The sequence below is a fragment of the Amycolatopsis sp. lyj-109 genome, assembly GCF_046548995.1.
Lineage (GTDB): Bacteria > Actinomycetota > Actinomycetes > Mycobacteriales > Pseudonocardiaceae > Amycolatopsis.
Map to the genome: position 1 here is coordinate 279,136 of NZ_JAJPWR010000010.1, position 57,671 is coordinate 336,806.

Here is a 57,671-nt window from a genome sequence, read left to right on the forward strand (position 1 = left end):
TTCTTCGACGGTCTGCTCGATGTCCTGCGGGTAGTGGTTGCGGCCGTCGACGACGACCAGGTCCTTCAACCGGCCCGTCACGAACAGCTCGCCGTCGAACACCACGCCGAGGTCGCCGGTCGCCAGCCAGCCCTCACCGGTCTCCGGATCGAGCGGGGGCAGGCCGAAGGTGGCCACCGAAGCTTCCGCCCGGCCCCAGTAGCCGCGGCCGACGTTCGGGCCGCTGACCCGGATTTCGCCGACCTCGCCCGGTTCGGCGGGCCGCCCGGTCACCGGGTCGGCGATCCGCACCCGCTGGCCGGCCGGACGGCCGCACGAGACGAGGGTCGTGGCGGACCCGCCCGCGTCGGCCGGGACCGCGTACCCGGCGGCGAGCCGGGCGCGGTCGAAGGTGATCTGCCGCGGTGGTTTCCCCGCGTCCGTCACCGAAACCAGCACGGTGGCCTCGGCCAGGCCGTAGGAGGACCGGTGCACCTCCGGTCGCAGCCCACAGCCGGCGAAGGTGTCGTGGAACTTCGCGATGGTCGCCGGGAGCACCGGTTCGCTGCCGTTGATCAGCGACACGACCCGGCTCAGCTCGAGGTAGACCTTCTCGGTCTCGGTGACGCGGGACGCACAGTAGGCGTAGGCGAAGTTGGGGGCCGCGCTGATCGCGCCGGGACTGGCCGAGAGCGCGCGCAGCCAGCGCGCGGGCCGTTCGAGGAACGCCAGGGGGTCCATCAGGACCGAGGACAAGCCGCCGGCCATCGGCGCGCCGATGCCGAGGATGAGCCCCATGTCGTGGAACAGCGGCAGCCAGCTGACCGTCGACGTGGTCCCGCTTTCGGCGCCGTAGGCGGCACACGCCTGGCGGGCGTTGGCGAGCACGTTGCGGTGGGTCAGCACGACCCCGGCGGGCGAACGCGTCGACCCGGACGTGTACTGCAGGTAGGCCGGGAAGTCGGGCTCGGGCGCGGGCCAGTCGTGCGACCCGGGCGCGACCGGCGGCACGGCGTCGACGTCGACCACCAGCGGGTCGACCGGGGAATCGGCGAGGAACCGGGTGACCGCTTCGCGCTCCCCGGCCGTGGTCAGCACGACGCGCGGGCCGCAGTCGGCGAGCGCCGCGGCCAGCCGGCCCGCGTGCCCGGGCAGGCCGGGCGCGAACAACGGCACGGCGATCAGCCCGGCCCGCTGCGCACCGAGGAACGCGACGACGTACCCGGTGGACTGCCCGGCCAGCACCGCCGCCCGCTCCCCCGGACCGGCCACTTCGGACAGCCGGGCCGCGACCGCCTCGACCCGGTCGTCGAGCTCGCGCCAGGTGAGCGTGCCGGCCCGGCCGTCGGCGCCGTCGCGGTGGTCGAGGTGGGTCACGGCGATCCGGTCGCCGAGGCGGCGCGCCCAGTGACCCAGCAGGGTCGCGAAGGAATCGCCGACGGCGACGGGGACGCCGGTGCCGGGAACCGGCTGGGAAATGGTTTCCATGCATCCTCGCAGAGAGCTTTTACCGGCGCAGTGAATAACCGCGCCGGCGCGGTTGTCAACGATTCAAACTCGGATACTCATGGGGAAACGGGTTACGGGACAGCGCGTTTGTCACGCGGCGACGAGGTATCGGCGGGCCGGGTCCCCGGCACGCGCACGGCCAGCAGCGCGCCCGCGAACGTCAGTCCGGCCGCGGCGAGCAGCCCGGCGGTGTACCCGCCGGCCAGCGCCGCGCCGGCGGGCACGCCCGCTTCGAGCCGCGCCGCGCGCACCGCCGTCAGCACCGCACCGATCAGCGCGACGCCGAGCGCGCTCGACAGTTCCCGGGCCGCGGTGAGCAAACCCGACGCCGTACCGGCATACCGCTCGGCCACCACGTCCAGCGCATGCGACGTCATCGGGACGGTGAACGCCGAGCCCGCGCCGATCAGGACCATGCCCGGCACGCGCGGCCACAGCGCGGGGACGTGGTTCACCGCGGCGAGGGCGAGCAGGCCCGCACCCACCACGGCCAGCCCCGCCGCCACCGTCCGAAGTGGACCGTGCCGGGCGACGGCCGCCGGCACCAGCGGGGTCGCGGCCACGACCGCCACCGCGACCAGCACCAGAGGCAGTCCGGCGCCGGCCGGGCCGAGGCCGAGGAACTCCTGGTGCAGCAACGGCGTGAAGAAGAAGATCCCGGAGATCCCCAGTCCCCACAGCAGCTGCAGGCCGAGCGAGCCCAGGAACACCCGGTTCGCGGTCAGGGCCGGCGGGACCAGCCGGTCGGCCGCGCGCCGTTCCCGGACGAGGAACGCCACGCCGAACGCCGTCCCGGCGACGAGCAGCGGGATCCGGAGGCCGGGTTCGGCCAGCGCGGTGGTGACCAGCACCAGGCTCGCCGTCACCAGGACCATCGCCGACGCCGGTGGCGCGCGGGTCCCGTCGTCGCGGCCAGGCCGCACGGTTCCCGGCAGCAGGACCAGCATCGCGGCCACGAACGGCAGGTTGACGAAGAAGATCCAGGCCCAGCCGCAGTATTCGCTCAGCACACCGCCGAGTGCCGGGCCCAGCGCCAGCGCCGCCGCCAGGCAGGCCGTCCACACCGCGGCGCCGAGCGTCCGGCCCCGCGCGTCGAGGTTGGTGCGCAGCAGGCTCAGCAGGCCCGGCACCAGGAACGCGGCCGCGATCCCCTGCAGCCCCCGGGCGGCGACCAGCAGCCACGCCGAGCCCGCCAGGCCACCCGCCGCCGCCCCGGCACCGAACGCCAGCAGAGCGCCGGTCAGGGCCGGGCGCCGGCCCCAGCGATCGATCAGCGCGCCCGCCACCGGCAGCAGCCCGGCGAACGGGAGCATGTACCCGAGCGCGACCCACTGCAGTGCCCCGACGTCGAGGGCGAGGTCGCGGGCGATGGACGGCGCGCCCGCGGCGACGATCGTGTTGTCCAGCGTCGTGACGAACGCGCCGAGCGCGAGCACGACCAGGGTCCGCCGGGTCATCGCGTGCTCCCCACCAGCTCGCCGGCGACCACGGCCGTCCGGCGCGGGAACCACCAGTTCGCCGCGCCCAGCCGGGCCATCACCGCGGGGACGAGCACGCACCGGACCACGACGGCGTCCAGGAGCACGGCGACGGTCAGCCCGACGCCGGCCTCGCGCACCACCCGGGCGTCGACGAAGGCGAACGACCCGAACACCAGCGCCATGATCAGCGCGGCCGCGGTGATGGTCCGGCCGGTCGCCGCGACCCCGTCGACGATGGCCGCGCGGGTGTCGCCGTGGTGGCGCCACGCCTCCTGGATCCGGCCGATGAGGAAGACCTCGTAGTCCATCGACAGCCCGAACAGCCCGGCGAACAGGAATACCGGCAGGTACGGCTCGATCGGGCCGCCGAAGACGAACACCACGACGCCGGTCGTCGCGGCCGCGGTCAGCAGGTTCATCACCGCCGCGGTGAGCGGGATCAGCACGCTGCGGAACACCCAGGCCAGCAGCAGGACCGAGATCCCGACGACGGCGGCCAGGAACAGCGGCAGGCGGTCGGTGATCGCCGCGGAGAAGTCGGCCCGGGCCGCGACGACCCCGCCGACGTGCGCGTCCGGGCTGCCGATGATCCTGGCCATCACCCGCGTCGAGGCGAGCAGCTCGCCGGTCGCCGGATCGTCGGCGGCCGTCCGCGGGATGACCGTGAGCAGCCAGCCGCCCCCGGGCAGCGCGGCGGGCGGGCCGACGCCGGCACTGGCCAGCAGCGCTTCCCGCAGGTCGCCCACCGCATCGCCGCCGCCGGTCCCGACCACCAGCAACGGCGCGCCGGCGCCCGGTCCGAAGCCCTCTTCCAGCAGTTCGGCGGCGGTCCGCGTGACGCTGCCGGGCGGATCGAGCGCGGCGTCCGGCACGCCGAGCCGCAGCCCGGTCATCGGGAGCGCGAGCACGGCCACGACCAGCAGCGCGGCGAGGCTGTACGGGCCGGGGCGCGCGGTCACCGACCGGGCGAGCCGGGCCCACCGGCCGGCGCGGGCGTCCGGGCGCAGGCGCATCCGGCGGGCGAAGAGCCGCAGCAGCGCGGGCAACAGGGTCAGCGCGGCGACCGCGGTCAGCAGCACGGAGACCGCGGCGGCGGCCGCGATCCCGTTGAGGAACGGCAGGCCGACGGTGCACATCCCGGCCAGCGAGACACCCACGGTGACCCCGGCGAAGACCACGCTGCGGCCGGAGGTCGCGGCCGCGACGGCCAGCGCCGCCGCGGGCCCGGCGCCGTCCCGGCGGCCCTGCCGGTAGCGGGTGAGGACGAACAGCGCGTAGTCGACGCCGACGCCGAGCCCGAGCAGCGCGGCGATCTCGGTGCTGATCTTCGGCACGGTCATGACGTGCGACAACAGCGTGACGGCGGCCAGTGCGCAGCCCACCGACACGGCCGCGGTGAGAACCGGAAGCAGGACGCAGGTCACCGAGCCGAAGGCCACCAGCAGCACCACTGCCGCGGCGAGCAGGCCGATCCCGGCGTTGCCCAGGTCGGGGGCGGCGGCCGTCATCGAGGCGAGCTCCCCGGACGCGCCGGCGGTGAGCCCCTCGGCGTCCCTGACGACGGCGGCCAGCGCGTCGGCCGTCCCCGGCCCGAGGTCGGCGGCCGGCGCGTCGAAGCGCACGGTGAGCACCGCGGTCCGCCGGTCGGCGGACACCTCGCCGGGGGGTGGATCGACGGCCACGACGTGCGGCAACGCCGCCAGCCGGGCGGCGAGCGCATCGAGCCGGGCGCGGCCCGGGCCGCGGTCGACCGGGCCGTCCGGCGAGCGCACGACGACGCGTTCCCCTGCGCCGCCGGTCCCGGTGGCGCGCAGCAGGTTCGCCGCCGCCGTGCTGTCCGCGGCGGGCAGGTCCACCGTGTCGCGGAAGGCCGCGCCGGTGTGCAGTGCGGCGGCACCCAGCCCGCCCAGCGCCGCCAGCCACAGCACGATCACGACGCCGGCCCGGCGGAAACACCAGGAAACGAGCGCCGTCATCGGTGTTCTCCTCCCGCGTGCCGGTTGATCACGCTAACAACGGGAAGGGGCGCGAAGATACCGTCCCGGTTCACAAATCGAATTCCGGAAATCTATGCCGTGGTTAGCGTTCCGGGTTTGTCCGGCAGGTGACAAAAGCCGGTGCGGCCGTTGAGCCCGGCGTGACAGAACCCGCTCCGGAAGCAGGGACGGCGGTTGCCAAGTCCGATCCCGTGTGAGTACATGGCCTTCACGCCGACGACGGCGCGAACTCTCCACGAGGCGCGGCAGAATTCTCCAAGAGCGCGGCAAGGGGTGTGAGCCATGACCCGGACGATCACGCAGGTGACGATCCCACAGCCGCGGGGCACCGGCCGCGCACGGCAGCTGTGGTGCTCGCTGCCGACGGAACTCGCGCCGCGGTTCCGGCAGCACGCCGACCCGCTCGCCCGGCTGATCCTCGAGGAGGTCCAGCGGGCCGTTCCCGAGTACGCCAAGCCGCTCGAAGGCGAGTTCGGCAAGATGATCGTGCTGGCGATCGAGCAGGCGGTGCTCAGCTGCATCGACAGCATCGAGAACCTGGCGTCCACACAGGACAATTGGCCGAAGCTGTTCGTGGAGGTCGGCAAGCGCGTCCACCACGACGGCGGCAGCCTCAATTCCCTGCAGGCCGCCTACCGCGCGGGTGGGCGGGCGGCGTGGCGCTACGTGGCCGAGCTGGGCCAGGCCCACCGTTTCCCGGCGGCCGTGCTGTGCGTCGGCGCGGAAGCCATTTTCGCTTACGTGGAAGAGATTTCCTCGTACTCGGTCGAGGGGTACACCTTGGCACAGGCGATGGCGACCGGCACGCTCGAACGACGCCGGCGGCGGCTCTTCGAACTGCTGCTGGCCACCCCGCCGTCGTCCCCGGCGACGCTGGCGACGCTGGCCAAGGCGGCGCAATGGGCGATGCCCGAGTGGGTCACGGTCGTCGCGCTCGACCCGCGGACCGACCAGCAGCCACCGCCGACCCCGCAGCTGGCCGGCGACGTGCTGCTGGACCTCGATGGCCCCGAGCCGTGCCTGCTGACCCCGAACCCGGACCGCGACCTGCGCGGCCTCGAAGGCCGCCTCCCGGGCTGGCGCGCGGCCGTCGGTCCCCGCGTCCGCCCGGCCGACGCGGCGACGTCCCTGCTGTGGGCGCGCCGCACCCTCGACCTCGCCCGCCGCGGCCTGACCGGCGACGACCCGGTGACGCACACCGCCGACCACCTGGCGACGCACTGGCTGCTGATCGACCGCTTCCTGCTGGACGAGCTGTCGGCCACGGCGCTCGCCCCCTTCGCGGGTCTGACGGTGAAGCAGCAGACCCGGCTGGCCGAGACGCTGCTGAGCTGGCTGGAGCACAACGGGAGCACCCCGGAGATCGCCCATGCCCTGCACATCCACCCCCAGACGGTCCGCTACCGCGTGAGCCAGCTGAGCGAGCTGTTCGGCGACCGGCTGGCGGACCCGGCGAAGCGCCTGGAGATCCAGATGGCCCTGCGCGCCCACCGGCTGCTGGGCACCCGGCCCCAGGCCGGCGAGCGCTGACCGACCCGGGAGAGCTTTCGCCGGCGTCTTGAATGACTCATTCCTGGCGTCCGACGCCAGGAATGAGTCATTCAAGACGTTCGAACCCGCGGCCATACCGGCTGACAGGGGCAGCGCGGTCGGCTAAGGTCGTTCGAGGCTGTTAGCGCTAACAGCCGGTTGGAGGACCCACCGATGACCGCACCCGAACTCACCCGGGAGTTGTTCGGCCAGGCCGACGGCACCGACGTCCACCGGTACACGCTGGGACGTCCCGGCGGGCCGGTCGTGCGCGTGCTCGACTACGGCGGCGTCATCCAGTCGCTGGAAGCGCCGGACCGCGACGGCCGGCCCGGCAACGTCGTCCTCGGCTTCGCCGACCTCGACACCTACGTCGCCAACAACCGGCCCGGAGCGGACCGGGTGTTCCTGGGCGCGGTGATCGGGCGGTTCGCCAACCGGATCGCCGGCGGCACCTTCACCCTCGACGGCGTCCAGTACCGGGTGCCCCAGAACAACGGCAAGAACAGCCTGCACGGCGGCCCCGCCGGGTTCGACACGCGGGTCTGGTCGGCGGCCGAAATCCGGGACGGCGACGGCGTCGCCGTCCGGCTCACGCTGGTCAGCCCGGACGGCGACCAGGGCTACCCCGGCCGGCTCACCACCGAGGTCATCTACCGCGTCGACGCGCGCGACCGGCTGCACATCACCTACCTCGCGACCACCGACGCGCCGACCGTCGTCAACCTGACCAACCACACCTACTGGAACCTGGCCGGCGAAGGCGCGGGCGACGTCCACGAGCACCGGCTGGAGATCGCCGCGAGCCGGTTCTGCCCGACCGGCGACGACCTGATCCCGGCCGGCGACCCGGTCCCGGTCGAGGGCACGCCCTTCGACTTCCGCCGGTGGGCGCCGATCGGCGCCCGCGTCGGCGAGGCCGACCCCCAGTTGGTGATCGGCCAGGGTTACGACCACAACTGGGTGCTCGACGGCGGCGCACCGTTCGCCGCGCGGGCATGGGACCCGGCGTCCGGGCGCCTGCTGACCATGTGGACGACCGAGCCGGGCCTGCAGTTCTACTCGGGCAACTACCTCACCGCGAACCTGACCGGTACGAGCGGCCGCCCGTACCACCGCGGCGCCGGCTTCGCGCTGGAGGCCCAGCACTTCCCGGACTCCCCCAACCGGCCGGACTTCCCCGGCACGGTGCTGCGGCCCGGCGAGGTCTACCACCAGGAGACCGTGTTCGCCCTGACCACCGCGGACGAGCCGCCGGTGGCGTGAGCGACACTCGCGGGGCGCGCACCCGGTCCCGCCGATAGCCTCGCCGGTCATGGGAGATCTTTCCGCCATCACCGGGGACCTCGCGCCCACCGGCACGCTGCGCGCCGCCGTCAACCTCGGCAACCCCGTGCTCGCGCACGGCACGCCGGCGGACCCGGGCGGGGTCACGGTCGACCTCGCGCGGGAAGCGGCCGCGCGGCTCGGCGTCCCGGTGGAGTTCAGCTGCTTCGACGCGGCCCGCAAGTCGTTCGAGGCAGTGACCTCGGGCGCAGCCGACCTCGCTTTCCTGGCGATCGAGCCCGCCCGCGCGGCCGAGGTGGCGTTCACGGCGCCGTACGTCGTCATCGAAGGCGGGTACGTCGTGGCGGACGGCTCGCCCTTCGCCACGCCGGCCGACGTCGACCGGCCGGACGTCCGGATCGGCGTCAAGCAGGGCTCCGCGTACGACCTGTACCTGACCCGGACCCTCCGGCACGCCACGATCGTGCGCGGCGAGGACGGCGTCACGGCGTTCGAGGCCGAGGGCCTGGAAGTCGCCGCCGGGATCCGCCGGCCGCTGACCGCCTACGTCGCTTCCCACCCCGGGACCCGCCTGCTCCCGGGGCGCTTCATGGAGATCCGGCAGGCGGTCTGCACCACCCCGGACCGCCGTCCGGAGACGCTCGCGTTCCTGCACGAGCTGGTCGAAGAGCTGAAGGCCACCGGGTTCGTCGCCGACGCCCTGCGCCGCGCGAACCAGGACGCCACGGTCGCGCCCCCCGCCTGACGCGCTATTTGCCGGTCACGCCATCGACCAGCTCGCGGCCCACGTCCACGTGCCCGGCGTGCCGGGCGAAGCTCTGCACCAGGTGGAACAGGATCCACGCGAACGTCGGGTGCTCTTCGGCGCCGCCGCGGCGGGTCGTGCGGGCGGCCCGGCACTCCAGCGGCGTGACGGCGGCGACCCGGGCGCAGTTTTCGCGCTCCGCCAGGAAGAACGCCGTGATGTCGCCCGACGGTTCCTCCGGCGCGACGAACCACTCCTGTTCGGCCGTGCCGGGCCAGGAGAAGTCGACGTCCTCGCCGGCGAACAGGTACCGGATCCAGAAGCGTTCGGTGCAGGCGAGGTGCTTGACCATCCCCAGCGGCGTCCAATCCGACGGCAGCACGCTCCGGCGCAGTTCGTCCTCGGAGAGACCGTCGAGCTTGCGCAGGATGGCGGCGGCGTTGTGGTCGAGGTAGCCCAGCAGCAGCGCGCGCGGATCGGCCAGGGTGGGCGGGGGTTCGGGCGTCTCGGCCATGATCGAAAAGCTACGGGGCGGCGACCCGCGACGCCGTGTTCCCGCGCCCTCACGACGGGGTGACCGGCGGCGTCGGACGGGGCCCGGCGAATCTTCCCCGCGGGTCGCAGATCCGGACATGACTCTCCGGTTGCCGTCGTCATCACCACGACATTGCGTCTTTTCGACGGTCGCAACGAGTGCTACGTTCCAGGTGGTGCAGCTCGAACCAGAGGAGCCGCGATGAAGCTTTTTCCCAGCGCTCACCCGGACTCGTTCTGCCGCGACCGGCTGCCACCCGCCGACCAGTGGCCGCGGCTGGTGTTCGACCTGCCGGAGCTGCACTACCCCGGCCGCCTCAACGCCGCGACGACGTTGCTCGACGAGACCGCCGCCCGCCTCGGCCCGGACCGCCCCTGCCTGCGCTCACCGCACGAGACGTGGACCTACGGCGACGTCCTGGCCCGCGCCAACCGGATCGCGCACGTCCTCACGGCCGAGCTCGGGGTCGTGCCGGGCAACCGCGTGCTGCTGCGCGGCACCAACACGCCGTGGCTCGCGGCGTGCTGGCTCGGCGTCCTCAAGGCCGGCGCGGTCGCCGTCACGACGATGCCGATGCTGCGCCGCGGCGAGCTCGCCAAGATCACCGAACGGGCGCGGCCCACGGTGACCCTGTGCGACGAGCGCCTGCTCGACGAGCTGCCGCCCGCGCTGCCCGTGGTGGCCTACGGCACCGGCTCCGACAGCTCTGGGCGCGGCGACCTGGCCGAACGTTGCGCCCGCCACCCGGCGGCCTTCGCCGACGTGCCGACGGCCGCCGACGACGTCGCCCTGCTCGCCTTCACCTCCGGCACGACCGGGACGCCGAAGGCCACCATGCACTTCCACCGCGACCTGCTCGCCATCGCCGACACGTTCTCCCGGCACGTCGTCCGGCCCACCCCGGACGACCTGTTCTGCGGGACCCCGCCACTGGCCTTCACCTTCGGCCTCGGCGGCCTCTTGGTGTTCCCGCTGCGCGCCGGCGCGTCGGTGCTCCTGGTGGAACGCGCGACCCCCCGGGAGCTGGCCTCGATCGTCGCCGAACACGGCGTGACGGTGCTGTTCACCGCCCCGACCGCCTACCGCGCGATCCTCGGCGCCGGCGACGGTCCCCTGCTCGCCGGCGTCCGCCGCGCCGTCTCCGCCGGGGAAGCCCTCCCCGCCGCCGTGGCCGAGCGCTACCGCGAGGCCGTCGGATCGCCGTTGATCGACGGCATCGGCAGCACGGAGATGCTGCACGTGTTCATCTCCGCGGCCGGCGACGACGCCCGCCCCGGCCGGACCGGCAAGGTCGTCCCCGGCTTCCGCGCGGCCGTCCTGGACGTCGACGGCCGGCCGGCTCCGGACGGCACGCCCGGGCTGCTCGCCGTCCAGGGCCCCACCGGCTGCCGCTACCTGGGCGACCCGCGCCAGGCCGACTACGTCCGCGACGGCTGGAACATCACGGGCGACACGTACATCCGCGAACCGGACGGCTACTTCCGCTTCGTGGCGCGCAGCGACGACATGATCGTCTCTTCCGGTTACAACATCGCGGCTCCCGAGGTCGAAGAGGTGCTCCTGACGCACCCGGACGTCGAGGAGTGCGCGGTGGTGGGCACGCCCGATCCGGATCGGGGTGCGGTCGTGACCGCCTTCGTCGTGCTCCGGCCCGGCGTCGCCCCGGGCCCGGACGTCGTGCACGCCTTGCAGGAGCACGCCAAAGCCGTTGCCGCGCCGTACAAGTACCCGCGCCGGGTGCGGTTCCTCGACGCGCTGCCGCGCAGTGCCGGCGGGAAGCTGCAGCGGTACCTGCTGCGCGAGCGCCGGCGGGGGTGACGGGCCCGCTGCCGAGGTGGGGTGGCGGTGGGCCCGTCACGTCTGTGGGAGGTCGAGGACATGACTCGAGCCTAGCCGAGGATTCGAACACATGTTCACGGCCATTCGGGTGGACTCCAACTACGAACCGTCACCTGAACTCCGACTTTCTCCCGCATGGCAACACTTCCGGGTGACAAACAGTCCTCAATGGACACTGCGGGACCACGGCAGACCGGCCGTGGCCGCCGCGTGGGACGCCGTCACCCGGCCCGCCGGCCGCGCCACGCCGGAGCGCCCGATTCCGGGCCGTCACCGGTAAAACTCCTCACACCGCCCTGACCTGCACCGAGGACCATCACCCTGGCGCGCCGCCGAGGCGGTGACAGACCCGCCGAGCCAACCCAATAAAGTCTTCGCGCAGCCATCGGAGGTGACCACCCGCGTGCCCGACGTCGACTACTACGAGGTGCTCGGCCTCCGCCGCGACGCCACGGCGGCCGAAGTCAAGGCGGCCTACCGCCGGCTGGCCAAGACCATGCACCCGGACGGCGGCGGCACCGTCGGCACGTTCCGGCTGCTGCGCGAGGCCTACGACGTCCTGAGCGACCCGATCGCCCGCGCGCGCTACGACGCCGGCGGCGCGACCGTGGTGCCGGTGCCGGTCCGGCCGCGTCCCCGGCGGCGCTTCGGCGACGAGCCCGGCTTCGTCCCCGACCTGCCCGAACTGGACGCCGAAGAGCTGAGCTGGTGGCACTTCGCCGGCGAGGACACCCGGATGCGGCACGGCCGCCACCGCGGGCCCGGGCACACGCCCGTGGTGGTCGCGGTCGCCGGGATGGTGCTGGTACTCCTGCCGCTGGTCACCGGCGTCGGGTTCAGCACGCCGGTGCTCATCGTCTGGCTCCTGCTCACGGCCGGCACGGCGCTGCTGGTCCAGCGGCTGGCGCGCGGGTACCTGCGGGCCGCGAAGGCGCGCGAGGCCTACGCCGAGGAGTTCGGCGGCCGCACGGTGTTCGGCACTCCCGGCACCGAGCGCGACGAGCTGGCCGAGCGGCTCACCGCCGACCTGCTCGAGGGGTACCTGACCCGGCTGCCGGGCGCCCGCATCTTCCACGGGCTCGCCTGGCCGGGCTCGGTGTTCGCGGACGTGGACCACGCGGTGCTGTGCGGCAAGCGGCTGGTGCTCATCGAGTCGAAGCTGTGGCTGCCGGGCCACTACGAGACGGCGGAGGACGGCAGGCTGCTGCGCAACGGCCGCCCGTTCCGCGGCGGCGGCAGCCGGCTCGCGGAGAGCCTGGCGGCCTACCGCGGCTTGCTGCCGGGGGTGACGCTGCGGGGCGCGATGATCGTCTACCCGAGCCGCAGCGGAGACCTGACCACGGCGGACCCGGGTGATCTGCCGGTCGCCCCGATGACGCCGGACGAGTTCCTGCACGAGATCGGCGAATGGCTGGCCGCGGATCCGTCCACAGTGGACCACCAGACGCTGCGGACGATGCGCGACCAGGTGGTCGGCGGCGGCCGCGCGGCATGAGCCGGGGCCCGAGCGCCCCAATGTGGCCTTGGTTGCGTCTGACGCACCCAAGGCGGCCCGGGAGGCGGGCGGCGTGAGGCGGTTCCGGTGAACGCCGCCGCCACGCTCGGCACCGTGCTCCTGGCCTACCTCCCGGCCGCGATCACCCCCGGCCCCAACTTCGTCCTCATCGCCCACACGGCCGCCACCGCGACCCGGCGGGCGGCGGTGGCGATCGCGCTCGGCGTGGTCGCCGCGGGCGGGCTGCTGGCCGCGGTCGCGGTCTTCGGGCTGGGCGGCCTGCTCGCCCGCGCGCCGTGGCCGGCGACGGCGTTGCGCGTGGTGTGCGGCGGTTACCTGGCGTGGCTGGGGGTGCGGCTGTGGTGGCGCGCCCGCGCGCCCAGCGATCCCGTGGAGCCGCCGGACCGGGACGACGTGGCGCCCACCCCGCCGGACCGGCGGGGCACCGCGTTCGGCCGCGGCGTCCTCAGCAACCTCACCAACCCCAAGGCCGCCGCGTTCTTCGGCAGCGTCCTCACCGCCACCCTGCCACCCACCGAACCCACCGCCGTCAAGGCCGCCGCCGTCGCGCTGATCGTCGCCGCCTCCGCCGCCTGGCACCTGAGCGTCGCCCTGCTGTTCTCCTCCCCCGCCACCCAACGCTGGTACGCCCGCACCGAACCGGCCCTCAACCGCGTCGTGGGCACGGTTCTGGTCGTCCTGGGCGTCGCTCTGGCCGTAACGCCGTGAAGGCCACCTTCAGGAACTACAAGTTCCTCAAGGTGGCCTTCACGAACTTCGGTGAACCTAGCGGACGCCGCCCGAGGCGCGCTGCTTCTGCGCGTGCGCGGAGCGGGTGCAGACCTCGCCGACGTCGACCGTCTGACCGCGGTCGGCGTAGACGTCGGCCACACCGACGAGCTTGCCGTTCGGCGACGAGCAGGTCAGCTGGTAGGCCTCCTTCGTCCCGTACGTCGGCGGGATCGGCGACGAGAACGACACGTCGCCGGCCCAGTCGTCGACCGCGCCCGGGTTCGCCTGGTCGTAGTTGACCACCACGGCCTTGTAGTCGCCGGCCGGCGGGTCGAACAGCACGGCGTGCTCGGCCGTCGTGCCGCCGTTCGCCGACGAGCTGACCAGGTTGCCCGCCGAGTCGTAGATGTAGAGGTCCCAGTCGGTCGAGGTGCTCGCCCAGTTGATGTTGACGCTGAACTTCCCGTTGTCGACCTTCGGCAGGCCGTCGACGTGGAAGGTGAACGAGTCACCCGCCGGGTCGACCGGGTAGTTCTGGTTGATCGGCGGCACTCCGGCCGGGTTGGCGACCGCGTAGCCCTGCTGCGCGGGGCCTTGCGGGGTGCGCCCGTACCGACCGGCCACGTACGGCCGCGTGGACGGGTTGACCGACCACGCGAAGCGCCCGCCGGTGGCGGTGAACTTCGAGTTCAGGTCGTCGGTGATGTAGATCGGCGGCTTGGTGGAGCCGTCGGGCTGGATCACCGGCGACGTCGGCGTCTGGAACGTCTTGTGCAGCTTGAGCTGGTAGTTCTTCGGCGCCGAACCGATCAGCGTCGAGTGCTGCTGCGGGTCGGCCGCGTTGCCCAGCATGTCCAGGTACGCCTGGCGGTTGCCGCCCTTGCCCGCGCCGGCCGCCGGGGCCAAGCCCTCGTACTCGGCCACGACACTGTCGGCGTAGGGCCCGTGGAAGCCGTTGCCGCCGACCTCGATGGTGAAGCCCCAGCCGCCGGTGGCCCAGTACGACCAGTCCTCGGTGGTGCCGGTGGTGTCGTAGAGCGCCCAGCTCGGCTCGCTGGTGTAGCCGTTGCGCGAGGCCAGCTTGTCGCCGAGGGCCTTGTACTGCGGCTCCTCCAGCGGCGGGCGGACGTCCGCCACGCCCGGCGGGCGCAGCACCAGCGCGGCGACGGTGTGCATCGTGATCAGGTTGGTCACCTGGCGCGAGGACACGATCGAGCGCACGTTCCGCACCTCGGGCTCGCTGAACGGCGCGGACCCGCGGAAGGTGTCGCCGCTCCAGGCCAGCTCGGCGCCGGCGCCGCCCCAGAAGCCGCCGTAGTTGCGGTTCGGGTCGGTGCCGCGGATGCGGCCGCCCGGGTTCGCCTTGCACACGCCGGTCGCGAACTGCGGCGGCGAGTCGTTGACGTTGCAGTTCTTGCGCTTCATCTCGTAGTCGAACCGGGTGAAGTCGCCCTTGGGCTCGGCCTCGCGGGAGATCTCGAAGCCGTCCGGGTTGATGATCGGCACGACGATGTTGCGCGTCTTGCCGACCAGCGATCGGATGGCGGCGTCGCGCGAATAGCCGTTGACCAGCTCGTACGCCCATTCCATGACGTGCTCGCCGGCCGGCCACTCCCGGGCGTGGTGCACGCCCATGGTGAAGTTCACCGGCTTGCCGTCGGTGACGTTCTTGACGTCGGTGGCGATTTCGACGCCGACGACGTCCCGGCCCTCCCAGGTCGACTCCGGCATCGTGAACGCCGAAACCAGGCTGGGGTTCTTGCGGGCCAGTTCCTTCAGCTCGAAGTTGTACTCGTAGAGGTGCCGGTAGCTGGTGCGCCCGGACGGCAGCGCCGAAGCGGCGGTCTTGGCGGCGTACTGGCGGTCGGTCTTCGCGTCCTGGACGGACTTGGCGGACAGGTCCGCCTCGATGACCTTCGACTTGAAGCCGCTGTCCTTGAGCGTCTTGCGGTCGGCGTCGCCGGCGAGGACGACCTCGACCCCGGTTGCGTCACCCTTCTCCGTGACGTCGAGGCCGAGCGCGGTCAGCTTGCTCTTGTCGGCGCGCGTGGGCGTCTCGACGCGGACGAGCTCGGCGCGCTGGGTCGCCGGAGCGGTGCCGGTGGGCGTGCCTTGCGGCGTCAGCGCCAGGAAGTCCACGCCCAGCTGGGCCTGACCGGCCGAGCCGCCGTACCGGCAGCCCTGGACGACCAGTTCCTGCCCCTTCTTCACGAAGCTTTCGGCGAGTTCGTGGCTGCGCAACGCCGCCGAGGCGGCGACGACCGCGCCGGTGGCCTTGTCGAACACGGCGACGTCCCAGTCACCCTCCGCACCCTGCGCCGGCTTGAGCCGCGCCTGGACGAGACCGTCCACAGTGGACGTCAGCTCGCGGCGGTCGGTGCCGGAAGTGCCCTTGGGCAGGACCTTCGCGAAGCACGAACGGGCCACCGACTTGTCGGCGCGCAGGATGTTCTGCGCCGCGCCCGCCGTGCCGGACGGCAGCACGACGAACGTTCCGGCCAGCGCGACGGCCGAAGCCAGCATCACCAGCCGTCTTGGTGAATTCCCCACAGGAAGCGACCTCCTTGACCGAGACCGGCACGCACGGACGTACCGGAACCGAGCGACCATAATGGAGGAAATCCGGCCGCGGACACCGCCGTAAGTCGTACAGCGTTCAACCCGGCTTTTCACCGGGAGCTCAACCACCGGTCGGCTACTGTCGGTCCATGGTCACGTTCCCTGCGCGACGGGTGTCGGTCGCGGTCTCCCTGACGGGCATCGCGGCCTTGGTGATCGGCGCCGGCCTGGTGCTGCTGCTGCAGGTCATCCCGCCCACCGACCGGATCAGCGTTACCCGCCGCACGATCAGCGAATACGGCCTGTCCGATCACAAATGGGTCTTCGACCTCGCGGTGGTGCTGGTCGCCCTCGGCTCGGCGGCCGGTCTGGCGGTCCTGCGCGGCCAGCGGCGGCTCCCGGTGCCCGCGGCCATCCTCGGAACACTGTGGACGGTCGGGCTGCTGGTCATCGTGGCGTTCCCCAAGCCGGACTGGGCGACGGTCTCCCGCGCGGACTTCGGCGGCACCCTGCACCGGATCGCCAGCGTGGTGGCGTTCGTGGCGCTGCCGCTGGCGGTCCTGATCGCGGCGCGCACGGCCTTCCCGTCGTCGCCCGGTCGCCGCCGGCTGGCGCGCGTGCTGGCGATCCTGTCGCTGGGCTGGTTCGCGGTGATCCTGGGCGCGGTGGTGGTCGCCGCGGCGGAAGACGGCCGATGGTGGACGCTCATTCCGCTCGGCCTGGTGGAACGCGGGATGGCACTGACGGAACTGGTCGCCTTGGGCGTGCTGCTGGCGCCGGTCGGGGAACGGCGATGACCCCCGCCCGCGGCCGTCGATAACCTACACTGTAGGCACGCCGACCGTAGGGGGAAGCCGTGCTCGAAGGAGCCCTGGCCCGCGCGAAACCCGTCGTCCGCTGGAGCCTCGGCCACGCGCTCCCCCGGACCGTGCTGCGCCGCGAGGCCCGGCGCGGGGATCTGCAGGGGCGGATGGTGGTCGCCGCGGCCGAAGGCGAGGACCTGACCGGCCTGTTCGAGGAGATCCGCGGCGCCGGCCCGCTTGCGCGCACCCGGTTCGGCTGGATGACCACCACGCACGCCGCGGTCCGGGAGGTGCTCTCCAGCGAGGACTTCCGCGTCGGCGTCATCGGGTCCGACGGCTCGGCGCTCGGCCGGCTGGTCGAGTGGTCGGCCGGCGAGCACCTGCACCCGGTGCGGCCGCCGTCGCTGCTGGCCGTCAACCCGCCCGAGCACACCCGCTACCGCAAGCTGGTCACCGGCGTGTTCACGGTGCGCGCGGTCGAGCAGCTGCGCGGCCGGGTGCAGGAGATCGCGGACGGCCTGCTCGACGTGCTCGCCCCCGGCGCCCCGCTCGACCTCGTCGAGTCCTACTGCGGGCTGCTGCCGGTGACGGTGATCAGCGAGATCCTCGGCGTGCCGTCGTCCGACCTCGGCAAGGTGCTTTCGCTGGGTGCGGCCGCGGCGCCCAGCCTCGACCTCGGGCTCGGCTGGCGCACCTTCCGGCACGTCGAGACCGCGCTGGCCGAGTTCGACACCTGGCTCGGCGAGCACCTCGACCACCTGCGCCGCAACCCCGGCAACGACCTGTTCAGCAAGCTCGTCGCGGCCCGGGACGGCGGCGTCGGCCTCACCGAGACGGAGCTCAAGTCCACCGCGGGCCTGGTGCTGGCGGCCGGTTTCGAGACGACCGTCAACCTGCTGGGCAGCGGCATCGCGCTGCTCGCGGGCGATCCCGGGCAGCTCGCCGTGCTGCGCGAACGGCCCGAGCTGTGGGGCAACGCGGTCGAGGAGGTGCTGCGGTACGACCCGCCGGTGTTGCTGACCGGCCGGGTGTCCACCCGCGCCACCGAGGTCGCCGGGGTCCCGCTGCCCCGCGGGGCGCTGGTCACGACCGTGCTGGCGGGCGCCAACCGCGACCCCGGCGTGTTCGCCGATCCGGCCGTCTTCGACGTCACCAGGACCGGCGCGCGCGACCACGTGGCATTCGGCGCCGGCCGCCACCACTGCCTGGGGGCGTCGCTCGCGCGCATGGAGGGCGAGATCGGGTTGCGCACGATCTTCGACCGGTTCCCCGGCCTGCGCGTGCTGCCCGGGGGCCGCCGCCGGTCGACGCGCATCCTGCGTGGCTACGAGAACCTGCCCGCGGTGCTCACGCCGTGACGCCCCGGCGAGGCCGTCCGCCCCAGGGTGTCCTGTCACGCGAGCGGATCCTGCTCGCCGGGCTCGCCCTGGTCGACGAAGAGGGCCTGGCCGCCGTGAGCATGCGCAAGCTGGCGCGACGGCTCGGCGTCGACCCGATGAGCCTGTACAACCACGTCGACGGCAAGGACGCGCTGCTGGACGGGATCGCCGAGGTCCTGCTCGCGGAGATCCCCGCGCCGCCGGCGGAGGCGGACCTGCGGGAGACGATGTCGGCGCTGGCGCACGGGTTCCGGGCCGCGCTGCTCGGCCACCCACGGGCGGCACCGCTCGTGTTCACCCGCCGGCTCGCCTCGATGACGGCGCTGGCCCCGGTGGAGGCGGTGCTCGCCCCGCTGCTCGCGGCGGGTTATCCGCCGGACCGCGCGGTGCACGGGCTGCGGGCGGTGCTGGCGTTCCTCATCGGCACGCTGATGCGCGAGGTCGAGGCCGCACCGACGTTCGGCGGCAGCGTCCAGCGGCTCGCGGACCTCGAGGGTTCCGGGCTGCCCGCGGTCTCCCTGGCGGCGCCCTTCCTGGCGGTGTGCGACCACGAGGCGGAGTTCGAATTCGGGCTCCGGATCATGCTCGACGCCCTCGGCGAGCCCTAGTACTACAGGGACACTTGTGTGCGTGACCTGGGGAAACAAGGTCACCGTCTGCCGTGGCCGGTGGTCGTGAGTGGTAATTCGGGTTCTAACCCGAATTACCACTCACGACCAGCTGCGGCAGACCGGCAGGCCGACGTCCAGGATTGTCCTGGCAGGCTGTCTTCGGCCGCACTGAACAAAGATCTCGCCCTGCAGTACTAGGCCGCGGTCTCTTCCTGCTTTTCCTCTTCCGCTTGGTGGCGGCCGAGGCGCTTCTTCATGACGAAGAAGACGACGACACCGATGATGATCGCGGCGACCAGGCCGAACTTGGAGAACCGGCCGAGCCATTCTTCGGCGACCACACCGAGGTAGTAGACGGCCGCGGTGGTGCCGCCCGCCCAGACGATGCCGCCGGCCGCGTTCGCCAGCAGGAACTTCGGGTAGTGCATGCGCAGCGACCCGGCGAGCGGGCCGGCGAGGATCCGCAGGAACGCGATGAACCGGCCGAGGAAGACCGCCCACACGCCGCGTTTGTTGAAGATCCGTTCGGCGTTGGCGAGGTGCGTCGGCCCGAAATGCTTCGGGAATTTCCGGCCGGCCCAGGCGAACAGCCGTTGCCCACCGGTTTTTCCGATGAAGTAGCCGATGCTGTCGCCGATGATGGCGCCGGCACTGGCCAGGATCCCGATCCACAGCGGGCTCAGGTTGCTGTGCTGTGAGGCCAGGAGGGCCGCGCTGACCAGCACGATTTCCCCGGGCAGCGGAATGCCGAGGCTCTCGATCATGATCACCGCGCCGACGATCAGGTACACCGAGAGCGGCGGGATCGCCTCCAGCCATTGGTCGATGTGCACAGCCCGTACCCCCTGGTACCTACGTCCGGATTGGTGTTCGCTTTCCGAAGGGTACCGGGGGCGGTCCGCGCGGGGCGGCATCCTCAGGTATGGCCCGGGGTACGACTTTGGTCGGGGTCAGTCCAGCGCGGCGAGCGCGGGGGCGACCGGGAAGTCCCCGGAAACGACGTCGAAGCCACGATTTTCGGTGAGCGGCTCGGCCAGCGCCCCGACGAGCACGGCGGCCACGTCCGGCCGGCTGATCCGGCCCGGCTCGAGGTGCCCGCCGGCCTTGACCCGTCCGGTCGCCGGGCCGTCGGTGAGCGTGCCGGGCCGGACGATGGTCCAGGTCAGCGCCGATTTCCGCAGGACGCTGTCGGAGATCTGCTTGGCGAGCAGGATCGACCGCACGAGCCGGTCGCCTTGGTCGGGCGCGTCGGCGAACTGCGCGGAGAGCTGGACGTACCTTGGCACCCCGGCCAGTTCGGCGGCCCGGATGGCGGCGATCGCCCCGTCCCGGTCGACGAGGTTCACCGATTCGGGTTCCGGATCGGGCGCCCCGACAGCGCTGATGACGACGTCGGAGTTCGTGAAAACCTCGACGAGATCGGCGGCATCGGCGGTGACATCGGCGACGACGGGCTCGGCACCGAGGCCGCGGAGCACCTCGGCGCGGCCACGGCTACGCAGGCCGGCGCGGACGGTGTGTCCCCGCGCGACGAGCATCCGGACCACGTGGAGCCCGGTCCGGCCGGTGGCGCCCAGGACGGTGACCTGCATGGGTTCGATCGTGCCGTACGTGGGGAAGATCCGCCCGGCACCGGAGTTGTCCACAGGGTTCACCCCCATGTGGACAACTCCGGTGGATGGTTGGCGGTCAGGGCTTCAGGTCGACCGCCGCCCGCAGCGTCCCGTCCATGTGGAACGGCGTCGAATCGTGCACGTGGGTGATCCGCCACTGCCCGTCTTCCCGGCGGAAGCACACCGTCGACCGGAACCACAGCTCGAACCCCGCCGGCGCCCCCTTCGGCCTGGTCGCCATCCGGTTCAGCGCGTGGCAGTACGCGAGTTCCCCGCCGATCGTCACCTCCAGGTCGCGGATCTCGTACTCGATCGGTCCCTCGAACGTCTCGAACCACGCCCGGCGCCCGGCGACGTCGATGACCTCCGCACCGCGGTGCACCAGCGGCGGCGCCAACGTGAACGCCACGACGTCCGGCGCGTAGTGCGAGCCCAACGTCTCCGCGTCACGAGCCGCCATCGCCACCGCACGGGCCGTCATCAGGTCGCGGATCTGCTGCTCACTCATGCCATTCTCCTCAAGGTCGGTGGTTGCACGAGAGACGTCGGCGCCGCCGGGCGGACTTCGACATCCTCGAGGAGGCTTCGGTGAAATACGTCGTCCTGATCTACGGCAACCCCGAGTCGCGCGCCGCATGGGAAGGCATGAGCGATGCACAGCGGGCCGCCGGGCTGGCCCACTATCAACAGCTCAACGATGATCTCGACGCCTCCGGCGAGCGCATCGTCTCCGAACGGCTGGCCTTCCCCGAACTGACCAAGCGGGTCAGCGGGTCCATGACGACCGACGGGCCCTTCGCCGAGGCCAAGGAGTTCCTCGCCGGCTTCTACCTGCTCGACTGCGAGAGCGAAGAACGCGCCCTAGAGATCGCGCGCCGGATCCCGGAAGCGTCCTTCGGCGTCGTCGAAGTACGGCCCGTGATGGGGCTGCACGGGCCGGAGCTGTGACCGACGTCGAACTCCTGCTCCGCGAGCTCGCGCCGCAGGTCCTCGCCGCGCTGGTCCGGCGGTACGGCGGCTTCGACACCTGCGAGGACGCCGTCCAGGAGGCGCTGCTGGCCGCTTCGCGGCAGTGGCTGGTCGCAGGCGTTCCGGATCACCCGAAGGGGTGGCTGATCACGACGGCGTCCCGGCGCCGCATCGAGCTGTGGCGCAGTGAGACCGCCCGGCAACGGCGTGAGGAGTCCGCCGCGCTGGCCGAACCGCCCGAGCCCGAGCCGGTCAGCGGCGTCGACGACACCCTGACCCTGCTCCTGCTCTGCTGCCACCCCGCGCTGACGCGGCCGTCGCAGGTCGCGTTGACGCTGCGGGCGGTCGGCGGGCTGACCACCGCCGAGATCGCGCGGGCCTTCCTCGTCCCGGAAGCGACCATCGGGCAGCGGATCAGCCGCGCGAAGCAGAAGCTCCGCGGCGAACGGCTGACCGGCGACGACCGCCCCGAGCGGCTCGCCGCGGTGCTGCAGGTGCTCTACCTGATCTTCACCGAGGGCCACACGGCCAGCTCGGGGGACGCGCTGAGCCGCGTCGACCTGACCACCGAGGCCATCCGGCTGGTCCGGCAGCTGCGCGCCGAGCTGCCGGACGACGGCGAGGTCACCGGCTTGCTGGCACTCATGCTCCTCACCGAGGCCCGCCGGCCGGCCCGCGCCGACGCGACCGGGGCCCTCGTCCCGCTGGCCGAGCAGGACCGGACCCGCTGGAACCGGACGTTCATCGACGAAGGCGTCGCGCTGATCACGAAGGCGCTGGCGACCGCGCCCGTCGGCCCCTACCAGCTGCAGGCGGCGATCGCCGCGGTCCACGACGAAGCCGCGACCGCCGGCGAGACCGGCTGGGCCGAGATCCTCACGCTTTACGACCTGCTGCGGGTCGTGGCGCCCGGCCCGATGGTGACGTTGAACCGGGTGGTGGCGTTCGCGCAGGTCCACGGCCCCGAGGCCGGGCTGGCGGAGCTGGGGGAAGCGGCGACGGACTCCGCGCTCGCGCGGCACCACCGCGTGGACGCGATCCGGGCGCACCTGCTGGAGCTGTCCGGGGACGCGGCCGGGGCTCGCGCGGCGTACCTGGCCGCCGCCCGGCGGACGCTGAGCCTGCCGGAACAGGCATACCTGCAGTCGCGGGCCGCCAACCTCACGACCTGAGGGGCACTTTCACGTGAAAGTGCCCGGCGTCGCCACCGGGACACTTTCACGTGAAAGTGCCCTGCCTTAGAGGATCTCGGCGGAGGTGCCGATGTCCGGCGGGCGCAGGTCGGGGTTGAGTGCCGCGGTGAGCTCCACCAGTTCCGGCTTCACCTCGTGCGGCTGGATGCGCCCGTCGCGGATGTCCTCCGCGTAGTGGCACGCCACCCGGTGCCCGCCGCCGATTTCGCGCAGCTGCGGACGGTCGGTGTCGCACAGGCTCGCCTGCTTCCACGGGCAGCGCGTGTGGAAGCGGCAGCCCGACGGCGGGTTCGCCGGCGACGGCAGGTCACCGGCGAGCAGGATCTGCTCGCGGGTGTCCTCGACCTGCGGGTCCGGCACCGGGATGGCCGACAGCAGCGCCCGCGTGTACGGGTGCAGCGGGTCCCGGTACAGCGAGTCCGCGTCGGTCTCCTCGACCAGCGCGCCCAGGTACATCACGCCGATGCGGTCGGAGATGTGCCGCACCACCGCGAGGTCGTGGGCGATCACGACGTAGGTCAGGCCGAGCTGGGCCTGCAGGTCTTCCAGCAGGTTCACCACCTGGGCCTGCACCGAAACGTCCAATGCGGACACCGGCTCGTCGGCGACGATCAGGTCCGGCTCCACGGCCAGCGCCCGCGCGATGCCGATGCGCTGGCGCTGCCCGCCCGAGAACTCGTGCGGGTACTTCCGCAACGACGTCTCCGGCAGGCCGACCGCGGACAGCAGCTGACGCAGCCGCCGCTGGGTCGTTTCTTTGTCCTTGTCGAGGCCGTGCGCGTGCATGCCCTCGACCAGGATCGACTCGACCGACTGCCGCGGGTCCAAACTGGACATCGGGTCCTGGAAGATCATCTGCATCCGGCGCCGGGCCTTCCGCAGTTCTTCTCCCTTGAGGGCGGCGACGTCGGTGCCGTCGAACACCACGTGTCCGGAAGTCGGCTCGTTGAGCCGCAGGATCGCCCGGCCCAAAGTGGACTTGCCGCAGCCGGATTCGCCCACCAGGCCGTAGGTTTCGCCCCGCCGGATGGCCAGGTCGACGCCGTCGACCGCGTACACGTGCCCGACCGTCCGGTCGAACACGACGCCGCTCTTGATCGGGAAGTGCACCTTGAGATCGGTGACCTCGAGCAGCACGTCACCAGCAGGACGGGTCATCGGGTTCCTCCTCCCGCGGCGACCGGAGGCCGCACGGGGTTGTGACAGCGCAGCAGCGCAGCCCGGTCGGGCACCAGCTGCGGCTGGACCTCGCGGCAGACCGGCAGCGCGTTGGGGCACCGCGGCGCGAACGCACACCCGTGGTCCCACGGGATGTTGTCGGCCACCGAACCCCGGATGGGGATCAGCTTCTCGCCGCGGCCCGCGTCCAGGCGCGGGATCGACGCGAGCAGGCCGTGCGTGTACGGGTGCCGCGGCTCGGCGAACAGCTGGTGCCGCTGCGCCCGCTCGACGATCTTGCCGCCGTAGAGGACGTTGACCTCGTCGCACAGCCCGGCGACGACGCCGAGGTCGTGCGTGATCATGATCAGCGCCGTGCCGGTGTCCTGCACCAGTTCCCGCAGCAGCGCCAGGATCTGCGCCTGGATGGTGACGTCCAGCGCGGTCGTCGGCTCGTCGGCTATGAGCAGCCGCGGCCGGCACGCCAGCGCGATCGCGATCAGCGCGCGCTGCCGCATCCCGCCGGAAAGCTGGTGCGGGTACTCGGAAAGCCGCCGGGACGGGTCCGGGATGCCGACCTTGTCCAGCAGGTCCACCGCTTCGACGGACGCCGCCTTGCGCGACATCCCGCGGTGGCGCTCCAGCACCTCGGTGATCTGCAGCCCGATCGGGATGACCGGGTTCAGCGAGGACAGCGGGTCCTGGAACACCATGCCGAGGTCGCGGCCGCGGCGGTCGCGCATCTCGCGGTCGGACAGCTTGAGCAGGTCGGTGCCCTCGAAGCGCACCGAGCCGCTGACTTCGTTGCCGCGCCGGGCGAGCAACCGCATGATCGCCAGCGACGTCACGGACTTGCCGCAGCCGGACTCGCCGACCAAGCCGACCGTCTGGCCCGGTTCGACGTCGAAGCTCACGCCGTCCACCGCGGTGAACGACCGCTCGCCTCGGCGGACGAAGTCGACCTTGAGATCACGGACTTCAAGGAGTGCCATCAGTGCTTCACCGCCTGTTCTTCGGGTCGAGGGCTTCGCGGAGGGACTCGCCGAGCAGCGTGAACCCGAGCGCCACCACGATGATCGCGATGGCCGGGTAGTACGCGAGCTCCGGCCGGACGTCGAGGAACTGCCGGGCCGCGCGGCTCAGCATGATGCCCCACTCCGCCCGGTTCGGGTCCGGGTCGCCCAAGCCGAGGAACGACAGCGCCGCGGCTTCGAGGATGGCGGTGGCCAGGGTCAGCGTCGCCTGCACGATGACCGGGCCCAGCGAGTTCGGCAGCATGTGCCGGAACACGATGGACGTCCGCTTCACACCGAGCGACGTCGCGGCGAGCACGTGATCGCTGCTGCGTTGCACCAGCATGGAACCGCGCAGCAGCCGGGCGAAGATCGGCACGCCGATCATCGACACGGCCAGGATCACCGTCCACTGGCTGGGCTTCTGGAACAGCGCCGCCACCGAAATGGCCAGCAGCAGCGAAGGCACCGACAGCATGACGTCGACCAGTCGCATGAGGACGGTGTCGACCCAGCCGCCGAACGCGCCGGCCAGCCCGCCGATGAGGACGCCGACCAGCACGCCGATCACCGTGGCCAGCACGCCGACCAGCAGCGTCTGCTGGGCGCCGACGAGCAGCCGCGAGAGGTAGTCGCGGCCGAAGTCGTCCACGCCGAGCGGGAAACCGGGCTGGGCACCGGGGATGATGCCCTGGCCGAGGGAAACCTTGTCCTGCAGGTAGCGCTCGTAGGGGTCCTTCGGCGCAAGGAGCGGCGCAAAGATCGCCACCAGGAGGAACAGCGCGGTGATCACGCCGCCGGTGATGGCCACCGGGCTGCGCAACATCCGCCGCAGCGCTTCGGCGCCGAGGCTGTGCCCGGACGCCGACGCGAGCTTGTCGATCGGTTCCTTCTTCTTGTTCAGCAGAGTGTTCATCGCACACGCACCCTCGGGTCGATGATCCCGTACGAGACGTCGACCAGCATGTTCACCAGCACGTACACCAGTGCCCCGAACAGCAGCAGCGCCTGCAGCCGGGGGTAGTCACGTCGTTCGATCCCTTCGGCCAGCAGGAAGCCGAGGCCACGGAAGTTGAACACCCGCTCGGTCAGCACCGCGCCGCCGAGCAGCGCGCCGGTCTGCAGGCCGATGGTGGTGACCACCGGGAGCAAGCCGTTGCGCAGCACGTGCCGCCGTCGCACCACCGACTGGGTCAGGCCCTTGGAGTGGGCCGTGCGGATGAAGTCCTCGTTGAACACCTCGAGCACCGAGGCGCGGGTGATCCGGGTGATCACCGCCAGCGGGATGGTGGCCAGTGCGAACGCGGGCAGGATGAGGTGCAGGATGGCGTCCCAGACCGCGTCCCACTCGCTGGTCATGATGCCGTCGAGGACGGCGAAGTTGGTGATGGAAGTGGCGTCGAGCCCGGCCGTCTGCCGTCCCTGCGACGGCAGGCCCAGCGGCCCGGCCAGCAGGTCCTGCATCATGTAGCCGAGGAAGAACACCGGCACCGCGACCCCGACCAGGGTCAGCAGGATGATCACGTTGTCGGCGACGCCGCCGCGGTAGCGGGCCGAGAGGTAGCCCGCCGGAATGCCGATGGCCACCGCGACGATCATCGCGCAGATGCCCAGCTCGATGGTGGCGGGCAGGTACGTGCCGATCTCGCCCATCACCGGCTGGCTGGAGACCAGCGAACTGCCGAAGTCACCGGTGATCGCGCGGCCGAGGAACTTGAAGTACTGGATGATGACGGGCTGGTCGAGCCCGAGCACGTGGTTGAGGTTGGCGATCTTCTCCGGCGTCGCCTTGTCGCCCAGCAGGGCCGCCGCGGGGCCGCCGGGCAAGGCGCGCAGCCAGGCGAAGATCAGGATGGACAGGATGAGCAGCGTCGGGATCGCTTGTAGCAGCCGACGCACGAGAAAACGGAGCACTTGCAGTCCTTAGGTGGCAGCCCGCTGAGTACGGAACATGGGGTGGGCGCGGTAGCACCCACCCCATGCCTCGCAAAGTGGAACCGTCAGTTGACAGTCACGGTGTTGAACCGCTCGTCGGTCAGCGGGCTGGCGACCAAGCCCTTGACCTTCGGGCCGACCACGATCGCGGGCGGGCCGTAGGAGATCGGGATGGACGGCAGGTAGTCCATGATCTGCTTGTTGACTTCCTGGTACGCCTTGGCGTGCGCGTCGCCGGCGGGCGAAGCGTCCGCGGCGGCGAGCGCCTGGAACAGCTGCGGGTTGTCGAACCCGAACTCCTTCTTCGTGCGGCCGAAGAAGGTGCCGACGAAGTTCCCGGCGTCGTTGTAGTCACCGGTCCAGCCGAGCAGGTGGAGGTCGTGGTAACCGAACTTCTGGACGTCGTCCTTGTAGCCACCGTTCCACGGCTTGGCGACCGGCTCGATCTTGATGCCGATGGCCTTCAGGTCCTCCGAGAACGAGGTGAAGACGTCCGCCGGGTTCGGCATGTACGGCCGGGTGACCTCGGTCGGGTAGTAGAACTTCAGCGTCAGGTTCGTCGCCCCGGCCTCCTGGAGCAGCTGCTTCGCCTTCTCCGGGTTGTACGGGTACTTGGTGACCTCGTCGGTGTAGCCGGAGATCGTCTTGGGCACGAACTCGGAGGCCACCTCGGCGCCCTCGGGCAGCTTGCTCTTGACGAACTGCTCGCGGTTGATGCCGTAGGCGATCGCCTGGCGGACCTTGACGTTCTTCAGCTTCTCGCCGGCCGGACCGGACTGGTTGATGCCCAGGTAGAGCACGTTGAACGGCGGGCGGACCAGCACCTGCTCGCCCTCGTTGCGCAGCAGGCCGTAGTCGGCGGGCGCCGGGAAGTCGTAGCCCTGGATGTCGCCGGCCTTGAGCGCCTGCTTGCGGGCGTTCTCGTCCGGGATCACCTTGAAGATCAGCTTGTCGAGCTTGGCCGTCTGGGTCGGGCTGGTGTCGTTCTTCGACAGGGTGATCTCACCCTTGCCCTGGTCCCAGCTGTCGAACTTGAACGGGCCGGTGCCGACCGGGTGCTTGTTCGCGTACTCGCTGTAGGTGAACGAGTCACCGGACTGGGTGACCTCGTCCGACTTGTACTGCTGGAGCGCGGTCGGGCTCTGGATCGCGAACGACGGCAGGGTGAACGCGGCCGGGAACGCGCCCTTGGCCTTGTTCAGGTTCACGACCGCGGTCGCCGGGTCCTTGACCTCGCAGCTCTTGTAAACCGGGTCGCTGTAGTCGGTGCTCTCGTTCTTGGCGAACCCGCCGAAGACGTCGGCGTAGTAGATCATCTGGCTCTGGGCGGCGGCGCCCTTCATGTTGTACCAGCGGTCGAAGTTGAAACAGACCGCCTTCGCGTCGAACGCGCTGCCGTCCGAGAACTTCACGCCCTGCTTGAGCGAGAAGGTCCAGGTCTTGCCTTCGTTGCTCTGCTCCCACTTCTCGGCCAGCGAGGCCTCGAGGTCGGCGGTGCCGGGCTTGTTCTGGATCAGCGTGTCGTAGATCTGGCGCGTGACCCGGAAGGTTTCACCCTCGTCGTTGAAAATCGGGTCGAACATCTTCGGGTTACCTGCCGTCCCGAAGATCATCGTCCCTCCCGTACCACCCCCCGCGCCTTCTTCGCGCTTGGATTCCGCACACGCGGACAGCGAAACCGCGAGCGCGCCGGCGAGCCCGATCAGGGCCACGCGGCGTGTTCGGGTCAGCCGCAATTGCTGCATCTGGCACCCCTTGGGAGATGTTCGGGTTCAAAGTCACCGTCCGGTCGGTCAGGAACTCGACGGACGATCGGTGTGCCCGCCGACACTAGCGGGAACTCGGCCCGCACTTAAGCACGTGAGGTTACGATCGCGCTACGTGGACGTCGATTTGACCGCAATGTGTCCGTAAATCACGACAGAATGTGACCATTTACCGGACTTGACTGCGCCGAGTACCTGATCCATGACTCAGATGGCGGTACCGACATTGGTCCACTCGTGTATCCGACTACGGAACGCTTGATCGATCCGGAGCGGCTCGGACACGGTGCGTGACCGCTCGGTCTCCTACGAAAGTCGGGTCCCGGCGGCTTCGGCGGTGCCGTCGACGGCGAACCAGCCACGCTCGAACCGTTGCCACCGCGCCAATTCGGCCCGTGCGGCCGCGCCGTCCCGGCCGACCGTCCTGGCCAGCCGCTCGGCCGCGGAGCCGCCGGAGAGCCAGCACAGGCCGGAAAGCAGGGGTCTTACCGAAGTCCGGCCGCTCGAAACGCCCTCCAGCACCAGGACGTCCGGCACCGCCACCCGGACGAGCTCACCCGGCCGGGGCGCCCCGGTGGACCAGTCCATCCGCCGGTACGCCCCCGCGACGCCTTCGCCCAGCGGACGCAGGACACCGCCGACCAGCCTGGGCCACCACGAAACCGGGTCGTCCCACGTCGCGAAGGCGTCCGTGCTCACCAGGGCTGTCCGGCACCCGCGGGCGGTCAGGCCGGCGACGACCAGGGCGGCCAGCGTGGACTTGCCGGCGCCCGACGGGCCGTCGATGGCCAGCACCCGCACCCGGCCCAGCCGCGCGGGGGCGGCGAGCAGGGCTTCGATCAGCGCGTCACTTGCTGACGCGCTCGACCTCCGGAAGCCCTTTGACGTCGTCGGGAGCCGCCGTCTTCGCCTCCAGCTCGGCAATGCGGCTCGCCAGCTCGCGGCGGGTGTCCTCGAGTTCGCAGCGCAGCAACGCGATCTCCTCGACCGACGTGCGCACCTCCTCCTCGAGGTGCCCGGTCTCGGTGGACAGGTGCAGCGACACCAGCGCCAGCACGACGCCGGCGAGGAGGAAGACGAAGTTCGACGGGGTTTCCACCCCGGTCAGCCCGGCGAGGAACTTCGCGGCCGCCGGGATCGCGGCCAGCACCACGACACCGATGGCGACGATCAGCCACACGCCCGCGTACTTCTCACGCAGCTTGCGCCGCCGCATCATCTCGAGGACGACGAACAGCACGACGCAGGCGACGACGATACTGAGGACGCGCCAACCTTCCATCTTCCCGAGCTCCTTATGCCGAGTCTGAGGAGTCGACCGCGGGGCGGCGGCGGACCAGCGCGAGCAGCAGCGCGAGCCCGGCGCGGCCCAGGTAGACGGCCGACTTGACGGGCGAGTGGCTGGGCGTGCCGCCCGCGCGCTCGCGCATGATGACCGGGATCTCCTTGATGGTCAGTTCGGCCCGGATGGCCATGACCAGCGATTCGACCGTGTCGCCGAGGTACTCGGCCGGGTAGTAACCGGCGAACAGCCGGATCGCGCGCGGCCCCATCGCCTTGAAGCCCGACGTGACGTCGGTGAGCCGGGTCTTCGCCAGCCGCGAGAACACGAGCGACAGCGCGACCATGGCGTACTTGCGCGGCCCGCTGGCCTTGTAGGCGCCCTTGCCGGCGAACCGCGAACCGATCACGATGTCCGCGTCGTCGAGGCCGCGCAGCAGCGCGTCGAGCTCGTCCGGGTCGTGCTGGCCGTCGGCGTCCACCTGCACGACGACGTCGTACCCGCGGGCGGCGGCGTAGCGGAAGCCGGTGCGCATCGCGCCGCCGACCCCGAGGTTCACGGCGAGCCGGGCCACCTCGGCACCCGCGGCGCGGGCCAGCTTGGCGGTGTCGTCCACCGAGCCGTCGTCGACGACCAGCAGATCACCGTTCGGGAGGGCCCGCTTCACCTGCTCGATGACCGACGCGACGCTCGCCGACTCGTTGAGGGCGGGCATCACGATGAGCACACGGCGGTTGGTCACCGGGGTCACTGACACGCGATCACTTTAGCCTTTCACTGCCCGTGACCGGCCGCGGACCCGGGTGCGGCGCCCGCCGCCACGACATCCTGCTGTCCCGCGATCTCGTAGATCGAGGCACCGGCGTTGCGATAGACCAGCTTGAACCCGGGCGTGGTGTCCAGGTACAGCAGGCCGGCATCGTTGCGCTGGTCGGGGACGGCGTTGCCCCGGCCGACGAAGGCGTACCGGACCTTGAGCTCCCGCAGGATCTGCCGGGCCTTCTGGTTGTACTCCAGCCGGTTCGCGAACGCGCTGACGTAGCCGACGTCGCTGGTGGGCGGGGCGCCGTAGTAGTTCCACTGGGTCGGCTGCACCCCCTGCAGCGCGTACATCCAGACCGACCCGTCGAGGCGGTCGTTCAGCACGCGCTCACCGGGCACCGTGTGCTGCGCCAGCCAGGCGAACGCCGTCTCCTCGTCCGCGCTCACCGCGGGGAAGCCGCGGTAGGCGATGTTCACGTGGACGGAGTTGAGGTACACGTACCCGCGGCTGAACCCGCCGATCACGGCGGCCAGCAGCACCACGCCGGCCAGCACGGGCGCGGCCGGGTGCAGCTTCGGCAGCCGGGGCCGGACCTTTGCCGCGAACCACGCCGTCACGGTGTGGACGAACTCGCCGAAACCCACCGCGCCGATCATCGGCAGCAGCGCGGCGAGCCGGTAGTTGTCGTTGTAGAACGGCCCGCTCAGCAGGTGGACCAGGCGGTTTTCCATGGAGACCGTCGCCGCGTACAAGCCGCCGAGGACGACGTACGCGGCGATCAGCCAGACCATCCGCCGCTGCCGGGCCAGCAGGAAGATGCCGGCGATGGCGGGCAGGCCGATCCACCACTGCGGGAAGCTCGCCATCGGCGAGAAGGTGACCGTCTGCCCGACCGCACCGGTCATGGTCGCCGCGTTCGCCCAGACCGCGGACGTGACGCCGCCGGCGTTGTAGAGCGAGGGCAGCACCTGGGGCAGGCCGAGCCCGGCGGCGAGCAGCGCGGCCGCGACCAGCGACGGCCAAGCGCGCCGCCAGTCGACCGGCTCGAACTTGAAGAGCACGGCGGCCAGGATCAGGACGCAGTAGACGGCGAGGACGAACACGACGCTCGTGTGCAGCGCCGCCAGGCCCGCGACGCCGATCCCCACGGCGAGCGGTCCGGTGGCCCCGCCCGGCTCGAGCAGCAGGCGGACCACCGCGAGCATGGCCGGGACCAGGGCGACGCCGGCGGCGTACGGCCAGACCGGGCCGTGCCAGAACAGGTCGTAGGGGAACGAGGTGAAGCAGGCGGAAGCCGCGGCGGCCGCGGCGGCCGTCACCGCCGGCAGCCGCCACGCGCGGCACATCGCGGCCACGCCGAGCGGCACCGCGAAGGTGACGGCGATCGACGCGAAGTTCAGCAGCGGCATCACGGTCAGCCCGCCCTTGCCGAAGAGCAGGGCGAGCAGCGCGTGGTAGGTGTCGGGGTAGAAGTAGTGGGTCTCACCCGGCAGGTTCGCGATGGTGCCGATGGTCGACGGGCGTGCGTCACCGCGCTCGGCGATCCAGCGGACGAGGTTCGCGTGGAACGCGGCGTCCCAGTCCTGGTTGACCGTGCCCGGCGTGGGGATGCCACGCAGCACCGTGAGCGCGCCGACCGCCATGCCGGCGGCGACGCCGAGCGCCGTGAAGGCGTGCGCGCGCCACGACCACCGCGGGCGCTCGCTTTCGGGCGCGGGCCGTCGGGTGAACCGCGCCACGGCCCAGGTGATCGCGAAGCCGAGAGCCGACACCACGAGCGTCCACAGTGTCACCGAGAGCGCTGTCCACCGGATGCCCGTGCCGCCGAGCAGCGGGATGCCGAGGGCCACGATCCCGAACGTGAGCACCGGCGCCGCCGCGCCGAGCGTCCAGCCGCGAAGGCCGATCGCCGCTCCGAAAACCGCACCCGGCAGCCAGAATGCGGCCAGAATGAGCAGAAAACCCATTCTCCCACCCCATTTCCGCCGTAGCCCGTCCCAGGAACGGCCGCGCGCCGCGGTGAACACCGTTCGCGAGGCCGCGGCCACGCTACCGCGCACGTCAGCTCGCTGGTCACCCGCGTCCTGGGCGGACCGCGGTCACCCATAGACTCCGGGCGTTGGCGGCTTTGTTGATCGGAGAAAGCATGCTGTCCGAAGCTGTCCGGCTGGCTGTGGGCATCCTCGTGGTTCTGCTCCCGGGATTCTCGATCCTCGTGGTCACCGGCGTACGAGAACGGTTGTGGCTCGCGGGCCTTTCGGCCCCGTTGACCACCGGGTTCGTCCTGCTGGTGTCGCTGTTCACCGGCGTCACCGGGCTCCGCTTCGGCCTGCTGACCGCGGCTGTCACGCTCGTGGTCGTCCTGCTCGTGCTCGGCGGGGTGCGGTGGCTGGTCCGCCGCCGTCGCGCGGCCACCGAGCCGGTCGAGCCCGGCGAAGACCCGCGGCTGCGCACCCTGACCGGACGAGCCGGGCTCGCCGCGCAGGTGCTGGGCGCGCTCATCGCCGTGGCCGGGGTCGGCCTCGGCGTCCGCATGTGGCACAAGGGCCTCGGGTCGTGGCAGACGCCGACCCAGGAGCACGACACCGTCACGCACGCCGTGCTGACCGCCTTCACGCACTTCACCGGCAAGGCGGCGCCGTGGCAGATCCTGCCGATCGACGTCGTGCACGACACCAACGTCCAGTTCTACCCGCCCGGTTTCACCGACATCAGCGCGCTGCTCACCGACATCTTCGGCGACACGATGCTGTCCCTGAACCTGGTGACCGTCGTCTTCTCGGTGGTCGTGCTGCCACTGTCGGTGGCCGCGTTCACCGCGGCGGTGCTCCGCCACGGCCGGCTGGGCCGCGGCTGGGTCGAGCTCGGCGCCGGCGTCGCCGCGCTGGTCTCCGTGCAGCTGTACCGCCCCGGCATCGCCTTCGCCCACGACGGCGGCGTCCTGCCGAACGCGGCCGCGATGACGCTGATGCCCGGGCTCGTCGCCGTGATGCTGGTGATCGGCAAGCGCAACTGGGGTCGCGCGGTGCTGGTCGGCGTCGGCGCCGCGGGCGCGTTCAACGTGCACCCGAGCGCGCTGACCTCGATCGCGCTGACGACGATCGCGGGCCTGATCGGCCTGCTGTTCACCAAGGCGGGCCGGCTCGCCTTCGTCCGCGCGCTGCTGCCGCTGGTGCTGGCGGGCGTGGTCGCCGTCGTCCTCATCGTCCCGGACGTGCTGGCGCTGCTGTGGCTCGGCAACGGCTCCGTGGTCGACGCGCCGGCCAACATCCGCGGCACGCAGCTGGGTGCGTCGTTCGAGCTGGTCGCCCGGCTGCCGTACGGCGGCTGGTTCGACCCGAGCGGCACGATGGGCCAGCTGGTGCTCGGCCTGCTGGGCCTGGCCGGGGTCGTGGCCGCGCTGCTGTCGCGGCGCGCGTGGCCGCTGCTGACGGCCTGGCTGTTCTGGGCGACGGTCATGGTGAGCTTCCACTTCTCGCCCAACTCGGGCTTCGGCGCGATGATCGGCCGCTACTACTACCGGGTCGCCAACCGCCTCGACACCCACGTCTACCTGCTGATCCCGCCGTTGGCGGGGGTCCTGTTCGTGACGCTGGGGCTGTTCGTCGTCGCGGTTCAGAAGCGCAATCCGGTTCCGGTGCGGTTCCGGCCGGCGGTGGCGTACGGGCTGATCGTGGTGCTGCTCGGCGCGCTGACGGTGACGTCGTTCCGCGCCTACATGAACACCGGCGCGCTGTCGCTGAGCCAGCGCTACGCGGCCCCGCAGTTCGTCCGCTACGACGCGGCGGACGACGCGGCGGCGAAGTGGCTGCACGAGCACGCGGCCCCGGGCGAGACGATCCTCAACAACGCGAACGACGGCTCGACGCTGTTGTACGTGGACTACGACCTGCCGATCCTCAACATCGTCCCGGACGGCCACAGCCCGATCCAGGACAACATCACGCTGCTGGCGATGTTCAACTACTACCCGGAGGACGCCGAGGTCCAGAGCATCCTGCGGGCGAAGAACGTCCACTGGGTGTATGTGGACACCTCGGCCCCGACGGTCGGCACGGACGGCCACCACTGGACGGGCAAGCTGACGTACAGCCTGGCGCCGGGGTTGAGCAGGCTGGCGGGCCTGCCGGGCCTGACGAAGGAGTTCAGCTCGGGCACGGTCAGCGTGTACCGGCTGGACCTGCCGCAGACCCCGCCCCGAGGCTGACGCTCGGCCCCGGCTGGACTTCTGCCGCGGCTGGACTTCTGCCCCGGCTGGACTTCTGCCGCGGCTGGTCGTGAGTGGTATTGAGGGTTCTAACCCTAATTACCACTCACGACAATCCCGGTGACCGGCGGTCGTGCGGGAGGAGCGTCAGGCGGCTTCCGGGCCGGACTCGACCGGCTCCGGGGCCCGCCGCAGGACGAACGCGAGCACCACGGCCAGGCCCAGCGTCGGCGCCACCGCCAGCGCGATCACCGCGCGGAACACCGTGTCGCCCGGCAGGAACAGCAGCACCAGCGAGGCGGTGCCGGTGACGACCGCCCAGGTCGCCAGCACGAGCTTCGCCTGCGTACGCGCCACGAGCACCGCCGTGAGCAGCTGCATCGGCACCAGCAGCACCGACGACCAGACGAGCCCGGCCACCGACCAGCCGTCGATGTCGTAACGGGGGCCGCTGACGAACCGGACCGCCCACGGCCCGATCCACATCCCGACCAGGGCGCCGACCGCGGCGAGGACCAGCGCGGCGCCGGCACCGAGAGCCAGTACGCGGCGCAGCTTGTGGCGGCCCTCCTCCGTCACCGACAGCCGGACGACGAACGGCACGGCCAGCGACTGCACCGGCCCGATCAGCGTCAGAGGCAGCCGCGCGATGACCAGGGCCGCGAACAGCGAACCGACGCGGTCGCCGTCGCCGCCCGGGGCCAGCAGGCCGACCAGCGCCGGGTAACCGGTGATGACGGCCGCCGTCAGGGCCGCGCCGACCAGCAGCATGCCCATCCGGCGGGACGTGACGCCCCAGCCGTCGCCCTCGACCCGGAAGTCGAGCAGCTGCCGGGCCGGGCGCGCGAACAGCAGCCAGGCGAACGACCCGGCGGCGACCGCGATGGCCAGCGAAACGACGTTGTAGGCGGCCGAGACGAACAGGACACCCAGGATCAGCGCCCGGATCGCCGGCTCGGCCACCACGAGAAGTGAGAAGGCCTTCACCTTGTGCTGGCCGATGAGCAGCCCGCGCGTGCCGAACTGGCAGGCGAACGCGACCCCGCCGCACAGCACGATCAGCGCGAGCGACCAGTCGCCGCGGAAGAGCTTTTCGTTGACCGGCGGGATCAGCAGCGCGAGTGAGAACACGGCCGCGACGACCACGCCGACGGCGACCGCCCGCAGCGCCGGGCGGCCCGCCTTGCCGCCGTCGAGCGCGGCGACCGCCGACTGGCGTGAGAGCTCCTGCTCGAGCGGCGACAGCGTGCTGCCGAGGCCCATCACCAGGCCCCAGAAGGTGACGAAGATGGCGTATTCCGGCGGCGGCAGCAGCCGCTGGCAGGCGACCGTGAGCAGGTAGCCGAGGCCGATGGACACGATCAGCGAGCCGCCGAGGCTGCCCGCGGTCGCGCGCCCGCTGCGCGCGGGTGCCGGCGTGTCCACGGTGTCCGCCTCGGTGCTCATCGGCGGCGGAGCTGAGCGCGCACGGCCATCGCCAGTCCACGCAGGACACCGGCGCCGAACCCGCCGGCGAACACCGGCAGCAGCTTGGTGACCGCGCGGGCCTCGGGGCCGGTCGCGCCGCACTTCTTGACGACCTCGCCCGCCGCGACCGCGCCGAGCACACCGGCGGCCAGCGTCGTCTTCGGCTTCTTCGCGGCGAAGACCAAGCCGACGACCCCGGCGGCGAGGGCGCCGAACAGCGCGTTGCGCGCCGGGCCGGGCGAGGCGATGTAGGAGTCCACGTAGGTCGTGCCGCGGAAATAGGCCTGCTGCGTGAACTTCTTGAACGAGTCGCGCCCGTTGTAGGTCGCCGACAGCTCCGGGGCCAGCCAGATCCGCTCGCGCTCGGCGATCCAGCGCAGCATGCGGGTGTCGTCGCTGGCGAAGCGGAGGTCGTCGAACAGCGACGCGAACGCCGTCACCGAGCCCTCGAGGAGGCCGCGGCGGGCGCAGAAGAACGTCGTCCCCTTCGGGTAGACGTCGAACTCGTCGAGGCCGTACGACATCAGCCGCGGGTTCGCGCAGTACTTGCGCCAGGGCACCTTGACCAGGCCGGCCATGAAGCCGGCGTACGGGTTGTGCTCGGACGCGACGTTGATGTGGCCGTTCCAGACCGCGCGCTCGGGGTGCTCCACGAGCTGGTCGCGCAGGAAGGTCAGGGTGTGCTCGTCGACGATGACGCGGCTGTCGAGCAACGCGATCCACTCGCCGGACGACTTGGCGATGCCGGCCCGCCGCGCCTCGAACCGGCCGGAGTTGGCCTGGGAGAGGACGGTGATGCCGTGGCGTTCGCGCAGGTCGTCGAGGCGGGACGGCGTGCCGTCGGTGCTGCCGTCGTCGACCACGACGACCTCGATCGGCCAGCTCGCGGCCGATGCCGAAGCGAGCAGCGCGCCGACACTGCGTTCGATCCAGTCCTGCTCGTTGTAGACCGGGATCACGACGCTGAGCGAGGGGAGGAGCGGGTTCGCACTCACCGTGCCGAGGCTACCCGGCGGCCCGCGCGCCGGGTCGGCCAGTATCCTTACGCCACCGCACCCGACCGGAAATGGGCTCCTCTGGTGATTTCCTTCATTCTCGGCACCACCGCGGAACTGATCAAGATCGCGCCGGTTTACCACGGGATCCGCGAGCGCGGGATGCGGCCGAAGATCTGGTTCACCGCCCAGCACGTCGACGAGGTCGCGGACGTACTGGCGGATCTGAACATGCCGGAGCCGGACGTCTGGCTGGTGCCGGAGGACAAGGCCCACAACCTCGAGTCGCCGGCCCAGGTCCCGGGCTGGGCCGCGCAGGTGCTGCGGACGGCGTGGAGCCGTCGCCACGAGCTGCGCGCCGCGCTGACCGAGGACGGCCGTCCCCCGCTGGTGCTGGTGCACGGCGACACGTTCACCACGCCGTACGGCTCGCTGATCGGCAAGCGGATCCTCAAGTCCCGCGTCGGGCACGTCGAGGCGGGCGCGCGGTCGGGCAGCATCCTCTCGCCGCTGCCGGAGGAGCTGAACCGCAAGATCGCGGCGAAGATCGTCGACATCCACTTCGCGCCGAGCATCCGCGAGGTCAACAACCTGCGCCACGCCCGCGGCGTGGTCGTCGACACCGAGGCGAACACCGCGATCGACGCGATGCGCCTGGCGATCAACCAGCCGCTGGACGTGCCGAACCTGCCGGAGAAGTTCGGCCTGGCCACGCTGCACCGCTTCGAGCTGGTCTCGCGCCCGGACAAGTACCGCGAGGCGCTGGAGATCCTGCGCGAGCAGAGCCGCAAGATGCCGATCCTGTACATGGCCGGCGCGCCGGAGCGCGAGAAGATCCGCGCCCTGGGCATCGGGAACATCTTCGACGACCAGTTCATCGTCCAGCCGAAGATGCGGTACCTGAAGTTCCTGCCGCTGGTGGCCCGCGCCGAGTACGTCGTCACCGATTCGGGTGGTCTTTCGGCGGAGTGCTACTACCTCGGCCTGCCGTGCGCGGTGCACCGCGAGCGCACGGAGACGCCGCAGCACCTCGGCGAGACGGTCGTGCTGACGGAAATGCGCGGCGACAAGCTGCAGAACTTCCTCGACACGTACCAGAACCGCCGCGGCGAGTCCTGGATGGACAAGTACCACCCGTCCGAGATCGTCGTCGACACGCTGGCGCAGCTCGGCTACTGCTAGTCGTGAGTGGTAATGAGGGTTAGAACCCTCATTACCACTCACGAGGCTTTAGAGCGCCCGGCGGCCCGACAGCGCGCGACCCAGCGTCAGCTCGTCCGCGAACTCCAGGTCACCGCCCATCGGCAGGCCCGACGCCAGCCGTGTCACGCTCAGGCCCGGGAAGTCCCTCAGCATCCTGACCAAGTACGTCGCCGTCGCCTCGCCCTCCGTGTTGGGGTCGGTGGCGATGATGATCTCCGCGATGTCCGCCTCGCCGATGCGCTTGAGCAGCTCGCGCATCCGCAGCTGCTCCGGGCCGATGCCCGACAGCGGGTCGAGCGCGCCGCCCAGGACGTGGTAGCGGCCCTTGAACTCGCGCGTGCGCTCGACCGCCAGGACGTCCTTCGGCTCCTCGACCACGCAGATGACCGTGAGGTCGCGGCGCTCGTCGCGGCAGATGCGGCACTTCGGGTGCTCGGAGACGTTGCCGCAGATCTCGCAGAACTGCACGCCCTCCTTGACCTTGCCGAGGACGTCCTGCAGCCGCGAGATGTCCGCCGGGTCCGCGGCCAGCAGGTGGAACGCGATCCGCTGGGCGCTCTTCGGCCCGACCCCGGGCAGCCGCCCGAGCTCGTCGATCAGGTCCTGGACGACACCTTCGTACAAGTTCGTCAGCCGCCGAAGCCGAGGCTGCCGAGGTCCGGCATGCCGCCACCGCCGCCGAGCCCGCCGGCCAGCGGGCCGAGCTTCTGCTCGGTGAGCTTCTGCGCGCTCGCCGACGCGTCGCGGACCGCCGCGACGATCAGGTCGGACAGCGTCTCGACGTCGTCCGGGTCGACCACCTTCGGGTCGATCTGCAGGCTCTTCAGCTGGCTGTCACCGGAGACGGTCGCGGTGACCAGTCCGCCGCCGGCGGTGCCGGTGACCTCGGTGTTGGCCAGTTCTTCCTGGGCCTCGACGAGCTTCTGCTGCATCTGCTGCGCCTGCTGCATCAGCTGGGAAAGGTCGAAGCCGCCGCCGGGTTGGGCCATGATCGCACTCGGTCCTCTCTGCACGCCTGTGTCCCCACCAGGGTAGTCGCGCCACGCGAAGTGCCGGGCTGTGGCACCGTGGTCGCCGTGCGACGCGCGACTGCCCCCCTGCTGCTGGCCGGTGCCCTCCTGCTCACCGGCTGCTCCGACGACGCTCCGGCGGCGCCCGCGCCGGCGGCCCCTGCCCCCGCTCCCGTGGTCACGCGGACGACCACCACACCCACGCCGTCACCGTCCCCCTCGTCGGTTACGTCGGTTGCACCGCCGTCGACGCCGTCGACGCCCTCGGAGGCCGGGAAGGTGGTCGTGCTGGATCCCGGGCACAACGGCGGGAACGGCGCCCACCCGGCGGAGATCAACCGCCAGGTGCCGGCCGGGCGCGGGCAGACCAAGCCGTGCAACACGACCGGCACCGCGACCAACGCGGGCTACCCGGAACACGCGTTCACCTTCGACGTCGCGCAACGGGTCGGGAAAGCGTTGGCGGACAAGGGAATCAAGGTCGTCTACACGCGACAGGACGACAACGGGGTCGGCCCGTGCGTCGATCGCCGCGCGGCGATCGGCAACGATGCGGACGCGGACGCGGTCGTCTCCATCCACGCCGACGGCTCGGAGGCAGCCGGGGCGAACGGCTTCCACGTGGCGTATTCGGCGCCGCCGCTGAACGCGGCGCAGGGAGAGCCGTCGACGCGGCTGGCGCAGACGCTGCGCGACACGATGCGCACGGGCGGCTTCAGCACCGCGAACTACATCGGCACGAACGGCCTGTCGGCTCGCGCGGACCTGGCCGGCCTCAACCTCTCGACCCGCCCGGCGGCGCTGGTGGAGTGCGGCAACATGCGCAACGCCACGGAGGCGGCCCGGATGACGAGCGCGGACGGCCGGCAGCAGTTCGCCACGGCCATAGCGGCGGCGATCGAGGCCTACCTGGCCTCCTGACCCCGCCGTGTCGTCCGTTCAATCACGCGAGTCGACCCTTCCCGCACGCCGACCGCGTGCCGGAACGGCGAACTCGCGTACCTCGATGGACGACACGCGTGATCCGGGGGTCGACACGCGTGACCAGGGAGTCGACACGCGTGATTGAAGGGTCGACACGACCGGTCAGTCGAGGGGGCGGGCGCCGAGGTGCTCGGAGAGGAGTTTGCGGGCCAGCTCGTCCGGGTCCTTGTCCGGCGGGGGTGGGGGCGGCGGCGGGGCCGGGCTCGCGTCCTCGTTGTAGAGGTCCTCGTCGTCCTCGTCGGAGGGTTCCGGGGGGAGCGGGATGTCCGGCTCGGTCGTCGTGACCTTGGGCCGCGGCGGGACCGGCGGGGCCGGCGGGGTCGCGGGGCGGGCCGCCGGTTCGGCGGCGGGTGCCACGGCCGTCGCCGACTGGCGGGTGAAGGAGCGCTCCGGTGCCGGGGCCGCCTGCCGCGGACGGGCCGCGGAAGCGGCCGGGGCGTTGCCGTGGACGCAGCGGACCTGCCAGTCGCCGCCCAGGACTTCGGTCAGGGCGCCGGCGATCTTGCGGGCGTTGTCCTGGTCGGAAATGCGGCGGGACAGGGGCTCGGACTTGTGGGTGAGCGTCACGGCGTTGCCCTCGACGCTCGCCACCGTCGCCTGCGTCAGCATCGCCTCGAGGCTGCGGCCGCCGGTGAACTTGCGCAACGCGGTCATCAGCTGCGGCCAGACGTTCCGGATCGCGGCGGCATCCATTCCGCCTGGCCCCGCCGTCGCGGCCGGCGGCGCCGGAGCGGCCGCGCTCGGGGTTTCCCGGCCATCGGAAGACGTGGAGGCGCTTGCCGCCGCCGGGGCGGGCGTGCCGCCGCCGGGCGTCCGCACCGCACCCCAGCCGCCGTCGCCGGACTGAGCCGCGGCCGGTGCCTGAGGTGCCGTGGTGGCGGACGCGGCCGCGGCCGCGCCACCGGCCGGCGTGCGCGGGGCTTCCGAGCCGCCGTCGCCGGACTGGGCCGAAGCCGCCGCGGCGGCGGCGGAAGCAGCCACACCACCAGCCGGAGCAGGCGCACCTGCCGGGTCGGCGGCGGCCGGCCGCTCCGGCTCCGACACCGGCGCCGGACCTGCCGACGCCGGGCGCTGCGAAGGCCTCGAAAACTCGCGTTCCGGCGCGGCGCGCAGGGGCGGCTCCACACCACCCTCCGCCGGCGCACCTCCCCCGCCGGCCAGGGTCGCGCGCCGTTCCAAACGCTCGATGCGCGCCAGCAGCGCCTTCTCCGCGTCCGTCACCGACGGCAGCAGCATCCGCGCGCACAACAGCTCGAGCACGAGCCGGGGCGAGGTCGCCCCGCGCATCTCCAGAAGTCCACTGTGGACGATGTCGGCGTAGCGCGAAAGGGTGCCGAGGCCGATCCGCTCGGCCTGCGCGACCATCCGCGACAGCTCGTCCTCCGGCGCGGACACCAGCCCGCCGGCGGACTCCGGCACCGCGCGCAGCAGCACCAGGTCCCGCAGCCGGTCGAGCAGGTCGGTCGCGAAGCGGCGCGGTTCGTGGCCGGCCTCGGTGAGCTTCTCGACCGTGCCGAACACCGTGGCGGCGTCCTCGGTCGAGAGGGCGTCGACCATGTCGTCGATCAGCGCGACGTCGGTGACGCCCAGGAGCGAGACCGCCCGCGGGTACGAGATGCCTTCCGGCCCGGCACCGGCCAGCAGCTGGTCGAGCACCGACTGGGTGTCACGCGCCGACCCACCGCCCGCGCGGATGACCAGCGGGTACACCGCCGGCTCGACCTCGACGCCTTCCGCCGCGATGTTGCGCTCCAGCAGGCTGCGCATCGCGCCCGGCGGGATCAGCCGGAACGGGTAGTGGTGCGTGCGCGAGCGGATGGTGGTGAGCACCTTGTCCGGCTCGGTGGTGGCGAAGATGAAGATGACGTGCTCAGGCGGCTCTTCCACGATCTTCAGCAGGGCGTTGAAGCCCTGCGTGGTGACCATGTGCGCCTCGTCGATGATGAACACGCGGTAGCGCGACTCGGCCGGCGCGTAGAACGCCTTGTCGCGCAGCTCGCGGGCGTCGTCGACACCACCGTGGCTGGCGGCGTCGAGCTCGGTGACGTCGACGCTGCCCGGCCCCTCCGGCGCGAGCGCCTTGCACGAGTTGCACTCGCCGCACGGGTCCGGCGTCGGGCCCTTGGCGCAGTTCAGCGAGCGCGCCATGATGCGCGCGCTGGACGTCTTGCCGCAGCCGCGTGGACCGGAGAAGAGGTAGGCGTGGTTGATCCGCCCGGCGGACAGCGCCGTGCGGAGGGGTTCGGTCACATGCTCCTGACCGACGACCTCGGCGAAGGTCGCCGGACGGTACTTGCGGTACAGCGCTAGAGCCACCCGGCGAGAGTACCGGGCACCACCGACAACCTTCGCCGTGCGGTCGCGAGACCCGATAACCTCGGTGCCCGTGAGCCGCACGCGGAAGCCCGAGCCGGTACCCGGGCACTACCCGGTGCGATTCGGCACGGCGGAGCTGGTCCGCGACGCCGGCCGCGGCAACGCCTGGCTCGTCTCGGTGGACGGCGTCGCGCAGTCGTACGTCGACCTCGACGACCCCGCCCACCTGGAGTTCGACTACGTCCGCCGGTTCGCGGACGTGGTGGACCGCCTGCCACCGGGCCGGCTGGACGCGCTCCACATCGGCGGGGCGGCGTGCACGCTCCCCCGGTACGTCGCGGCCACGCGGCCGGGCTCGCGCCAGCTGGTGTTCGACGCCGACGGCGAGCTGGTCGAGCTGGTCCGCACGCAGCTGGGCCTGCGGGTACCGGGCCTGCGCGTCCGGGTGACGGACGGCCGCAAGGGCCTGGCGACGCGCCGGGAGGACTCGGCGGACCTGGTGGTGGTCGACGCGTTCGAGCGGGCGACGCTGGCCGGCGGCCTCGCCACGCTGGAGGCGACAACGGCGATCGCGGGCATCCTCCGCGCCCCGGGCCTCTACCTGGCGAACATCACGGACGGCTCAGGCCTGCCATTCGCCCGCCGCTTCCTCGCCACCCTGCTCGCGGTCTTCCCGGAGGTCCTGCTGCTGGCGGACCCGGGAGTCCTGCGCGGCCGCCGCTTCGGCAACCTGGTGCTGGCAGCCTCGGCAACGGAGCTCCCGACGGCGGAAATCGCCCAGCGAACGGCCTCGGCAGCATTCCCGGCAAGGTGCGTACACGGCGCGGAGCTGCGAAAACTGGCCGGAAAGGCAGCCCCGATCACCGACGCGGACACCCCACCGCCCCCAAAGCCCCCGAACGACGTCCTGGGCCTGTTCTAGGCAACACCCATGCGCCCCAAGGCGGCCTTCGGTGCGTCTGACGCACCGAAGGCCGCCTTGGGTGCGTCAGACGCAACCAAGGCCACATTGGGGCGCATGAGACAGCGGCAGCCTCGCAGGCCGCACCAAAGGCACCGTGGGGGTCCGGGGGCTCGGCCCCCGGGCAGAAGAACGAAGAGAAGGCCCGGCAAAGGGGCGAAGCCCCGAAGCCGGAGCCGAAAAGAAGGGGACCCCGCGCACCCGCCAGAGCCTGCTTATCCTTGCTGCCTTCCGGCCCTGGGGAGGTTCACAGGGTGGACGCCGCGCGGGGTCCGTGAATCAGTGTAGCGGGCCCCGATCAAGCACCCGCACCAGCCTGGGCTCGCGCCCGCTTGAACGTGTTGTGCAGCACCGCCAGCAGCGCGTCCCGCACCGACAGCTTCTGCCGGGCGTCGAACGTGATCAGCGGGACGTCGTCGCTCACCGCGAGCGCCCAGCGGATGTCCTCGAGGTTGTGGCCGAGCGAGCCGTCGAACATGTTCACCGCCACCACGAACGGCAGGCCCGCGTTCTCGAAGTAGTCGACCGCCGGGTAGCAGTCGTCCATGCGGCGGGTGTCCACGATCACCAGCGCGCCCAGTGCGCCGTGGACCAGGTCCTGCCACATGAAGCCGAAGCGGTCCTGGCCGGGCGTGCCGAACAGGTACAGCTTCACCTCTTCGTCGATGGTGATGCAGCCGAAGTCCAGGGCCACCGTCGTCGTGGTCTTGGACGGGACGTGGCCCGTGTTGTCCACGGACATGGACGTGATCGCCGCCTCGGTCGTCAGCGGCTTGATCTCCGAGATGGACGACACCGCCGTCGTCTTGCCGACGCCGAAGCCGCCCGCGATGACGATCTTGACCGGGGCCGGCGGCCGGGTGCCCGGTTCAGTGAATGGCTTCGAGTCCACGAATGACCCTTTCGATCATGCCGAGGTCGTGCGAGTTGTGGTTGCCTGGCCGCCGGACGACGACGTAACCCAGCTCGGCGAGGTCGGCCACCAGCACCCTGGCCACCCCGATGTGCAGGCCGAGCATGGCGGCCACCTCGGCGACCGACATCGTGTTCCGGCAGAGGGAAACGATTTCCTGGCGTTCGAACGTGAGCTTCGGGTGCGACGCCGCACCGAGGCGGGACGTCATGACCTGCGCCTCGATTTCGAGGCTCTGGTCGACCGGCTGGGCCCGTCCCGAGGTCATCAGGTACGGCCGCAGCAGCGAGATGTCCGGTTCTTCGGTCATCGCGTCGCTCCCTAGCTTCCAACAGTGTTCTTAAGCTCCTCGATGAGCCCCGGCGTCAGGACTTCGGTGGCGCGGTTGGCGAACATCGCCATCTCGTAGGCGATGGTCCCGAGGCTGGCCTGCTTGTTCGCGAGGACGCCGAGCGAGCAGCCGATGCTGATCGTGCAGACGAGCAGGTAGCCGTACTCGAGCTCGATGATCACCTTGTCCGGCGAGCCGAGCGGGTGGCTTTCGGAGACGCCGTGGGCGAGGCCGAGCATGGCGGAGGAGATCGCGGCGAGGCGGTCGGCGTTGGAGCGCTCGAGCTCCGTCGACATGGCGATCAGCAGGCCGTCCGCCGAAACCGCGATGGCCGCTATCGCGCCCGCGGTGTGCTGCGCGAAGCGGCTCACCAGCCAGTTGAAGTTCTGGGCTTCGACACTGACACCAGTTGCGGGGATGCTCATTTCCTGCTCTCTTCTCCTCGTTCCATCACACGACCGGCGACCACGCCTTGGGGCGGGCTGTCTGCCGTCACGTCGTCCGCCTTGGCGAGGCCGGCGGCGAACGCGTCGAACGCCGCACGTTCGGCCGCCGGGTCCCGCTTGGCGCGGTTGACGACGGCGCGGGCGAGCGGCCGCCCCGCGGTCTGCTGACGCAGGCCCGGGGCGAGCTGGGCACCGGGGACACGGCGCATCAGGCCGTCGCGCGACTGCGCGGCGGCCGTGAACGGGGCCGTGGGCACCGGTGAGGCGCCAACGGGGGCGCGGACCGGGAGTGGTGACACGGGTGCGGTCACGACGGTGGGCGGCGCGGCCGGCAGGTCGGCCGTCAGCGCGGTGACTTCGGCCGCCTTCGGGAAGGCGGCGGTGGGCGGTGCGGTGACTTCGGCGGCCTTCGCGAAGGCACTCGCGAAGCCGTCCATCGCGGCCTTGGTCGCTTCCGGGTCGTGCCGCGGTTTGGTGTCGGCCACCGCCGCGGACGTGCCCGGGCTGGGCAGCTGGGCGCCGCGGACCCGGCGGCGCAGGCCGCCACGGGCCTCCGACGAGGAGGAGGAAGACGTCGACACCGACGACACAGCCGCGACCGCTTCCTCCGGCGCGGGGGCCTCGGCGGGCTTGGCGTCGGGTTCGGCGTCCGGCCACACCGGTTCCAGTTCGCGGAACCAGCGGAAGCCGTTGCCGTGGCCGAGCAGCGCCGGGATCGCTGGCGCGGGCAGTTCGGCGGGCCGGTCGCGGACCGGTTCCGGTTCCGGCGGCCGGAATTCGTCCACAGTGGACGACGCGATCGGTACGGCCGGCGCGGCGTGCCGCGGCGACGACGCGATCGGCGGCGCGGCCTGCGCCGGGATCACGGGCGTCGGCGCGGTCTTCGGGCGCAGGCCGTTGCGGTGGCTGAACAGCTCCGCCGGGATGGTCAGCCGCGCGGTCACGCCACCGGTGGTCGGCGTCGCGAGCAGCTCGACGCCCAGCTCGTGGCGCCGCGCCAGGCGGCCGACCACGAACAGGCCGAGCACACTGGTCGGCGCGAGCTCCAGGCGTTCGCGCTCGACGAGCCGCCGGTTCTCTTCGGCCAGCTTCTCCGCGGTCATGCCGATGCCGTGGTCGACGATGCTGACCAGGCAGGCGCCGTCGGCGAGGGCCATGGTGTCCACCTCGACCATCGCGCCCGGCGGTGAGAACGACGTCGCGTTCTCCAGGAGCTCGGCGAACACGAGCACCAGGTCGGCACCGAGGGCCGACGACAGCAGGATTTCGGCGACGACGCCGAGCTTGACGCGCTGGTAGTCCTCGATCTCGGCGAGCGCCGAACGCAGGGCCGTGGACAGCTCGATCGGGCCGGCGATCCGGGTTTCGTCGCGGGTGCCGGACACCACGAGCAGGTTGTCGGCGTTCCGGCGCAGGCGGGTGGAGAGGTGGTCGAGCCGGTACAGGCTGGCCAGCAGCCGGGTGTCCTGCTCGTTGCGCTCGACCTCGTCGATCAGGGCGAGCTGGCGGCCGACGAGGTTCTGCGTGCGCTTCGCGACGTTCGCGAACATCAGGCTGGTGTTGCGCCGGGTGAGCGCCTGGCGTTCGACCAGCTCGGCCGCGGTGGTCTGGACCCGGTTGAACGCGGCGGCCAGCTTGCCGAGCTCGTCGTCGGAGACGACGTCGATGGTGGCCAGCCGCGGGGTCTGCTCTTCGGCCTCTTCGGTGTCGGTCACGCGGACGAGCTCGGTGCCGGCCAGGTCGGCGACCGACGTCGCCGCGGTGGTCAGCTGGCGCAGCGGCCCGGCGATCGAGCGGGAGACCGCGACGGCGAGGAAGGCGACCAGCAGGAACAGGCCGCCGGCGCCGAGACCGACCGTCCAGGACAGCTGCGTCGCGCTGTCGGCACGTCCGGTCGCGGAGTCGGCGATCTCGTTGATCGCCCGCTCCTGCACGAGCTTCCGCTGTCCCGCGTGGGAGTCCGCCGCGGTGAACACGTCCGCGACGTACTGCGTGGTGGCTGCCGCGTCACGGGGCTTGTCGACCTCGGCGGCGAGTTCGTCGACGCGCCGGCCGGCGTCGCTCTGCTCGATCCGGACGACCTGGGCGGACCGCTGGGCGTCGTCACCGTCGTCGCCCTGCTTGACGAACCGGTCGACGAAGATCGGCGCCTGCTGGGTCGCGTCGTCCAGGATGGACCGGCCGGCCTCCGGCGACACCGCGGTCACGATGAGGGCCATCGCGCGCAGCGAGTTCTCCTCGTTCGCACGCAGCAGCGCGTCCAGCGCCGTCAGCTCGCGAGCGCCCTCGGCGTCACTGGTGAGCTGCGGGACCAGGCGTAGGGAGTCGATCACCGCGTCGATCACGGCGTTGTAGGTCCGGGCGACGCTGTCGAGCGCGACGCCGCGGCGGGCCGCGTTCTGCCGCAGCTCGGCGAGCGAGCCGATCCGGGTCAGCGCCGCGGAAAGCTCGTCGGGAGCGTCGTCGCCCAGTGAACCGCGGACCTCGGCGACCGTCTGGTCGACCACCTTCTGCTGCTGGACCATCTGGTCGGGACTCGCCGACGGCGTCGCCACGAACGCGCCCGTCAGCAGCCGTTCGCGCTGCAGCTGCCACATCAACCCGCCGAGCTGCTGGGCGTGCCGCGCCACGGCGGCCGACTCCGCCGCCGCACCGGCGCTGTTCGCCTGCGTCAGCACGAACGGCACCGACACCAGCACCACCGCGATCAGCGGGGGCAGGAGCAGCAGGTTCAGCTTGCCGCGAATACCGAGCCGGGCGAGAAAACTCCTGCCGCCGGCCCGTTTCGCGGTCGACCTGCCGTGTCTCATCCCGCCACCTTCCCGTCTTCCGTTCTCACTCGACCGCGGCCACCCGGTTCACGTGGCCCCGGTGCTGCTCCCGGACGAGGTCCTCGATCCGGGCGCGCAGCGCGAGGAACTGCGGTTCGCGCTTCACCGCCAGGTCGCGCTCGGCGGGCAGCACCACTTCGACGTCGGCGGCGATCCGGCCCGGGTCCGAGGCGAGCACCACCACCCGGCCGCCGAGGAAGACCGCTTCCTCGACGTCGTGGGTGACCATCAGCACCGTGGTGCCGGTGTCGGCCCACACCTGGCGGATGAGCACCTGCATGTCCTCTTTGGTCTGGACGTCCAGGGCACCGAAGGGTTCGTCCAGCAGCAGGACTTCCGGTTCGCAAGCCAGGGCGCGCGCGATCGCGACGCGTTGCTTCTGGCCGCCGGAGAGCTGCTTCGGCAGTGACTTGCGCACGCCGTGGAGGCCGGTTTCGGCGAGGTACCAGTTCACCCGCTCGGCGCGCTCGGCCGGGTCGAGCGAGAGGAGTTCGAGTCCGAACGCGACGTTCTTCTCGACGTTGCGCCACGGGTAGAGCGCGCCGGCCTGGAAGACGAGCCCGCGGTCCGGCCCGGGCCCGGTCACCGGTACGCCGTCGAGCACGATCTCGCCCTCGGTGGGGCTGCTGAGCCCGGCCACCAGCGACAGCAGCGTCGACTTGCCCGAGCCGCTGGCGCCGACGACGCAGACGAACTCGCCGCGCAGCACCTCGAGGTCGACGCCGTCGAGGGCGCGCGTGACCTTGCCGCGGACGGTGTAGTCCTTGGCGACGTTCCGCAGTTCCAGCGTCATGCCGCCCACTTCCCGACCCGCGTGCGCAGCAGGCGCAGCAGGACGTCGATGAGGAGCCCGGCGATCCCGATGACCACGAGCACCGCGAAGATCTTGTCGGTCTGCAGGAACCGCTGCGCGCGGACGATCCGGTAGCCGAGGCCGGCCGAGGAGTTGATCAGCTCGGCGACGACCACGAAGTTCCACGCCGCGGCGGCGTTGACCCGGATCGCGTCGATCATGCCCGGCAGCGAGTGCGGCACGACGATCTTGCGCAGCACCTCGCCGCGGCGCGCGCCGAGTGTGTAGGAGACGTCGATGAGCGAGTCCGGCACGCCGCGGACGACGTCGGCGGTCATCAGCGTGTTGAAGAAGACCGTCCCGATGAAGAGGATGGCGATCTTCGACGGTTCGCCGAGGCCGAGCCAGATGATCAGCAGCGGGATGAACGCGCTCGCCGGCAGGTAGCGCAGCAGCCCGATCAGCGGCTCGAAGAACGCCTGCCCCGCGGTGAACGTGCCCATCAGGATGCCGAGCGGCACCGAGACGAGCACGGCGAGGCCGAAGCCTTCGAGCACGCGCAGGGTGGTCGTCCCGAGGTCGTCGAAGAGCTCACCGGTGCTCGCCATCTCGGCCCCGGCCTTGAGGACCGCGACCGGGGACGGCAGGAACGTCGAGTCGACGGCCCCGCTGATGCTCAGCGCGATCCACGCGAGCAACGGGATCGCGAAGGACAGCACCGCCAGCGTCCAGCGGGACGCCGCCGAAATGGGCTTGCGCAAGGAGAAAAGCGGTGAAGCGGACGGCTTCAGCCCGGCCCGGCGGGGCAGCGGCGACCAGTCCGGTCGTCCACCGCCCGCCCGGCCGGCCTCCTGCTGTTCGGCGAGCCGCTGTTCGGCTTCCAGTGCTTCGGCGGCCCGTGCGTCGGCCGTGACCGCCGGGGTGGTGCGCTGGGACGGACCGGTCACTGGGGGGCGGCCTTCACGAACTGGTCGTCGAACAACCCGTCGAGCGACGGCCGCTGCTGGGCGAGCCCGGTGCTGACGATGAAGTCGATGATCTTGTTCGCCTGGAAGTCGAGGTGCTGCGCGGTGACGCCCGGCGTGAACGCGTCGATGTTCTGCTGCCGCGTGAAGATCGTGGTGCCGGCGTCGTAGGACTTGTAGTCCGCTTCGGACACGCCACCGCGCTTGGCCATGATCTTGACGGCCGCGTCCTTGTTGTTCTTGATCCAGGTCAGCGTCTCGAACCAGGTGTTGACCAGCGCCTGGACGTCCTTCGGGTGGTCCTTGATCAGCTTCTGCGACGTGACGAGGTGGTCCGGGATGGCGCCGGGGAACTCGGCCGACGAGGAGATCGCGCGGCTGCCCGGGCGCTCCAGCGCCGTCGAGGTGAACGGCGCGAACGCGGCGACCGCGTCGACCTGGCCGCTCTTGAACGCGGCGGCCGCGGCGTCGGTCGGGAGGTTGACGAGCTGGATGTCCTTTTCGGTCAGTTTCGCCGACTGCAGCGCCAGCAGCAGCAGGTAGTGGTCGACCAGGCCCTGCTCGACGGCGACCTTCTTGCCCTTGAGGTCGGCGATGCTGGTGATCCCGTCCCGCGCGATGATCTTGTCGTTGCCGGTGGAGTTGTCGTTCACCAGCACGATCGACAGCTTGGCGCCGCCGGAGACCGACGACAAGGTGTCGTTGAGGGTCTGGCTGTTGGCGTCGATGGCGCCGCTGGAGAGCGCGTTGATGCTGTCGGTGTAGTTGTCGAAGTACTTGAGGTCGACGTTGACGCCGTTCTTGGCGAACAGGCCCTGTTCCTGCGCCACCTGCCAGGGGAACCAGCCCGGCCAGGCGCTGAACCCGATGGTGATCTTGCCGCCGCTGCCGGAGGCGGAACTGTCACTGCACCCCGAAAGAGCCGTGACCCCGGCGAGGGTCAGCAAAGTCAGGAGCACCGTCAGCAGACGAGGGCGAGGACGGGAAATCACAACGAACTCCAGGTTGCGGGGGAAGTGGAGTGGTGCCGTACCAAAAGGGGGAATTGCGGCGCTCGGGGCTACGGGTGGTGACGACGGGGAGGTCGATCGGTTCGAGCTGCGCTGCCGCGCACGGTCATCGCTGCTCACTTCCGCCGCACCTGATCGGGTCATCGCGAGAGAACGCGGACAGGAGGCGCCTACTACCAGTGAAATCCCAGCACTCAGCGCACCGGATCAGCCACCCCTGTCCCTCTCCCGGCGGAGAGCCTAGCGACTAGCACAAGATCCCCACAACGTCCGTCCATTACAGCCGAACGAGTGACCGCCACCTGGTCTAGCCAGCGACATCGATGTGTTCGAGATCGATCTGGGCAAGGTTTCTGTCGGCCGCCCGGTCAATATTCGCGGGTGCGCGAGCGCAACCTGCGTGCAAGTGCACGCTTCGATGCGCAAAGTCGTTACGACAGCAACAAGGAGTACCGAGTTACTCACCCACGGCGAAGTGGCGGGTCCGAACGGTCGTTCGAAATGACCCGGGCACGCTCCGACAATTCGAACACCTGTCCGCATCCGCCCGATACTGCACCGGCCCGGAAAGCGCGGATGATTCCCAGACTGTTAACACGTTTGAAACAATTCAACCCGGCCGTCGAATTTCTATCGGCCGACAGATTTAGTCAAGTCGTAAACGGTCGTGCCCCCGACCGTCCGCGACGCGAAGTTCTGCTCGACCCAGGCCTGGATCTCCCCGGCGGTCCCCCGGCCGCCGCCGAAACCGCCGCGACCACCGGCGACGTAGTAGTGGATGTCGCCGTCGGCGACGTACTGCCGGAATTGCGCAAGCGTCGGCGCCGGGTCGCTGCCGCTGAAGCCGCCGATCGCGAGCACCGGCCGGCCGCTGGCCAGGGCCAGCCCCGCCGACTGCATCGCGCCGCTCTGCGCCGCCGCCCACTTCGTCGTCGTGGCCTTCAGCAGGTCGATGACCGCGGTACCGGCCTCCCCTGCGCCGAAGCCGCGCGGGCCCCCGAAGCCGCGTCCACTTGCGACGGCCGGCCCGGACGACGGTGTCCCGCCGGAGTGCGCGGTCGCCGCCGTGGCCAGCGTGAAGGACGTCGTCCCGAGCAGCGCGCCGCACAGGCCGAGCACGGCCACGACCGGGCCGAGCCGCCGGAAGCGGTCGGCGCCGAAGAGCAGGCCCGCGGCGGCGGCCGCGGCGGTCACCAGGAGTGCGTAGCGCACCCACGGCTGCCAGTCCGGCGTCCGCGCGAGGAGGACGAAGGCCCAGACCGCGGTCACCGCGAGCATGACGGCGAGCACCGCGCGCGCCGCGAAGTTCGCCCGGCCGCGCCAGAGTTCCCGCGCGGAGATCGCCAGCGTCGCGGTGATCCCGGGAGCCAGCGCGACTGTGTAGTAGGGGTGGATGATGCCGCTCATGTAGCTGAGCACCAGCGCGGTGACCACCAGCCAGCCGCCCCAGAGCAGCAGCGCCGCCCGCGTGCGGTCGGTGCGGGGCGCGCGGCGGGTGAACCACAGGCCGGCGACCAGCCCGATGATCGCGGCGGGCAGCAGCCACGACGCCTCGCCGCCGAACTCGCCGCCGAACAGGCGCGTCAGGCCGGCCTGACCGCCGAAACCACCCCTGCCACCGGTGGGCAGTTCCACCCCGGCGGGCGGGGTGAACGTCCGGCCGCCGCCCCCACCGCGGCCTTCGCCGAAGATCCGGCCGAGGCCGTTGTAGCCGAAGGCCAGTTCGAGCACGGTGTTGTCGGTCGAGCCGCTGATGTAGGGCCGGTCCGCGACCGGCCACAGCGCGACGGCCACGATCCACCACCCGGCGGAGACGACCACCGCACCCGCCGCGGCGAACAGCTGACCGACCCGGCGCCCGAGCGACGTCGGCGCCGCGACGGCGTAGGCGAGCACGAACGCGGGCAGCACGAGGAAGGCCTGCAACATCTTGTCGAGGAAGCCGAAGCCGATCGCGACCCCGGCGAGCACCAGCCACTTCGTGCTCGCGTGGTCCAGCGCCCGCACCACGCAGTAGCCACCCGCGACGAGCAGGAGAACGAGGAAGGCGTCGGGGTTGTCGTACCGGAACATGAGCGCGGCGACCGGCGTCAACGCGAGCCCGGCCCCGGCCAGCAGCCCGGCGCCAGGTCCCGAAAGGCGCCGCACGGCGAGGTAGAGCAGCCCGACGGACGCGACGCCGGCGAGCGCGTCCGGCACGAGCAGGCTCCAGGTGGAGAACCCGAAGAGCCGCCCGGACAGTCCCATGATCCACAGCGAGAACGGCGGTTTGTCGACGGTGACGACGTTGCCCGGATCGAGCGAGCCGAAGAACAGCGCCTTCCAGCTCCACGTGCCGGCCTGCACGGCCATCGCGTAGAAGTCGTTGGCCCAGCCGATTTTCGCCAGGTCCCACAGGTAGAGCAGGCCGGTACCGAGCAGCAGCGCGGCCACGGAAGGCCTGACCCACCGGGGTTCCCGTTCGGGAGCGGGCTGGGCCTGGGCGTGTTCGGGCGCCGACAGCGTGGTCGTCATGACCGTCACCGTGTCGGCGTCGCATGTGGTGAACTTGTGGCGAAGCTGTGCGTCAGCTGTGGATTCTGCCGCGGCTGGTCGTGAGTGGTAAGTCGGTTCTGGCGAACGTCTTTTGCCGACCCACGTTGTCAGTAGGGCCAACTCACCGCCCGGAACGGCCAATTCACGCACCGGACCGGCCAACTCGCCGGCGGTGTGGGTGAGTTGGCCGTTCCGGTTGGTGAGTTGGCCGCCGGGGGCTGCCTGGGTGCGTTCCCGGCCGGCGCAGACGCCTGCCGCGGCTGGTCGTGAGTGGTAAGTAGGGTTCTAACCCGAATTACCACTCACGACCTGCGGCGCGAGGTATCAGACGGGCGTCAGCGCTTCGGGGAAGGTGATCTCGAACTCCGTCCGCCCCGGACGGCTCTGCACCCCGACCCGGCCTCCGTGCGCGGCCACCACCGCCGCCACGATCGCCAGCCCCAGGCCGGTGCTTCCCGCCGCGCGTGACCGTGAATTGTCGCCGCGGGCAAAGCGCTCGAAGATGTCCGGGAGGATCTCCGGCGAAATACCCGGGCCGTCGTCGGCCACCCGGAGCCGGACGATTCCGTCCGAAGTGGACAATGCGGTCGTCACCGTCGTACCCGGTGGGGTGTGCGTGCGCGCGTTGGCGAGCACGTTGATCACCACCTGGTGCAGCTGGCCCGCGTCGCCGAGGACGCCGATCGGCTCGCCGGGGACGTCCATCAGCCACTTGTGGTCCGAGCCCGCCACGTGCGCGTCCGCGACCGCGTCGGCCACCAGCCGGCACAGGTCCACCCACTCGTGCACCACCGGGCGGCCCGAGTCGAGCCGGGCGAGCAGCAGCAGGTCCTCCACCAGCGTCGTCATCCGGCGCGACTCGGACTCGACGCGGCTCATCGCGAACGCGACGTCCGGGGGCACCTGCTCGCCGCCGCGGCGGGTCAGCTCCGCGTAGCCGCGGATCGCCGCCAGCGGGGTGCGCAGCTCGTGGCTCGCGTCGGCGACGAACTGGCGGACGCGGTTCTCGCTCGCGTGCCGCGCGGTCAGCGCATTCGCGACGTGCTGCAGCATCCGGTTCAGCGCCGAGCCGACCTTGCCGACCTCGGTGTTCGGGTCGGTGTCGGCCTCCGGGACGCGTTCTGACAGCGCGACTTCACCGCGGTCCAGCGGCAGCTCGGAGACGCGCGTCGCGGTCGCGGCCAGCCGGTCGAGCGGCTGCATCGTGCGCCGGATCGTCGCCGCGCCGACCGCGCCCGCCACCAGGATCCCGGCGAGCGCGACGCCGCCGAGGATGAACCCGAGCTGCCAGAGCGTCTCGTTGACGTCCTTCAGCGGCAGGCCGATGACCGTCTTTTCCCCGCGGGTCGACGTCGTCGAGACGACGCGGTACTCACCCAGGCTGCCGCCGAGGTCGATGCTGCGCTGCTTCCCGTCCGACGGCACCGCGAGCAGGGCCAGCGCCTGCGCCTTCGGGATGTCCTTGAACGGCGGCTTGCGCTTCGACGCCCCAGCCGCGCTCGAGTCGAGCACCGCGGCCGACGCCTTCGAACCGATCTGGACCACGGCGAGCGTGCCCTCGCCCTGCCCGAGCACGCGCAGCGCGTCCGGCGGCGGGGGTATCTCGCCGTACGTCCAGGGCGGCGGGCGTTCCGCGGCGTGCAGGGCGCGATCGCTCGCCGCGGCCAGCCGCTTGTCCTGCTGGCCGACGAGGAACTCGCTCAGCGCGAACTCCGTCACCACGCCGACGACCACGCAGACCAGGGCGAGCAGCGCGGCGAGCTGGACGATCAGCCGCCGCCGCAGCGACCACGGCCGCCGGACCCGTGCCGGGCGCGGTTCAGCCGGCGGGTTTGAGGACATACCCGGCGCCCCGCATGGTGTGGATCATCGGCTCGCGGTCGGCGTCGATCTTCTTGCGCAGGTAGGAGATGTAGAGCTCGACGATGTTGGCCTGGCCGCCGAAGTCGTAGCTCCACACGCGGTCCAGGATCTGGGCCTTCGACAGCACCCGCTTCGGGTTGCGCATGAGGTAGCGGAGCAGCTCGAACTCGGTCGCGGTGAGCGGCACGAGGTCGCCGCCGCGGTGCACCTCGCGGCTGTCCTCGTCCAAGGTGAGGTCGCCGACGACCAGCGTCGACCCGCTCGCGCCGGTCACCCCGCCGGCCCGGCGCAGCAGCGCGCGCAGTCGCAACGCCACCTCTTCGAGGCTGAACGGCTTGGTGACGTAGTCGTCGCCGCCCGCGGTGAGCCCGGCGATGCGGTCCTCGACCGCGTCCTTCGCCGTCAGGAACAGCACCGGCAGGTGGGGCGCCTCGGACCGCATCCGGCGCAGCACCTCCAGGCCGCTGAAGTCGGGGAGCATGACGTCGAGGACGACGGCGTCGGGGCGGAAGTCGCGCGCGATCCGGACGGCCTCGGTGCCGTCGCCCGCGCTGCGTATCTCCCAGCCCTCCATCCGCAGGGCCATCGACACGAGCTCGGCCAGCGTCGCCTCGTCGTCGACGACGAGCACCCGGACCGGGCTCCCGTCGGCGCGGCGCAGGTCGGCCTTGCCAGGGCCTGGTGACGTGGCGTTCATAGCGGTCATAGTGCCACCTTCCCGGCCAGGCGTCGGTGTTCGCTGTGTGGTCGCTGTGCATTTGCTGTGAAGGTTCGCGCGATCGAGGCACAGCTTTGGAGGCACAGCTTTGGAGGCACAGCTTTGGAGGCACAGCTTTGGAGGCACAGCGCCCGCTGACGCTCCGCACAGCTCAAACACAGCCGCCGCGGCGAACCTGAGTGGGACCAGTGTGGGCACCACCGGAGGACACGATGACGACCGAGCCGATGCCGAACACCCAGCCCGAGGGCGCCAATTGGGGCGATCCGGCCCCGGCGGCACCGAAGAAGGGCTGGTCCGGCAAGAAGACGGCGATCGCGGCGGGCATCGCCGTGGTAATCGCGGCGGGCGGCGGCGCGGCGATCTGGGCCGGCACGAGCAGCGCCGACAACACGGCGGCCCAGGGCCCCGGCGGGTTCGGCGGCCCGGGCGGCGGCCAGTTCCGCGGCCAGGGAGGGCCGGGAGGTGGCTTGGGCGGCGGAATGACGGCGTTGCGCGAGGCACTGCACGGTGACTTCGTGGTGTCGGACGGCAGCGGCGGCTACACGACCGAGCGCCTGCAGACGGGCGACGTGACCGAGCTGAGCGCGACGTCGGTGACGCTGACCAGCAAGGACGGCTACAAGCAGACGTACACGCTCGACGCGTCGACTCAGAAGACGGGCGAGGTGAAGACCGGCGACACCAACGTGACGGTGGTGGCCAAGGTCGAGGGCCAGACGGCGACGGCGGCGTCGCTGGGCAAGGGCTTCGAGCAGGGCCAGCGCCAGCCGGGCCAGCGCCGCGGTGGCGAATACTCGGCCCGTCCGACGAACTGACCCGAGCGCCCCAATGTGGCCTTCGGTGCGTCTGACGCACCCAAGGCGGCCTTCGGTGCGCTAGACGCAACCAAGGCCACATTGGGGCGCACCCAGACAGGGAACGCCCCGGTGCCGCGGACCCCCCCTCACGCGGCATCGGGGCGTTCCCGTTCCTCGTCCTGCACCGTTAGGGCACAGTTGCGGGTGTGCAGGACATCCGGGGGTCGCTGAGACGGCAGTCGCTGCTGGTCGCGCTCGTCTGCGTCGTCTGCGATGCCGCCCTCTTCATCCTTCGCGGCCCGCTCGGCGAGGCCGGCTGGCGGGCCTGGGTGGTGCTGCTCGGCGGGATCGCCGTCAACGCCGCGCTCGCCGGGGCCGCGCGGTACTCCGGGTGGGTCGCGCTCGCCCACGCCGTGCTCTTCGCCGGTGCCCCGCTGCTCCTCTGCACCTGCCAGGGGTACGTCACCGGCAACAACGCCGGGATCCTCATCGCCGGCTACCGCGCCGGGGCCTGGCTGCGGACGAAACCCGCGGTGCTCGCGCTCGGCGCCCTGCTCATCGGTGTCACCGTCGGCTGCCTCGAAGGCGGCGGGCGGACCGCGAACGACTGGCGGCTGATCGCCATCAACGTCGGCGTCTCCGCGCTGCTGCCGTGGCTGGTCGGCCGGTACACGACCGCCCGGCGCGCCTACATCGCCGATCTCGAGCGGGAAGCCGACGAACGCCGTCAGCACGAAGAAGAAGCCGTCAAGCGGGCCGTGCTCGAGGAGCGCACCACCATCGCGCGCGACCTGCACGACGTCATCTCCCACCACGTCAGCGCCATCGGCGTGCACGCCGGCGCCGCCCGGCTCGGCCTGCCCGATGGCGCCGAGCCGGCGCGGAAGTCGCTCGGCGCCGTCGAGTCGGCGAGCCGCTCGGCGATGGCCGACCTGCGCCGGCTGCTCGATCTCCTGCACGCCGAGACCAACGCCGAACAGCCCGGTCTCGACAACCTCGACGAGCTGGTCGAGACGGTCCGCGCGGCCGGCCTGCCGACCCGGCTGACGCTGCGGGGCGAGTCCCGCGAACTGCCGGGCTCGCTCGACATCGCGCTCTACCGGATCGCCCAGGAGGCCCTCACCAACGCCCTTCGCCACGGCCAGGGCCC

Annotated in this window: 49 protein-coding genes and 1 other RNA gene (2 of these 50 only partly in view); 17 read left to right on the forward strand and 33 right to left on the reverse strand. The window is 71.5% G+C overall.

Going from position 1 to position 57,671, the window contains the following annotated elements:
• From ACLJQF_RS24020 to ACLJQF_RS24030, 3 genes are all read right to left on the reverse strand, one after another.
• Nucleotides 1-1,467: the 5' portion of a fatty acyl-AMP ligase gene (locus ACLJQF_RS24020; RefSeq protein WP_410611762.1), read on the reverse strand. 285 nt of this gene lie to the left of the window's left edge; only the first 1,467 of its 1,752 coding nucleotides appear in the window; the start codon lies at nt 1,465-1,467; its stop codon lies off the left edge, out of view.
• A 92-nt stretch (nt 1,468-1,559) separates the two neighbouring features.
• Nucleotides 1,560-2,945 carry an MFS transporter gene (locus ACLJQF_RS24025; protein ID WP_410611763.1) on the reverse strand — a complete coding sequence of 462 codons (1,386 nt, stop codon included), beginning with the start codon at nt 2,943-2,945 and terminating at the stop codon, nt 1,560-1,562.
• The gene (locus tag ACLJQF_RS24030; protein WP_410611765.1) at nt 2,942-4,945 is read right to left on the reverse strand and encodes an MMPL family transporter; all 2,004 of its coding nucleotides are present in this window, start codon (nt 4,943-4,945) and stop codon (nt 2,942-2,944) included. The genes ACLJQF_RS24025 and ACLJQF_RS24030 overlap by 4 nt, the downstream gene beginning before the upstream one ends.
• A 303-nt stretch (nt 4,946-5,248) precedes the next feature.
• Between ACLJQF_RS24030 and ACLJQF_RS24035 the strand changes: the two genes are divergently transcribed.
• The 3 genes from ACLJQF_RS24035 (at nt 5,249) to ACLJQF_RS24045 (ending at nt 8,528) form a co-directional block, all read left to right on the forward strand.
• Nucleotides 5,249-6,496 carry a helix-turn-helix domain-containing protein gene (locus ACLJQF_RS24035; protein WP_410611766.1) on the forward strand — a complete coding sequence of 416 codons (1,248 nt, stop codon included), beginning with the start codon at nt 5,249-5,251 and terminating at the stop codon, nt 6,494-6,496.
• 174 nt (nt 6,497-6,670) lie between these two features.
• Entirely contained in the window at nt 6,671-7,762 is a 1,092-nt protein-coding gene (locus tag ACLJQF_RS24040; RefSeq protein ID WP_410611768.1) for an aldose epimerase family protein, read from the forward strand.
• 49 nt (nt 7,763-7,811) lie between these two features.
• A complete protein-coding gene (locus ACLJQF_RS24045; RefSeq protein WP_410611770.1) occupies nt 7,812-8,528 on the forward strand; it encodes a transporter substrate-binding domain-containing protein in 717 nt (238 codons plus the stop codon).
• A 4-nt stretch (nt 8,529-8,532) separates the two neighbouring features.
• On the opposite strand, the gene ACLJQF_RS24050 is transcribed toward ACLJQF_RS24045, so the two are convergent.
• Nucleotides 8,533-9,042, reverse strand: coding sequence for a DinB family protein (locus ACLJQF_RS24050; RefSeq protein WP_410611771.1), 510 nt, complete (start codon nt 9,040-9,042; stop codon nt 8,533-8,535).
• A gap of 222 nt (nt 9,043-9,264) precedes the next feature.
• Here ACLJQF_RS24050 and ACLJQF_RS24055 point away from each other — a divergent pair, with 222 nt between their 5' ends.
• The 3 genes from ACLJQF_RS24055 (at nt 9,265) to ACLJQF_RS24065 (ending at nt 13,126) form a co-directional block, all read left to right on the forward strand.
• Complete coding sequence (locus ACLJQF_RS24055; protein ID WP_410611772.1) at nt 9,265-10,881, forward strand: AMP-binding protein; 1,617 nt, start codon at nt 9,265-9,267, stop codon at nt 10,879-10,881.
• Nucleotides 10,882-11,305: 424 nt separating this feature from the next.
• Nucleotides 11,306-12,397 carry a J domain-containing protein gene (locus ACLJQF_RS24060; RefSeq protein ID WP_410611855.1) on the forward strand — a complete coding sequence of 364 codons (1,092 nt, stop codon included), beginning with the start codon at nt 11,306-11,308 and terminating at the stop codon, nt 12,395-12,397.
• Nucleotides 12,398-12,484: 87 nt separating this feature from the next.
• Entirely contained in the window at nt 12,485-13,126 is a 642-nt protein-coding gene (locus ACLJQF_RS24065; RefSeq protein ID WP_410611773.1) for a LysE family transporter, read from the forward strand.
• A 57-nt stretch (nt 13,127-13,183) separates the two neighbouring features.
• Here ACLJQF_RS24065 and ACLJQF_RS24070 read toward each other — a convergent pair whose 3' ends face one another.
• A complete protein-coding gene (locus ACLJQF_RS24070; RefSeq protein ID WP_410611856.1) occupies nt 13,184-15,652 on the reverse strand; it encodes a M14 family zinc carboxypeptidase in 2,469 nt (822 codons plus the stop codon).
• Between the two features lie 185 nt (nt 15,653-15,837).
• On the opposite strand from ACLJQF_RS24070, the gene ACLJQF_RS24075 reads away from it, so the two are divergent.
• Genes ACLJQF_RS24075 through ACLJQF_RS24085 form a run of 3 tightly spaced genes read left to right on the forward strand, consistent with a single transcriptional unit; the run spans nt 15,838 to nt 18,478 of the window.
• Entirely contained in the window at nt 15,838-16,485 is a 648-nt protein-coding gene (locus tag ACLJQF_RS24075) for a DUF998 domain-containing protein (protein ID WP_410611774.1), read from the forward strand.
• A gap of 59 nt (nt 16,486-16,544) precedes the next feature.
• Nucleotides 16,545-17,849: a cytochrome P450 gene (locus tag ACLJQF_RS24080; RefSeq protein WP_410611775.1), complete on the forward strand. Its 1,305-nt coding sequence runs from the start codon at nt 16,545-16,547 to the stop codon at nt 17,847-17,849.
• Nucleotides 17,846-18,478 (forward strand): TetR/AcrR family transcriptional regulator C-terminal domain-containing protein, encoded by a 633-nt coding sequence (locus tag ACLJQF_RS24085; protein WP_410611776.1) that lies wholly within the window; start codon nt 17,846-17,848, stop codon nt 18,476-18,478. Before ACLJQF_RS24080 ends, ACLJQF_RS24085 begins: the two co-directional genes overlap by 4 nt.
• 197 nt (nt 18,479-18,675) lie before the next feature.
• Here the strand turns inward: ACLJQF_RS24085 and ACLJQF_RS24090 are convergent, their stop codons facing one another.
• The 3 genes from ACLJQF_RS24090 to ACLJQF_RS24100 form a co-directional block, all read right to left on the reverse strand.
• Nucleotides 18,676-19,314 (reverse strand): DedA family protein, encoded by a 639-nt coding sequence (locus ACLJQF_RS24090; RefSeq protein ID WP_410611777.1) that lies wholly within the window; start codon nt 19,312-19,314, stop codon nt 18,676-18,678.
• 117 nt (nt 19,315-19,431) lie between these two features.
• Entirely contained in the window at nt 19,432-20,142 is a 711-nt protein-coding gene (locus ACLJQF_RS24095) for an SDR family oxidoreductase (RefSeq protein ID WP_410611779.1), read from the reverse strand.
• Between the two features lie 28 nt (nt 20,143-20,170).
• Nucleotides 20,171-20,602, reverse strand: coding sequence for a YybH family protein (locus ACLJQF_RS24100; RefSeq protein ID WP_410611781.1), 432 nt, complete (start codon nt 20,600-20,602; stop codon nt 20,171-20,173).
• An 80-nt stretch (nt 20,603-20,682) separates the two neighbouring features.
• Here ACLJQF_RS24100 and ACLJQF_RS24105 point away from each other — a divergent pair, with 80 nt between their 5' ends.
• Complete coding sequence (locus ACLJQF_RS24105; protein WP_410611857.1) at nt 20,683-21,042, forward strand: YciI family protein; 360 nt, start codon at nt 20,683-20,685, stop codon at nt 21,040-21,042.
• The gene (locus ACLJQF_RS24110; RefSeq protein ID WP_410611782.1) at nt 21,039-22,235 is read left to right on the forward strand and encodes an RNA polymerase sigma factor; all 1,197 of its coding nucleotides are present in this window, start codon (nt 21,039-21,041) and stop codon (nt 22,233-22,235) included. The genes ACLJQF_RS24105 and ACLJQF_RS24110 overlap by 4 nt, the downstream gene beginning before the upstream one ends.
• A gap of 66 nt (nt 22,236-22,301) precedes the next feature.
• On the opposite strand, the gene ACLJQF_RS24115 is transcribed toward ACLJQF_RS24110, so the two are convergent.
• The 9 genes from ACLJQF_RS24115 to ACLJQF_RS24155 form a co-directional block, all read right to left on the reverse strand.
• A complete protein-coding gene (locus ACLJQF_RS24115; RefSeq protein WP_410611784.1) occupies nt 22,302-23,414 on the reverse strand; it encodes an ABC transporter ATP-binding protein in 1,113 nt (370 codons plus the stop codon).
• The gene (locus ACLJQF_RS24120) at nt 23,411-24,406 is read right to left on the reverse strand and encodes an ABC transporter ATP-binding protein (protein ID WP_410611785.1); all 996 of its coding nucleotides are present in this window, start codon (nt 24,404-24,406) and stop codon (nt 23,411-23,413) included. Before ACLJQF_RS24120 ends, ACLJQF_RS24115 begins: the two co-directional genes overlap by 4 nt.
• A gap of 7 nt (nt 24,407-24,413) precedes the next feature.
• Complete coding sequence (locus ACLJQF_RS24125; protein ID WP_410611786.1) at nt 24,414-25,343, reverse strand: ABC transporter permease; 930 nt, start codon at nt 25,341-25,343, stop codon at nt 24,414-24,416.
• Nucleotides 25,340-26,341, reverse strand: coding sequence for an ABC transporter permease (locus ACLJQF_RS24130; RefSeq protein ID WP_410611787.1), 1,002 nt, complete (start codon nt 26,339-26,341; stop codon nt 25,340-25,342). Before ACLJQF_RS24130 ends, ACLJQF_RS24125 begins: the two co-directional genes overlap by 4 nt.
• Nucleotides 26,342-26,427: 86 nt before the next feature.
• Nucleotides 26,428-28,107, reverse strand: a complete 1,680-nt coding sequence (locus tag ACLJQF_RS24135; protein WP_410611789.1) for an ABC transporter substrate-binding protein — start codon at nt 28,105-28,107, stop codon at nt 26,428-26,430.
• Between the two features lie 327 nt (nt 28,108-28,434).
• The gene (locus ACLJQF_RS24140) at nt 28,435-28,923 is read right to left on the reverse strand and encodes a uridine kinase (RefSeq protein ID WP_410611859.1); all 489 of its coding nucleotides are present in this window, start codon (nt 28,921-28,923) and stop codon (nt 28,435-28,437) included.
• A 52-nt stretch (nt 28,924-28,975) separates the two neighbouring features.
• The gene (locus ACLJQF_RS24145) at nt 28,976-29,410 is read right to left on the reverse strand and encodes a DUF2304 domain-containing protein (RefSeq protein ID WP_086849741.1); all 435 of its coding nucleotides are present in this window, start codon (nt 29,408-29,410) and stop codon (nt 28,976-28,978) included.
• A gap of 13 nt (nt 29,411-29,423) precedes the next feature.
• Nucleotides 29,424-30,125, reverse strand: coding sequence for a glycosyltransferase family 2 protein (locus ACLJQF_RS24150; RefSeq protein WP_410611861.1), 702 nt, complete (start codon nt 30,123-30,125; stop codon nt 29,424-29,426).
• A gap of 59 nt (nt 30,126-30,184) precedes the next feature.
• Complete coding sequence (locus ACLJQF_RS24155; protein WP_410611791.1) at nt 30,185-32,140, reverse strand: DUF6541 family protein; 1,956 nt, start codon at nt 32,138-32,140, stop codon at nt 30,185-30,187.
• Nucleotides 32,141-32,319: 179 nt separating this feature from the next.
• Here ACLJQF_RS24155 and ACLJQF_RS24160 point away from each other — a divergent pair, with 179 nt between their 5' ends.
• Nucleotides 32,320-34,380, forward strand: a complete 2,061-nt coding sequence (locus tag ACLJQF_RS24160; RefSeq protein ID WP_410611792.1) for a DUF6541 family protein — start codon at nt 32,320-32,322, stop codon at nt 34,378-34,380.
• Nucleotides 34,381-34,527: 147 nt separating this feature from the next.
• On the opposite strand, the gene ACLJQF_RS24165 is transcribed toward ACLJQF_RS24160, so the two are convergent.
• Nucleotides 34,528-35,826, reverse strand: a complete 1,299-nt coding sequence (locus ACLJQF_RS24165) for a hypothetical protein (protein WP_410611794.1) — start codon at nt 35,824-35,826, stop codon at nt 34,528-34,530.
• A complete protein-coding gene (locus ACLJQF_RS24170) occupies nt 35,823-36,842 on the reverse strand; it encodes a glycosyltransferase family 2 protein (protein ID WP_410611795.1) in 1,020 nt (339 codons plus the stop codon). Before ACLJQF_RS24170 ends, ACLJQF_RS24165 begins: the two co-directional genes overlap by 4 nt.
• Nucleotides 36,843-36,926: 84 nt before the next feature.
• Between ACLJQF_RS24170 and ACLJQF_RS24175 the strand changes: the two genes are divergently transcribed.
• Nucleotides 36,927-38,024 (forward strand): UDP-N-acetylglucosamine 2-epimerase, encoded by a 1,098-nt coding sequence (locus ACLJQF_RS24175; protein WP_410611797.1) that lies wholly within the window; start codon nt 36,927-36,929, stop codon nt 38,022-38,024.
• Between the two features lie 48 nt (nt 38,025-38,072).
• Here ACLJQF_RS24175 and recR read toward each other — a convergent pair whose 3' ends face one another.
• Nucleotides 38,073-38,669 (reverse strand): recombination mediator RecR, encoded by a 597-nt coding sequence (gene recR / locus ACLJQF_RS24180; RefSeq protein WP_410611799.1) that lies wholly within the window; start codon nt 38,667-38,669, stop codon nt 38,073-38,075.
• Nucleotides 38,670-38,674: 5 nt separating this feature from the next.
• On the reverse strand, nt 38,675-39,034 hold the full coding sequence (locus ACLJQF_RS24185; RefSeq protein WP_013230627.1) for a YbaB/EbfC family nucleoid-associated protein: 360 nt from the start codon (nt 39,032-39,034) through the stop codon (nt 38,675-38,677).
• Nucleotides 39,035-39,112: 78 nt separating this feature from the next.
• Between ACLJQF_RS24185 and ACLJQF_RS24190 the strand changes: the two genes are divergently transcribed.
• Entirely contained in the window at nt 39,113-39,976 is an 864-nt protein-coding gene (locus ACLJQF_RS24190) for an N-acetylmuramoyl-L-alanine amidase (protein WP_410611800.1), read from the forward strand.
• A gap of 165 nt (nt 39,977-40,141) precedes the next feature.
• Here ACLJQF_RS24190 and ACLJQF_RS24195 read toward each other — a convergent pair whose 3' ends face one another.
• A complete protein-coding gene (locus tag ACLJQF_RS24195; protein ID WP_410611802.1) occupies nt 40,142-42,355 on the reverse strand; it encodes a DNA polymerase III subunit gamma and tau in 2,214 nt (737 codons plus the stop codon).
• A 70-nt stretch (nt 42,356-42,425) separates the two neighbouring features.
• Between ACLJQF_RS24195 and ACLJQF_RS24200 the strand changes: the two genes are divergently transcribed.
• A complete protein-coding gene (locus tag ACLJQF_RS24200; protein ID WP_410611803.1) occupies nt 42,426-43,277 on the forward strand; it encodes a spermidine synthase in 852 nt (283 codons plus the stop codon).
• A gap of 221 nt (nt 43,278-43,498) precedes the next feature.
• Here the strand turns inward: ACLJQF_RS24200 and ffs are convergent.
• The 11 genes from ffs to ACLJQF_RS24255 form a co-directional block, all read right to left on the reverse strand.
• Nucleotides 43,499-43,593: signal recognition particle sRNA small type (gene ffs / locus ACLJQF_RS24205), an RNA gene on the reverse strand.
• 21 nt (nt 43,594-43,614) lie between these two features.
• Entirely contained in the window at nt 43,615-44,208 is a 594-nt protein-coding gene (locus ACLJQF_RS24210) for a GTP-binding protein (RefSeq protein WP_410611805.1), read from the reverse strand.
• A complete protein-coding gene (locus tag ACLJQF_RS24215) occupies nt 44,186-44,539 on the reverse strand; it encodes a DUF742 domain-containing protein (protein ID WP_020642116.1) in 354 nt (117 codons plus the stop codon). Before ACLJQF_RS24215 ends, ACLJQF_RS24210 begins: the two co-directional genes overlap by 23 nt.
• An 11-nt stretch (nt 44,540-44,550) precedes the next feature.
• Nucleotides 44,551-44,985 carry a roadblock/LC7 domain-containing protein gene (locus tag ACLJQF_RS24220; protein WP_410611806.1) on the reverse strand — a complete coding sequence of 145 codons (435 nt, stop codon included), beginning with the start codon at nt 44,983-44,985 and terminating at the stop codon, nt 44,551-44,553.
• Nucleotides 44,982-47,816, reverse strand: coding sequence for a nitrate- and nitrite sensing domain-containing protein (locus ACLJQF_RS24225; RefSeq protein WP_410611808.1), 2,835 nt, complete (start codon nt 47,814-47,816; stop codon nt 44,982-44,984). The genes ACLJQF_RS24220 and ACLJQF_RS24225 overlap by 4 nt, the downstream gene beginning before the upstream one ends.
• Before the next feature lie 25 nt (nt 47,817-47,841).
• A complete protein-coding gene (locus ACLJQF_RS24230) occupies nt 47,842-48,630 on the reverse strand; it encodes an ABC transporter ATP-binding protein (RefSeq protein WP_410611809.1) in 789 nt (262 codons plus the stop codon).
• Nucleotides 48,627-49,577, reverse strand: coding sequence for an ABC transporter permease (locus tag ACLJQF_RS24235; protein WP_410611811.1), 951 nt, complete (start codon nt 49,575-49,577; stop codon nt 48,627-48,629). Before ACLJQF_RS24235 ends, ACLJQF_RS24230 begins: the two co-directional genes overlap by 4 nt.
• Nucleotides 49,574-50,587 (reverse strand): ABC transporter substrate-binding protein, encoded by a 1,014-nt coding sequence (locus ACLJQF_RS24240; protein WP_410611813.1) that lies wholly within the window; start codon nt 50,585-50,587, stop codon nt 49,574-49,576. The genes ACLJQF_RS24235 and ACLJQF_RS24240 overlap by 4 nt, the downstream gene beginning before the upstream one ends.
• A 648-nt stretch (nt 50,588-51,235) precedes the next feature.
• A complete protein-coding gene (locus ACLJQF_RS24245) occupies nt 51,236-53,119 on the reverse strand; it encodes a glycosyltransferase family 39 protein (RefSeq protein WP_410611814.1) in 1,884 nt (627 codons plus the stop codon).
• Between the two features lie 345 nt (nt 53,120-53,464).
• Complete coding sequence (locus ACLJQF_RS24250; protein WP_410611815.1) at nt 53,465-54,982, reverse strand: sensor histidine kinase; 1,518 nt, start codon at nt 54,980-54,982, stop codon at nt 53,465-53,467.
• Nucleotides 54,960-55,709, reverse strand: a complete 750-nt coding sequence (locus ACLJQF_RS24255; protein WP_410611817.1) for a response regulator transcription factor — start codon at nt 55,707-55,709, stop codon at nt 54,960-54,962. Before ACLJQF_RS24255 ends, ACLJQF_RS24250 begins: the two co-directional genes overlap by 23 nt.
• Nucleotides 55,710-55,933: 224 nt before the next feature.
• Between ACLJQF_RS24255 and ACLJQF_RS24260 the strand changes: the two genes are divergently transcribed.
• Both ACLJQF_RS24260 and ACLJQF_RS24265 read left to right on the forward strand, forming a co-directional pair.
• Nucleotides 55,934-56,539, forward strand: coding sequence for a hypothetical protein (locus tag ACLJQF_RS24260; protein ID WP_410611819.1), 606 nt, complete (start codon nt 55,934-55,936; stop codon nt 56,537-56,539).
• Nucleotides 56,540-56,727: 188 nt separating this feature from the next.
• A protein-coding gene (locus ACLJQF_RS24265; protein WP_410611820.1) for a sensor histidine kinase crosses the window boundary here: on the forward strand, nt 56,728-57,671 show its 5' portion. It continues 211 nt past the right edge of the window; 944 of the gene's 1,155 nt are visible here — the first part of the coding sequence; its start codon is at nt 56,728-56,730; its stop codon lies beyond the right edge, outside the window.

Coding starts and splice junctions, on each gene's coding strand:
- ACLJQF_RS24025 (WP_410611763.1), bottom strand. CDS start 2,945: ATGACCCGGCGGACCCTGGTCGTGCTCGCGCTCGGCGCGTTCGTCACG.
- ACLJQF_RS24030 (WP_410611765.1), bottom strand. CDS start 4,945: ATGACGGCGCTCGTTTCCTGGTGTTTCCGCCGGGCCGGCGTCGTGATC.
- ACLJQF_RS24035 (WP_410611766.1), top strand. CDS start 5,249: ATGACCCGGACGATCACGCAGGTGACGATCCCACAGCCGCGGGGCACC.
- ACLJQF_RS24040 (WP_410611768.1), top strand. CDS start 6,671: ATGACCGCACCCGAACTCACCCGGGAGTTGTTCGGCCAGGCCGACGGC.
- ACLJQF_RS24045 (WP_410611770.1), top strand. CDS start 7,812: ATGGGAGATCTTTCCGCCATCACCGGGGACCTCGCGCCCACCGGCACG.
- ACLJQF_RS24050 (WP_410611771.1), bottom strand. CDS start 9,042: ATGGCCGAGACGCCCGAACCCCCGCCCACCCTGGCCGATCCGCGCGCG.
- ACLJQF_RS24055 (WP_410611772.1), top strand. CDS start 9,265: ATGAAGCTTTTTCCCAGCGCTCACCCGGACTCGTTCTGCCGCGACCGG.
- ACLJQF_RS24070 (WP_410611856.1), bottom strand. CDS start 15,652: ATGCTGGCTTCGGCCGTCGCGCTGGCCGGAACGTTCGTCGTGCTGCCG.
- ACLJQF_RS24075 (WP_410611774.1), top strand. CDS start 15,838: ATGGTCACGTTCCCTGCGCGACGGGTGTCGGTCGCGGTCTCCCTGACG.
- ACLJQF_RS24095 (WP_410611779.1), bottom strand. CDS start 20,142: ATGGGGGTGAACCCTGTGGACAACTCCGGTGCCGGGCGGATCTTCCCC.
- ACLJQF_RS24100 (WP_410611781.1), bottom strand. CDS start 20,602: ATGAGTGAGCAGCAGATCCGCGACCTGATGACGGCCCGTGCGGTGGCG.
- ACLJQF_RS24115 (WP_410611784.1), bottom strand. CDS start 23,414: ATGACCCGTCCTGCTGGTGACGTGCTGCTCGAGGTCACCGATCTCAAG.
- ACLJQF_RS24120 (WP_410611785.1), bottom strand. CDS start 24,406: ATGGCACTCCTTGAAGTCCGTGATCTCAAGGTCGACTTCGTCCGCCGA.
- ACLJQF_RS24125 (WP_410611786.1), bottom strand. CDS start 25,343: ATGAACACTCTGCTGAACAAGAAGAAGGAACCGATCGACAAGCTCGCG.
- ACLJQF_RS24135 (WP_410611789.1), bottom strand. CDS start 28,107: ATGCAGCAATTGCGGCTGACCCGAACACGCCGCGTGGCCCTGATCGGG.
- ACLJQF_RS24145 (WP_086849741.1), bottom strand. CDS start 29,410: ATGGAAGGTTGGCGCGTCCTCAGTATCGTCGTCGCCTGCGTCGTGCTG.
- ACLJQF_RS24150 (WP_410611861.1), bottom strand. CDS start 30,125: ATGCCCGCCCTCAACGAGTCGGCGAGCGTCGCGTCGGTCATCGAGCAG.
- ACLJQF_RS24155 (WP_410611791.1), bottom strand. CDS start 32,140: ATGGGTTTTCTGCTCATTCTGGCCGCATTCTGGCTGCCGGGTGCGGTT.
- ACLJQF_RS24160 (WP_410611792.1), top strand. CDS start 32,320: ATGCTGTCCGAAGCTGTCCGGCTGGCTGTGGGCATCCTCGTGGTTCTG.
- ACLJQF_RS24165 (WP_410611794.1), bottom strand. CDS start 35,826: ATGAGCACCGAGGCGGACACCGTGGACACGCCGGCACCCGCGCGCAGC.
- ACLJQF_RS24185 (WP_013230627.1), bottom strand. CDS start 39,034: ATGGCCCAACCCGGCGGCGGCTTCGACCTTTCCCAGCTGATGCAGCAG.
- ACLJQF_RS24215 (WP_020642116.1), bottom strand. CDS start 44,539: ATGACCGAAGAACCGGACATCTCGCTGCTGCGGCCGTACCTGATGACC.
- ACLJQF_RS24220 (WP_410611806.1), bottom strand. CDS start 44,985: ATGAGCATCCCCGCAACTGGTGTCAGTGTCGAAGCCCAGAACTTCAAC.
- ACLJQF_RS24225 (WP_410611808.1), bottom strand. CDS start 47,816: ATGAGACACGGCAGGTCGACCGCGAAACGGGCCGGCGGCAGGAGTTTT.
- ACLJQF_RS24230 (WP_410611809.1), bottom strand. CDS start 48,630: ATGACGCTGGAACTGCGGAACGTCGCCAAGGACTACACCGTCCGCGGC.
- ACLJQF_RS24245 (WP_410611814.1), bottom strand. CDS start 53,119: ATGACGACCACGCTGTCGGCGCCCGAACACGCCCAGGCCCAGCCCGCT.
- ACLJQF_RS24250 (WP_410611815.1), bottom strand. CDS start 54,982: ATGTCCTCAAACCCGCCGGCTGAACCGCGCCCGGCACGGGTCCGGCGG.
- ACLJQF_RS24255 (WP_410611817.1), bottom strand. CDS start 55,709: ATGACCGCTATGAACGCCACGTCACCAGGCCCTGGCAAGGCCGACCTG.
- ACLJQF_RS24260 (WP_410611819.1), top strand. CDS start 55,934: ATGACGACCGAGCCGATGCCGAACACCCAGCCCGAGGGCGCCAATTGG.